The sequence below is a fragment of the Aerococcus sp. NPDC058936 genome (genome assembly GCF_042741995.1).
Taxonomy (GTDB): Bacteria; Bacillota; Bacilli; order Lactobacillales; family Aerococcaceae; genus Aerococcus.
Map to the genome: position 1 here is coordinate 1 of NZ_JBHYKZ010000008.1, position 57671 is coordinate 57671.

The 57671-nt window shown below is 39.4% G+C and carries 52 protein-coding genes, 4 pseudogenes and 1 riboswitch (1 of these 57 running past the window's edge); of the genes and pseudogenes, 46 read left to right on the top strand and 10 right to left on the bottom strand.

The genetic code is table 11. The features are described from left to right. Positions 1 to 294: 294 nt before the first annotated feature. The gene (locus ACFW0C_RS07115) at positions 295 to 1125 is read right to left on the bottom strand and encodes a pyruvate, water dikinase regulatory protein (RefSeq protein ID WP_378106492.1); all 831 of its coding nucleotides are present in this window, start codon (positions 1123 to 1125) and stop codon (positions 295 to 297) included. 169 nt (positions 1126 to 1294) lie between these two features. On the opposite strand from ACFW0C_RS07115, the gene ACFW0C_RS07120 reads away from it, so the two are divergent. From ACFW0C_RS07120 to ACFW0C_RS07145, 6 genes are all read left to right on the top strand, one after another. Continuing rightward, complete coding sequence (locus tag ACFW0C_RS07120) at positions 1295 to 2272, top strand: VOC family protein (RefSeq protein WP_378106493.1); 978 nt, start codon at positions 1295 to 1297, stop codon at positions 2270 to 2272. 40 nt (positions 2273 to 2312) lie between these two features. Beyond that, positions 2313 to 2732, top strand: coding sequence for a Fur family transcriptional regulator (locus ACFW0C_RS07125; protein ID WP_378106495.1), 420 nt, complete (start codon positions 2313 to 2315; stop codon positions 2730 to 2732). Positions 2733 to 3002: 270 nt separating this feature from the next. Further along, on the top strand, positions 3003 to 3176 hold the full coding sequence (gene rpsU, locus ACFW0C_RS07130) for a 30S ribosomal protein S21 (RefSeq protein WP_003142732.1): 174 nt from the start codon (positions 3003 to 3005) through the stop codon (positions 3174 to 3176). Positions 3177 to 3206: 30 nt separating this feature from the next. Beyond that, positions 3207 to 3650, top strand: coding sequence for a GatB/YqeY domain-containing protein (locus ACFW0C_RS07135; protein ID WP_378106497.1), 444 nt, complete (start codon positions 3207 to 3209; stop codon positions 3648 to 3650). A gap of 456 nt (positions 3651 to 4106) precedes the next feature. Further along, positions 4107 to 4895, top strand: coding sequence for an SDR family NAD(P)-dependent oxidoreductase (locus tag ACFW0C_RS07140; RefSeq protein WP_378106499.1), 789 nt, complete (start codon positions 4107 to 4109; stop codon positions 4893 to 4895). A 20-nt stretch (positions 4896 to 4915) separates the two neighbouring features. Continuing rightward, entirely contained in the window at positions 4916 to 5680 is a 765-nt protein-coding gene (locus ACFW0C_RS07145; RefSeq protein ID WP_378106501.1) for a 2-keto-4-pentenoate hydratase, read from the top strand. Between the two features lie 86 nt (positions 5681 to 5766). Here ACFW0C_RS07145 and ACFW0C_RS07150 read toward each other — a convergent pair whose 3' ends face one another. Further along, the gene (locus ACFW0C_RS07150) at positions 5767 to 6717 is read right to left on the bottom strand and encodes a phosphoglycerate dehydrogenase (RefSeq protein WP_378106503.1); all 951 of its coding nucleotides are present in this window, start codon (positions 6715 to 6717) and stop codon (positions 5767 to 5769) included. Between the two features lie 175 nt (positions 6718 to 6892). On the opposite strand from ACFW0C_RS07150, the gene ACFW0C_RS07155 reads away from it, so the two are divergent. The 12 genes from ACFW0C_RS07155 (at position 6893) to ACFW0C_RS07210 (ending at position 20203) form a co-directional block, all read left to right on the top strand. Next, complete coding sequence (locus ACFW0C_RS07155) at positions 6893 to 7861, top strand: PhoH family protein (RefSeq protein ID WP_378106504.1); 969 nt, start codon at positions 6893 to 6895, stop codon at positions 7859 to 7861. A 91-nt stretch (positions 7862 to 7952) separates the two neighbouring features. Further along, entirely contained in the window at positions 7953 to 8372 is a 420-nt protein-coding gene (gene ybeY, locus ACFW0C_RS07160; RefSeq protein WP_378106632.1) for an rRNA maturation RNase YbeY, read from the top strand. Continuing rightward, on the top strand, positions 8347 to 8766 hold the full coding sequence (locus tag ACFW0C_RS07165; protein WP_378106505.1) for a diacylglycerol kinase family protein: 420 nt from the start codon (positions 8347 to 8349) through the stop codon (positions 8764 to 8766). Before ybeY ends, ACFW0C_RS07165 begins: the two co-directional genes overlap by 26 nt. 24 nt (positions 8767 to 8790) lie before the next feature. Further along, on the top strand, positions 8791 to 9789 hold the full coding sequence (gene era, locus ACFW0C_RS07170; protein WP_378106506.1) for a GTPase Era: 999 nt from the start codon (positions 8791 to 8793) through the stop codon (positions 9787 to 9789). Between the two features lie 60 nt (positions 9790 to 9849). Next, entirely contained in the window at positions 9850 to 10650 is an 801-nt protein-coding gene (gene recO / locus ACFW0C_RS07175) for a DNA repair protein RecO (protein WP_378106508.1), read from the top strand. 264 nt (positions 10651 to 10914) lie between these two features. Then, entirely contained in the window at positions 10915 to 11841 is a 927-nt protein-coding gene (gene glyQ, locus ACFW0C_RS07180; RefSeq protein WP_193756678.1) for a glycine--tRNA ligase subunit alpha, read from the top strand. Continuing rightward, entirely contained in the window at positions 11841 to 13919 is a 2079-nt protein-coding gene (gene glyS / locus ACFW0C_RS07185; RefSeq protein WP_378106510.1) for a glycine--tRNA ligase subunit beta, read from the top strand. Before glyQ ends, glyS begins: the two co-directional genes overlap by 1 nt. Before the next feature lie 58 nt (positions 13920 to 13977). Further along, positions 13978 to 15303, top strand: a complete 1326-nt coding sequence (gene obgE, locus ACFW0C_RS07190) for a GTPase ObgE (protein ID WP_378106511.1) — start codon at positions 13978 to 13980, stop codon at positions 15301 to 15303. 258 nt (positions 15304 to 15561) lie between these two features. Next, the gene (gene rnz / locus ACFW0C_RS07195; protein ID WP_378106512.1) at positions 15562 to 16482 is read left to right on the top strand and encodes a ribonuclease Z; all 921 of its coding nucleotides are present in this window, start codon (positions 15562 to 15564) and stop codon (positions 16480 to 16482) included. 27 nt (positions 16483 to 16509) lie between these two features. After that, complete coding sequence (locus tag ACFW0C_RS07200) at positions 16510 to 17307, top strand: SDR family NAD(P)-dependent oxidoreductase (protein WP_378106513.1); 798 nt, start codon at positions 16510 to 16512, stop codon at positions 17305 to 17307. Between the two features lie 32 nt (positions 17308 to 17339). After that, a complete protein-coding gene (gene recJ / locus ACFW0C_RS07205) occupies positions 17340 to 19691 on the top strand; it encodes a single-stranded-DNA-specific exonuclease RecJ (RefSeq protein WP_378106515.1) in 2352 nt (783 codons plus the stop codon). Further along, positions 19691 to 20203 carry an adenine phosphoribosyltransferase gene (locus ACFW0C_RS07210; protein WP_378106517.1) on the top strand — a complete coding sequence of 171 codons (513 nt, stop codon included), beginning with the start codon at positions 19691 to 19693 and terminating at the stop codon, positions 20201 to 20203. The genes recJ and ACFW0C_RS07210 overlap by 1 nt, the downstream gene beginning before the upstream one ends. Positions 20204 to 20579: 376 nt before the next feature. On the opposite strand, the gene lexA is transcribed toward ACFW0C_RS07210, so the two are convergent. Beyond that, positions 20580 to 21191 (bottom strand): transcriptional repressor LexA, encoded by a 612-nt coding sequence (gene lexA / locus ACFW0C_RS07215; RefSeq protein ID WP_378106518.1) that lies wholly within the window; start codon positions 21189 to 21191, stop codon positions 20580 to 20582. A 199-nt stretch (positions 21192 to 21390) separates the two neighbouring features. Here lexA and ACFW0C_RS07220 point away from each other — a divergent pair, with 199 nt between their 5' ends. Continuing rightward, complete coding sequence (locus ACFW0C_RS07220; protein WP_378106520.1) at positions 21391 to 22314, top strand: diacylglycerol/lipid kinase family protein; 924 nt, start codon at positions 21391 to 21393, stop codon at positions 22312 to 22314. Between the two features lie 121 nt (positions 22315 to 22435). Here ACFW0C_RS07220 and ACFW0C_RS07225 read toward each other — a convergent pair whose 3' ends face one another. Continuing rightward, the gene (locus tag ACFW0C_RS07225; protein WP_378106522.1) at positions 22436 to 24100 is read right to left on the bottom strand and encodes an NFACT RNA binding domain-containing protein; all 1665 of its coding nucleotides are present in this window, start codon (positions 24098 to 24100) and stop codon (positions 22436 to 22438) included. 430 nt (positions 24101 to 24530) lie between these two features. Between ACFW0C_RS07225 and ACFW0C_RS07230 the strand changes: the two genes are divergently transcribed. From ACFW0C_RS07230 to ACFW0C_RS07240, 3 genes are read left to right on the top strand one after another with little or no spacing between them, the layout of a single operon-like run. Next, entirely contained in the window at positions 24531 to 25598 is a 1068-nt protein-coding gene (locus ACFW0C_RS07230; RefSeq protein WP_378106524.1) for an ABC transporter substrate binding protein, read from the top strand. A 12-nt stretch (positions 25599 to 25610) separates the two neighbouring features. Beyond that, entirely contained in the window at positions 25611 to 26501 is an 891-nt protein-coding gene (locus ACFW0C_RS07235) for an ABC transporter permease (RefSeq protein ID WP_378106526.1), read from the top strand. Beyond that, the gene (locus tag ACFW0C_RS07240) at positions 26501 to 27301 is read left to right on the top strand and encodes an ABC transporter ATP-binding protein (protein WP_378106527.1); all 801 of its coding nucleotides are present in this window, start codon (positions 26501 to 26503) and stop codon (positions 27299 to 27301) included. Before ACFW0C_RS07235 ends, ACFW0C_RS07240 begins: the two co-directional genes overlap by 1 nt. Positions 27302 to 27407: 106 nt before the next feature. Here the strand turns inward: ACFW0C_RS07240 and nrdH are convergent, their stop codons facing one another. Beyond that, on the bottom strand, positions 27408 to 27629 hold the full coding sequence (gene nrdH, locus ACFW0C_RS07245) for a glutaredoxin-like protein NrdH (protein WP_378106528.1): 222 nt from the start codon (positions 27627 to 27629) through the stop codon (positions 27408 to 27410). Positions 27630 to 27961: 332 nt separating this feature from the next. On the opposite strand from nrdH, the gene ACFW0C_RS07250 reads away from it, so the two are divergent. The 9 genes from ACFW0C_RS07250 (at position 27962) to ACFW0C_RS07290 (ending at position 40118) form a co-directional block, all read left to right on the top strand. Then, positions 27962 to 29563 carry a peptide ABC transporter substrate-binding protein gene (locus tag ACFW0C_RS07250; protein WP_378106529.1) on the top strand — a complete coding sequence of 534 codons (1602 nt, stop codon included), beginning with the start codon at positions 27962 to 27964 and terminating at the stop codon, positions 29561 to 29563. 163 nt (positions 29564 to 29726) lie between these two features. Then, a complete protein-coding gene (gdhA, locus tag ACFW0C_RS07255; protein ID WP_378106531.1) occupies positions 29727 to 31070 on the top strand; it encodes an NADP-specific glutamate dehydrogenase in 1344 nt (447 codons plus the stop codon). A gap of 116 nt (positions 31071 to 31186) precedes the next feature. Continuing rightward, entirely contained in the window at positions 31187 to 32083 is an 897-nt protein-coding gene (locus ACFW0C_RS07260) for an NAD(P)H-hydrate dehydratase (protein ID WP_378106533.1), read from the top strand. Between the two features lie 25 nt (positions 32084 to 32108). After that, the gene (locus ACFW0C_RS07265) at positions 32109 to 32579 is read left to right on the top strand and encodes an NUDIX domain-containing protein (RefSeq protein ID WP_290491443.1); all 471 of its coding nucleotides are present in this window, start codon (positions 32109 to 32111) and stop codon (positions 32577 to 32579) included. 173 nt (positions 32580 to 32752) lie between these two features. Continuing rightward, on the top strand, positions 32753 to 33523 hold the full coding sequence (locus tag ACFW0C_RS07270) for a DeoR/GlpR family DNA-binding transcription regulator (protein ID WP_313552372.1): 771 nt from the start codon (positions 32753 to 32755) through the stop codon (positions 33521 to 33523). After that, the gene (gene pfkB / locus ACFW0C_RS07275; protein ID WP_378106536.1) at positions 33520 to 34437 is read left to right on the top strand and encodes a 1-phosphofructokinase; all 918 of its coding nucleotides are present in this window, start codon (positions 33520 to 33522) and stop codon (positions 34435 to 34437) included. Before ACFW0C_RS07270 ends, pfkB begins: the two co-directional genes overlap by 4 nt. Positions 34438 to 34467: 30 nt before the next feature. Beyond that, entirely contained in the window at positions 34468 to 36381 is a 1914-nt protein-coding gene (locus ACFW0C_RS07280; protein ID WP_378106537.1) for a fructose-specific PTS transporter subunit EIIC, read from the top strand. Between the two features lie 284 nt (positions 36382 to 36665). Then, on the top strand, positions 36666 to 38375 hold the full coding sequence (locus ACFW0C_RS07285; RefSeq protein ID WP_378106539.1) for an ABC transporter ATP-binding protein: 1710 nt from the start codon (positions 36666 to 36668) through the stop codon (positions 38373 to 38375). 3 nt (positions 38376 to 38378) lie between these two features. Beyond that, a complete protein-coding gene (locus ACFW0C_RS07290) occupies positions 38379 to 40118 on the top strand; it encodes an ABC transporter ATP-binding protein (protein ID WP_378106540.1) in 1740 nt (579 codons plus the stop codon). 71 nt (positions 40119 to 40189) lie between these two features. On the opposite strand, the gene ACFW0C_RS07295 is transcribed toward ACFW0C_RS07290, so the two are convergent. Continuing rightward, positions 40190 to 40951, bottom strand: a complete 762-nt coding sequence (locus ACFW0C_RS07295) for an HPP family protein (protein WP_378106542.1) — start codon at positions 40949 to 40951, stop codon at positions 40190 to 40192. A gap of 138 nt (positions 40952 to 41089) precedes the next feature. On the opposite strand from ACFW0C_RS07295, the gene ACFW0C_RS07300 reads away from it, so the two are divergent. From ACFW0C_RS07300 to dexB, 7 genes and pseudogenes are all read left to right on the top strand, one after another. Next, on the top strand, positions 41090 to 41461 hold the full coding sequence (locus tag ACFW0C_RS07300) for an ATP-binding cassette domain-containing protein (protein WP_313552377.1): 372 nt from the start codon (positions 41090 to 41092) through the stop codon (positions 41459 to 41461). Positions 41462 to 41464: 3 nt separating this feature from the next. Further along, the gene (locus ACFW0C_RS07305) at positions 41465 to 41686 is read left to right on the top strand and encodes an amino acid ABC transporter ATP-binding protein (protein ID WP_290491432.1); all 222 of its coding nucleotides are present in this window, start codon (positions 41465 to 41467) and stop codon (positions 41684 to 41686) included. Between the two features lie 187 nt (positions 41687 to 41873). Beyond that, positions 41874 to 42470: a nitroreductase family protein gene (locus ACFW0C_RS07310; protein WP_378106543.1), complete on the top strand. Its 597-nt coding sequence runs from the start codon at positions 41874 to 41876 to the stop codon at positions 42468 to 42470. A 68-nt stretch (positions 42471 to 42538) separates the two neighbouring features. Next, a pseudogene (locus ACFW0C_RS07315) lies at positions 42539 to 42718 on the top strand (sugar ABC transporter substrate-binding protein); the annotation flags it as partial. A gap of 55 nt (positions 42719 to 42773) precedes the next feature. Then, positions 42774 to 43022, top strand: a pseudogene (locus ACFW0C_RS07320) (sugar ABC transporter permease); the annotation flags it as partial. A gap of 4 nt (positions 43023 to 43026) precedes the next feature. Next, positions 43027 to 43365, top strand: a pseudogene (locus ACFW0C_RS07325) (TOBE domain-containing protein); the annotation flags it as partial. A 124-nt stretch (positions 43366 to 43489) separates the two neighbouring features. Then, positions 43490 to 45103: a glucan 1,6-alpha-glucosidase DexB gene (gene dexB / locus ACFW0C_RS07330; protein ID WP_003142666.1), complete on the top strand. Its 1614-nt coding sequence runs from the start codon at positions 43490 to 43492 to the stop codon at positions 45101 to 45103. Positions 45104 to 45159: 56 nt separating this feature from the next. Here the strand turns inward: dexB and ACFW0C_RS07335 are convergent, their stop codons facing one another. Next, positions 45160 to 46074: a substrate-binding domain-containing protein gene (locus tag ACFW0C_RS07335; protein WP_107309484.1), complete on the bottom strand. Its 915-nt coding sequence runs from the start codon at positions 46072 to 46074 to the stop codon at positions 45160 to 45162. Between ACFW0C_RS07335 and ACFW0C_RS07340 the strand changes: the two are divergent. From ACFW0C_RS07340 to ACFW0C_RS07365, 6 genes and pseudogenes are all read left to right on the top strand, one after another. Continuing rightward, positions 46011 to 46361, top strand: a pseudogene (locus ACFW0C_RS07340) (galactokinase); the annotation flags it as partial. The gene ACFW0C_RS07335 and the pseudogene ACFW0C_RS07340 sit on opposite strands and share 64 nt — an antisense overlap. A 4-nt stretch (positions 46362 to 46365) precedes the next feature. After that, positions 46366 to 47847 (top strand): UDP-glucose--hexose-1-phosphate uridylyltransferase, encoded by a 1482-nt coding sequence (gene galT, locus ACFW0C_RS07345; RefSeq protein WP_048727288.1) that lies wholly within the window; start codon positions 46366 to 46368, stop codon positions 47845 to 47847. Positions 47848 to 47956: 109 nt separating this feature from the next. After that, on the top strand, positions 47957 to 48886 hold the full coding sequence (locus tag ACFW0C_RS07350; protein ID WP_069285822.1) for an alpha/beta hydrolase: 930 nt from the start codon (positions 47957 to 47959) through the stop codon (positions 48884 to 48886). 47 nt (positions 48887 to 48933) lie between these two features. Next, positions 48934 to 49611 carry a YjjG family noncanonical pyrimidine nucleotidase gene (locus tag ACFW0C_RS07355; RefSeq protein WP_149314600.1) on the top strand — a complete coding sequence of 226 codons (678 nt, stop codon included), beginning with the start codon at positions 48934 to 48936 and terminating at the stop codon, positions 49609 to 49611. A 119-nt stretch (positions 49612 to 49730) separates the two neighbouring features. Beyond that, positions 49731 to 49880, top strand: a riboswitch (Lysine riboswitch). A 95-nt stretch (positions 49881 to 49975) separates the two neighbouring features. Further along, on the top strand, positions 49976 to 51391 hold the full coding sequence (locus tag ACFW0C_RS07360; protein ID WP_378106546.1) for a YfcC family protein: 1416 nt from the start codon (positions 49976 to 49978) through the stop codon (positions 51389 to 51391). 18 nt (positions 51392 to 51409) lie between these two features. Further along, a complete protein-coding gene (locus ACFW0C_RS07365) occupies positions 51410 to 52576 on the top strand; it encodes a M20 family metallopeptidase (protein ID WP_338191386.1) in 1167 nt (388 codons plus the stop codon). 92 nt (positions 52577 to 52668) lie between these two features. Here the strand turns inward: ACFW0C_RS07365 and ACFW0C_RS07370 are convergent, their stop codons facing one another. Then, positions 52669 to 52947 (bottom strand): chorismate mutase, encoded by a 279-nt coding sequence (locus tag ACFW0C_RS07370; RefSeq protein WP_338191385.1) that lies wholly within the window; start codon positions 52945 to 52947, stop codon positions 52669 to 52671. A gap of 313 nt (positions 52948 to 53260) precedes the next feature. On the opposite strand from ACFW0C_RS07370, the gene ACFW0C_RS07375 reads away from it, so the two are divergent. Both ACFW0C_RS07375 and ACFW0C_RS07380 read left to right on the top strand, forming a co-directional pair. After that, a complete protein-coding gene (locus ACFW0C_RS07375; protein WP_378106547.1) occupies positions 53261 to 54613 on the top strand; it encodes a D-serine ammonia-lyase in 1353 nt (450 codons plus the stop codon). 169 nt (positions 54614 to 54782) lie between these two features. After that, the gene (locus ACFW0C_RS07380; protein ID WP_378106549.1) at positions 54783 to 56123 is read left to right on the top strand and encodes an IS3 family transposase; all 1341 of its coding nucleotides are present in this window, start codon (positions 54783 to 54785) and stop codon (positions 56121 to 56123) included. Positions 56124 to 56461: 338 nt separating this feature from the next. Here ACFW0C_RS07380 and ACFW0C_RS07385 read toward each other — a convergent pair whose 3' ends face one another. Both ACFW0C_RS07385 and ACFW0C_RS07390 read right to left on the bottom strand, forming a co-directional pair. After that, positions 56462 to 57112 carry a Crp/Fnr family transcriptional regulator gene (locus ACFW0C_RS07385; protein WP_378106551.1) on the bottom strand — a complete coding sequence of 217 codons (651 nt, stop codon included), beginning with the start codon at positions 57110 to 57112 and terminating at the stop codon, positions 56462 to 56464. Between the two features lie 15 nt (positions 57113 to 57127). After that, a protein-coding gene (locus ACFW0C_RS07390; protein ID WP_290491573.1) for an electron transfer flavoprotein subunit alpha/FixB family protein crosses the window boundary here: on the bottom strand, positions 57128 to 57671 show its 3' portion. Its footprint extends 449 nt past the window's final position; only the last 544 of its 993 coding nucleotides appear in the window; its start codon lies beyond the right edge, outside the window; it ends in the stop codon at positions 57128 to 57130.

Below are 57671 nucleotides of genomic sequence, written 5' to 3' on the forward strand. Positions count from 1 at the left end.
AAAAATGAATAATGGAAAAGAGTATAAAAAAACCAGGTAATCTAATGATTACCTGGCAGATATTACTCATCAGTCCTATTTGACGAAGAGCCAAATCTAACTTTTGGGGTCCACTATAAACATGGCGCTGTTTTTGACTTTATGATGAAAAAATTTTGAGCTGAGTGTTTGTGCGCTCACCCTAGGTAGTCGGGTTCAAGCCTCCAGACAGGACTGCATTTCAGTTTAAGGTGTAGCTGACTTCGCCCCCTACTGCCTTAAACTTCCAATGTTCCTGTCTGAACGTAGGCGCTCTCACCCTGGGGTTTTGGTTGAGTTAAAGAACATGATGATTAAGGTGGCTGTTTCTTCGATTGACCGGTCAGCGACGTTGATGACCGGACAATTCAACTCTTCGTATAGTTTGTTGGCATAGGCCAATTCTTTTTCAATGCGGGCATCATCTGTATACAGACTGGCATCTTCAATCCCATATGATCGCATACGTTCACGGCGGAATTTATTTAAGACATTGACGTCATTAGTCAAGCCAATAATTTTTGACCGCTCAATTTCATAAATAATATCTGGGATTCTAGATTCTGGGACTAACGGTAGGTTGGCAACCTTATAACCCATATTTGCAAGATACATACTTAATGGAGTTTTGGACGTTCTAGAAATCCCTAATAAAACGATATCCGCATCGATAAAGCGTTTAGGTTGTTGCCCATCATCGTTATTGACCGCAAACTCTAAGGCCTCAATTCGTTTATAGTACTCATCATCAAGTTGGTGGCGAATTCCAGGTTTTCCAGAAGGCTTCACATTGGTTTGACTAACAATCTGATCCATTAATTGGTCAAGGACATTCAAGTAGAAAATTCCCGCCATTTCACAGTAATCTTCCGCAATTTTATTAAGGTCTTTGTTGATGAAAGAAGCAACGATGGATGCTTTTTCAATTTTGGCCTGTTTTAAAATAGGAAGCAGCATGTCGTCGTGTTGGATGAAAGGGTAATTGGTGATATCAAAATCAACGGATGGAAATTGAACGGACACGCTTTGGAAAATATCATTCACTAGCGATCCCACTGCATCCGAAATCAAGAAATATTTTGGCTTTTGCGTTATGTCTTGGCTCATCTTTTTTGCCTCCAATAATCAATATATTAAACTTATTCTACCATATGTAGGACGGGATAATTCCCTAGAACATAATAATTTGAATCCGAAATAAAAATGTGATATGATTATAATACGAATTCGAAATATAAAAACTTAAAAGATATTTTATAAAAAGGGAGCGTCAACTATGACAACAGATCTATTAGGCATTCACCACGTAACGGCTATTACTTCAAGCGCGGAAAAGAATTATCAATTTTATGCAGGTGTTTTGGGCATGCGTTTGGTTAAGAAAACAGTTAACCAAGATGACATTCATACTTACCATACCTTCTTCTCAGATGATGAAGGAAACGCAGGTACAGATTTAACCTTCTTTGATTTCCCAGGCGTGCCAAGTGGTTACTATGGGACAAACGCCATTTCTCGAATCGGCTTACGTGTACCAAATGATGCAGCCTTAGCTTACTACGAAGATCGGTTGAAATCATTTGATGTGAAGACGGAAGAAATTAAAGAAGTTTACGGTAAGAAAGTTTTACGCTTTGAAGACTTTGATGGTCAACGCCTACAAATTTTCTCAGATGAAAATAACGTTGGTGTTGCGCCTGGTAAACCTTGGAAGAATGGCCCAGTCCCTGAAGATAAAGCCATCTATGGTTTAGGACCAATCGAAATTTCAGTATCTTACTATGAAGACTTTGGGAAAATTCTTGAACAAATCTATGGCATGAAACAATTGTCAGACGATGGCCAAGAAGCCTTATATGAAGTAGGCGAGGGCGGTAACGGGGGTCAAGTCATCTTACGTAAGGACTTAGTAACCCCACCAGGATTACAAGGATACGGTGAAGTACATCATGTGTCATTTCGTGTCGCTGACCACGATGCCATCCAACATTGGGTCGACAAGTATCAACAAATTGGTTTACCAAGTTCAGGTTTAGTCGATCGTTTCTTTTTTGAAGCCTTATACGCACGTATCGGTGACATCTTGATCGAAATCTCGACTGATGGACCAGGTTTCATGGGTGACGAACCATATGAAACTTTAGGTGAGTCATTATCATTACCACCATTCTTAGAAGAAAATCGTGCGCATATTGAGTCGCAAATCCGTCATCTTGACACAACACAGCCCAATGATTATGGCTTCAAATCGTAATCAATCCGTGTTAGAATAAGTAGGAACTGGAGTGATAACTATGAATTTTGTAGATGAGTCCATGCAAGTCCTACACGAAGCTGGTTTTAAATACACCAAAAAACGTGCTGACATGTTAAACGTCTTTGACGAAGAAGGGGCCTATTTCTTGAGCGCCAAAGAAGTGCAGCAACGATTAGAAAACTTATATCCGGGTATCTCATTTGATACCATTTACCGTAACTTAAAATTATTCGAAGACCACCACTTCCTTGAAACCTCTGAAGTTAACGGGGAGATGGTTTTTAGAAGACACTGTGATCCACATTTAGGACACCATCATCATTTTATCTGCACAAATTGCGGCAAGACGATTCCAATCAATTCTTGCCCCATGACATTCTTCGCCGATCAATTACCAGGCTGTGAAATCGTCAGCCATACCATTGAATTGCAAGGACTTTGTAGTGAATGTCAATAAGTTAAAACTTTTTTGAAAAGGGGCTAGAGAATAATTTCTAGCTCTTTTTTCGTAGTTAAAATCGCAACTAATTAGTCTAGCATTTGCCTTTTAATGACCGTGGAAATCTTCCCTTATTCTTAGCTAAGACAAGCTCACTTTTGAACAACAGAACTTTCAACAAATTTACCTTGGGAGAATTGACTTTATAAATATAATGGCGTATAATTTACTAGAACGTTTTTTCAAGTATGAAAGAACGATTTGTAGTAACGAGGGGAGGGAAATGTCATGTCAAAAACTGTAGTTCGTAAAAACGAATCACTTGACGACGCTCTTCGTCGCTTCAAACGTTCAGTTTCAAAATCTGGCACAATACAAGAAGCACGTAAACGTGAATTCTACGAAAAACCTTCAGTAAAACGTAAGAAAAAATCTGAAGCGGCTCGTAAACGTAAATTCTAATCGTTTACCTTGCGATAAAGGAGGCGGATCATGGCGTTATTAGACCAACTAAATACCGATATGAAGGTAGCCATGAAAGCTAAAGATAAATTTAAGTTATCTGTTATCCGTATGTTAAAAGCAGCAGTTCAAAATGCTGAAATTAACAAGGGAAGTGCATTGTCTGAAGATGAAGAAATTGAACTTTTGGCTCGCGAGTTGAAGCAACGAAAAGAGTCGGAAGCAGAATTCCGTCAAGCAGACCATGTAGAACTAGCAGATAACGCAGTTGCTGAAATCGCGATTATCGAAGAATACTTGCCTGCACAATTATCAGAGGTTGAATTAGACGAAGGGGTCAAACAAGTCATTGACGAAGTTGGCGCTACATCTATGAAGGACTTTGGTAAAGTCATGCAAACTGCTGTGGCCAAATTTAAAGGGCAAGCAGACGGTAATGCAATCCAAACAGTAGCAAAAAAATATTTAGGTTAATGCATCTAAATCTGAGAGGGAAGTCTTCGGGCTTCCTTTTTTGTTAGCCAAAATTTTGCCTCTCATAATTTAAATGAGAAAATAATTAAAAATAAATTAAAAAATCTTGCAATTACATCTTAATTTTGATAAATTGTAGTTAGCAATTTGAAAGGAGTGACAACAATGCGCCAATTTAGAATATCTTCCAAATATATCATGCATGCTGGCGTATTTGTTGCGTGTCCATTTAATCTAAAACAAGATTTATTATTATTAGCTAAGTAGGATTCTTCTCTAGGAGAGTCCTTTTCCACGTGAAGCGGGCTCTAGCTAATGGAACGGCGGCCTGTCGAGGGTCGTCGTTTTTTTATTAGGTGATGGCTGCTGAAGTAGTGAAGGATAATACAAGTCTGGAAGTTGAGTGGAGCCTTATTTCAAATCAATAAGATCTTAAAAGATGAAGGAGCGATTTTGATGGATTTAGGACTAAAAGGTAAAGTGGCAGTTATTACAGGTGCAAGTAGAGGTATCGGATTTGAAACAGCGAAAACACTTGCTGAGGAAGGCGCACAAGTTGTGATTACAGCCCGCCACGAAGATCGATTAATTGAGGCACAAACAGCCATTAAAGAAGCGACAGGGGTTGAAGTGGATTACGCAGTAGCTGACGTCACAGATTTACCGGCTGTCCAAAAGGCGATTGCGGATACAGTAGCCAAATATGGGACTATCGATATCTTAGTGAACAATGCGGGTGGCCACAGAGCGGGTTCATTTGAAGAAGTGGATAATGATGCGTGGCGATTTGACCTGGAAATCAAAATTATTGGTGTAGCGAATTTTACCCGTGAAGTATTGCCTTATATGCGTAAGCAGGCTTCAGGTTCAATTATTAGCGTGGTTTCTAATTCTGGTAAAACGCCAGGTCCTAAGTCTGTACCAACATCTCCGGCGCGTTCAGCTGGTTTGGCGGTGATCAAGGAGTTGAGTAAGGAATACGGTGAATACAATATTCGGGCAAATGCAGTATGTATTGGTTATATCCGCAGTGAACAGGTTGAGAAGATGTGGCAAAATGATCCAGAAAATCCAACTTGGGAAGAATTTTCAAAACAAAAAGCGAAAGATACGCATACCCCAATGGGCCGTGTTGGTGAAACAACAGAAGCTGCTAAAGTGATTAGCTTCCTTGCTTCAGATGCCGCCTCATATGTGAGTGGTGCAGCTGTCAATATTGATGGTGGCGCTTCAGACGCCATGTAATTCTAAGGAGAAAAAAGCTTATGATGGATCAAGAAATTATTCATGCTAGTAAGACACTATATCAAGCAGACAATGAAAAAGTACCGGTACCATACGGAAAATTTGGAATTGTCAACGAAGAAGACGGCTACCGAGTGCAACAAGCTGTTTTAGATTTAAGAAAAGCGGCTGGTGAAAAGGTTGCAGGTTATAAAATTTCCTTGTCAGCAAAAATTCAGCAATCATTTTTTAAGACCACAACGCCTTTATACGGCGTCATGACGGACAAAGGTGTTTGGGGTTCGGATATGGACCTGAGTAAATTTATGGGTCCTTTGCTAGAATTTGAAATCATATTCAAGGCTGAAGAAATCATTTCGCCTGACGACTCAGTGGAAACCATTATGTCTAAATGTAAGGTGGCGACAGGCTATGAAATTCCTGATTGCCGGTATGACAACTGGTACGGAAACATTTCAAAATTTGAATTGATTGCCGATGGGGCAGCCAATGCAGGTGTAGTAGCCGGTGAATATGTCAAGCGAACTTACGAAGAAATTGATGATGTGATGGGGAAAGTAACAGTAGATGGTCAACCATATACTAAAGGTTCTTCAAAAGAGGTGATGGGCCACCCAGCTTATTCAGTTCAATGGTTGGCACAAAAATTAGCTGAAACAGGCCAAGCTATTGAACCAGGAATGTTTGTGGCTTCTGGTGCCGTTAATATGCCGAAAGTCATTCAACCAGGCGTTTATGTAGGCCAATTTGAAGGGCTACCACCAGTAACCTTATTTGCAAAATAAACACTAAAATAAAAGCGAAAAAGCATTTGCTATTCCGAGAATTCAGGAAGGCAAATGCTTTTATTATCTATTTGAATCATATTTTCTTAGTAGCCTTTTTCTTTAGAAACGACATTGACGGCTAAATCGCCGTTTTCTACGTAAGCCTTTAAATTATCTTGGAATATTTTATATGTTTCGATGGCAAAATGTTCTACTTGACCAGTCATATGCGGTGTGACATCAATTTTTTCATGGGCCCAGAAAGGATGTTCTGCCGGCAGCGGCTCTTCTCTAAAGACATCAAGGGCTGCATAAGCAATGTCACCTTGATCAACAGCTTCAATTAAGTCCCGGTCTACAATTGCAGAACCACGACCCACATTAATAAATAAGGGGTGTTTTTCTTGACGACCGAAATATGTAGCATCAAAGATGTTTTGTGTGGCGTCTGTTTCTGGTAGGACGTTGACGATGATGTCGGCGTCAGTCACTTGTTCAAAGCCGTCCGTTGTTTTAACCGTTTGATTAAAGTGGTCTACTTCACGCCCTGATGTATTCACGCCTATAGTTTCTAAACCGAATGCTTGTCCGATACGAGCGATTTCTTTCCCTACATTACCGGCACCAAACACGACCATTTTCTTTCCATGTAAAGACATGTGTTGGGCATATGTCCAATGTCGGTTTTCTTCACGCGCCTTATAAACATGTAAACTCCGGTAGTAGTTCAAGATGTAACCAAAAACGGTCTCTGCAATCGGTGTCGCATGAATTCCACTCATGTTGGTGATTTGAATCTTTTCATCAGCGACGATTTTTTTAGGCAATTGATTGATGCCAGCGAATTGGACTTGGATCCAGCGAAGGCTATCATAACCATTTGCTGCATATTTTTCAGCTAAATCAGCATTCCAACCATATTGAATTTCAATATTGGGGAAGTCTGCGTCGGTCAACTCATCCGCCATTTTCATCTGATAATCATTTGCTAAGTCTTTGATATCATTAATTTGCCAATCCTTTACACGGTTTGCGATAGCTAATATTTTTTTCATAGTGTGCGCCTCCCTAAAGCATTTTCTCTATTGTATCATTGATTGGTTGACTTGCGGAATCAAACACTTTTTTTCGCCAAAAGGGCTAAGCATTTGAAAATACATGACCTGTAATTCGTATTTATGCCAGTTTTTTGCTATAATTTATTTAATACAAAAAGGGGGAAGTTTTCATTTGACAGAATCTGCAATCAGTAAAAATGTAGCCTTGATGAATCCAGCATTAGCCGTACAACTATTTGGTACTGAGGACCGTAATCTTTCTTTGATTGAACAAGCTTTTGAGGTGCAAATATTTGCCAGAGATGAGCAAATTGAAGTGACCGGACAAGAAGCGGATGTTGCCCAAGTGATTGATTTACTGACTGAATTACAAGTTATTCTACAATCAGGTATTACAATTGGTGAACGTGATGTGGTTACTGCGATTAAAATGGCAAAGAATGGGACTTTAAACCACTTTGTAAGTCTATATGAGGAAGAAATTGGCCGGACTTTTGAGGGGAAAGCTATTCGAACAAAAACTGTAGGTCAACGTCAATATTTACACGCTGTCAATAAACATGCCATTACTTTTGGGATTGGACCAGCTGGTACCGGGAAAACTTTCTTAGCAGTGATGATGGCCGTTCAGGCTTTAAAACAAGGACGGGTAAAACGGATTGTCCTAACGCGTCCAGCAGTTGAAGCAGGAGAAAGCTTAGGTTTCCTGCCTGGTGACTTAAAAGAGAAAGTTGATCCGTACTTACGACCAATTTACGATGCCCTATATACTATTTATGGCCGGGAGCATACTGAACGCTTACTGGAACGTGGCGTGATTGAAGTGGCACCACTTGCTTATATGCGTGGTCGGACTTTAGAAGACGCCTTTGTCATTCTTGATGAAGCACAAAATACAACGGTTGCCCAAATGAAGATGTTCTTAACACGTCTTGGTTTCGGGTCTAAGATGATTGTCAACGGAGACAAGACGCAAATTGATTTACCTAGAGGTGCTAAATCTGGGTTAATCGATGCGGAAAGACACTTGCAGGGGATTAAAGATATCGACTTTGTGCACTTTACAGCGACTGATGTTGTTCGTCACCCAGTGGTGTCAGCAATCATCAGTGCCTATGCCAATGAAGATAATGGTAATTAATGATAGATAAGGCAATAAGAAAAAAGGTGAAAAATTGTTAGATTTAATTTTTGAAGATAAGACGAATGAGCTATCTAGTAAAGATGAAGAGATGTTGCATGAATTGTTGGGTTTTGCAGCAGATTATTTGAAACTTACTGGAGAAATTGATTTATCTCTAACCATCGTGAACGATGCAGAAATTCATGAAATCAATAAAACTTATCGCAACATTGACCGTCCAACTGACGTGATTTCTTTTGCAATTGAAGATATAGGTGAAGATGAATTAGCAGTTATGGGCTTGCCAGAGGATATGCCACGTGAATTGGGCGACCTTTTTATCTCGATTGATAAAACACGTGAACAAGCAGCTGATTATGGCCATTCTTTTGAACGTGAACTAGGCTTTTTAGCTGTCCATGGATTCTTGCATTTGAATGGTTATGACCATATGAATGAAGCAGATGAAAAGGAAATGTTTAGTCTACAGAAAGAGATTTTAGATGCTTATGGACTTAAAAGAGCGTAAACAAGTACCAAAACCACCAAAAGTGGATAAGAACCATAATTTTTTTGAATCAATGGGTTATGCCTTAAGTGGGATAAAATTTGCCTTTGTCCATGAACGAAACATTCGTTACCAGATTCTGGGTTTGATTTTAGTCATGTCGGCTGCTTGGTTTTTTGCTTTGTCCATTGAAAAGTGGTTAATTCTAATTTTAACCTGTGCTATTGTGATTTGTATGGAAATTACCAATACCATCGCTGAGTGGATTATTGATTTAGTGACTGAGAACCAATACCATCCCATTGCCAAAAATGTGAAGGATGTAGCGGCAGGTGGCGTACTGATTTCATCTACAATGGCTGTTACTATTGGTTTGGTCATTTTTGTACCTGAGATTTTACTTTTTTTCAAATGAATATAAAAATAAGGGAGACTATTTTTGAATATAGAAGATTTTAATATAAACGATTTTGACAACATTGAGGATTTAGAAAAATTACTAGAGGATGACGGAGACCAAGCTGAAGATGACTTTGGTGGTTATAAGTCAGGCTTTGTGGCCATCGTTGGCCGTCCTAATGTTGGGAAATCAACCTTTTTAAACCGCGTTGTAGGACAAAAAGTGGCCATCATGTCTGACAAGGCGCAAACGACGCGTAACAAAATTCAAGCGGTTTATACAACAGATGAGGCGCAAATTGTTTTCATTGATACACCAGGTATTCATAAACCGCATAATGAGTTGGGCGAGTTCATGAATAAGTCTGCCTACCAATCACTTGAAGAAGTAGATGCTATCTTAATGTTGGTGAATGCGGAAGAACCGATTGGCCCTGGTGATAAGTTCGTCTTTGAAAAGATTAAAAATTACAAGACGCGTAAGTTCTTGGGCGTGAATAAAATTGATAAGGTATCGCCTGAAGCCCTAGCAGACTTTATGCAAACTATTCCAAGCCCGGAATCTTTTGACGGGATTATCCCACTATCTGCTTTAAACGGCAATAATGTGGAGACCTTGATCGATACCTTGGTTGGTTTATTACCGACTGGACCACAATACTACCCATCTGAATTTATCACAGACCATCCAGAGTACTTTGTCGTTTCTGAATTAATCCGTGAACAAATTCTTTTAAATACGTATGAAGAAATCCCACATTCAGTAGCTGTTCAAGTAGACTCCATGCAAAAAGATGAACTGGATCGCGTGCATGTGTATGCGACCATTATCGTCGATCAAAAGAGTCAAAAAGGGATTATCATTGGTAAAGGCGGTAAGATGATCAAGAAAATTGGTGTTGAAGCCCGTAAGGAAATTGAGAATTTACTTGGGTCTAAGATTTATTTAGAACTTTGGGTGAAAATCATCAAAAACTGGCGTAACAACAAGGCCAACTTAGGTGACCTTGGTTACAATCATAAAAATTATAAGGGTTAATAAACGCGTCGCTAACAAAATAACATCACGTTGACATGCGAAATGAAAGGGGACAAGACCATGCGAAAGGATCATTACGCGCGTTTCGATGGGATTGTCCTTTTTACGCGGAAATACAAGGAAAAAGACCTGCTGATTAAAATATTCACCAAGGAATTTGGTAAGCGGATGTTCTTCATTAAGAATATTCAACGACAGAATAATGGTTTAAGGGAGATTGCCTTTCCTTATATGCGGGCCTCCTTTGTGGGAACCATCAACGATAAAGGCTTCTCCTTCTTAAATGATACGGGCGATGTTCTATTTCCAAAGACAACCATCGCAGACATCCAAGCCAATGCTTATGCAGCCTACATGACAGGTTTGACTGATGCCGCCTTTGAAGATTTTATCGAAGAAGACAAGGTTTTTAATTTGTTGTGGCAAGGTCTAGGCAAAATAGAAGCCGGCGTCGATCCGTCAGTCGTGGCTAATATATTTGAGATTCAGCTGCTGCCGAAATTCGGGGTCGCCCCTAACTTTAGATCTTGTGCCATTTGTGGCCGTGATCAAGGCCGTTTTGACTATTCCATGCAATATGCTGGTGTTTTATGTGAACAACATTTTCATATGGATGACAGGCGTCTTCATTGGTCACCAAGGGCAAGTCATTTTATCCGACTATTTAGTCAAATGCCCTATGACAAACTAGGGAAAGTGAACTTACAGGCGGCAACGAAAACTGAAATTCGCCAGGCCTTGGATGATCTATACGAGGAGTATGTAGGGATCCACTTAAAAAGCAAGCATTTTATCAGTCAGATGGAAACTTTCGTCAATCCGCTTGACGACAAAAGAGAAAAAAAGTATGATAATAGCTGAATAAAAGAAGTGCAGTGAAAATACTAAGTAGGAAGATGTAGATTCCAAAGCGAAGCCGGATAGTGGAAGCGGCTGGATTGAAACCTTGTGAAGGCATATTGGAGCACTTAACAATAAAGCGCTAATGGATTTTATCCGTTAGAAGTAGGGTGGAACCGCGAGACAATCGTCCCTATGTGTTTGTTTTTTTTCAAATACATAGGGGCTTTTTTTGTGTCTTCTGATGTATTTGACCACTATCACAATAGATTAAAAAATGAGGAAGTGAACATCTTGGCAACGAATCATAAAACATTTCAAGATATAATTTTAACGTTACAAAACTACTGGGCTGAACAAGGTTGTTTAGTTTTAAACGCTTATGACACAGAAAAAGGTGCGGGTACCATGTCACCTTATACTTTCTTGCGTGCAATTGGTCCTGAACCATGGAACGCTTGTTACGTAGAACCTTCTCGTCGTCCAGCAGATGGTCGTTACGGTGAAAACCCTAACCGTCTATACCAACATCACCAATTCCAAGTCGTGATGAAACCAAACCCAGATAATATTCAAGAATTATACATTGAAAGCTTGAAACAATTAGGGATTGACCCATTAAAACATGACATTCGTTTTGTAGAAGACAACTGGGAAAACCCATCACTTGGCTGTGCTGGTTTAGGTTGGGAAGTTTGGTTAGATGGGATGGAAGTCACCCAATTTACTTATTTCCAACAAGTTGGTGGTTTAGAGTGTAAGCCTGTTACCTCTGAATTAACATATGGTTTGGAACGTTTAGCTTCTTACATCCAAGAAGTAGATTCAGTTTACGATATTGAATGGGTTGAAGGCGTTAAATATGGTGAAATTTTTGGTCAAGCAGAATACGAGCATTCAGTTTACTCATTTGAGGAATCGGATGTAGATATGTTATTCTCTGCCTTCAATAAATATGAAGCTGAAGCCTTGAAACAAATCGACAATGAATTAGTCCACCCAGCTTATGACTACATTTTGAAATGTTCACATGCATTTAACTTACTAGACGCGCGTGGTGTGATTTCTGTTACTGACCGTGCCGCTTACCTTGCTCGTATCCGTAACATGGCCCGCCGTGTAGCCAAAATGTTTGTGAAGAAACGTGCTGACTTGGGTTACCCATTGTTAGACCGAGAAACAGCAGAAGCGTTATTGAAGGAGGAAAAATAATGAGCCAACATACATTTTTATTTGAAATTGGTTTGGAAGAAGTACCTGCTCAATACGTACGTAATGCCGTGAACCAATTAAAATCACTAGTAGAAAACTTTTTATCAGACAACCGTTTAACTTTTGACAATGTCGAAACATTTGCGACACCGCGTCGTTTGACTGTACGTGTTAATGGATTAGCCGACAAGCAAACAGACTTTTCTGAAGTAGCTAAGGGACCCGCTAAACGTATTGCTCAAGATGAAGAGGGTAATTGGACCAAAGCTGCCCAAGGTTTCGCACGCGGTAAAGGTGCTTCTGTTGAGGATATTTACTTTGAAGAAGTTAAAGGTGAGGAGTATGTCTTCATTAATATTTCGCAACCAGGTAGCCAAGCGGCTGACATTTTACAAGATGTAGTTTCAGTTATCGACCAAATGTCATTCCCTGTTTCAATGCACTGGGCTTCGTATGACGTTAAATACATCCGTCCAATCCACTGGATGGTTGCCCTATTAGATGACCAAGTCTTACCGTTAACTTTCTTGAACCTAACAGCTTCAAATATCTCACGTGGACACCGTTACCTAGGTTCTCAAGAAGTTGTGATCAATGACGCGAATGCTTATGAAGCAGCCTTAGCTGCTGAATTTGTTATTGTAAACCAAGACGAACGAAAAGCATTAATCGAACAACAAATCGACCAATTAGCGAGCGAAAACAAATATCAAATCGATATCGATGCTGACTTACTTGAAGAAGTTACCCAAATTGTTGAATACCCAACAGCCTTTGTCGGCAACTTCGACGAGAAATACTTAGAGTTGCCGGATGAAGTATTGATCACTTCAATGAAGAACCACCAACGTTACTTCTATGTAAAAGACCAAGCAGACAAATTGTTGCCATTATTCGTAGCTGTTCGTAACGGTAATGCTGAACATTTAGATAATGTCCGTAAGGGTAATCAAAAAGTCTTGACTGCACGTTTGGAAGATGGTTTCTTCTTCGTCAATGAAGATAAAACCAAAACGATTCAAGACTTCCAGGACCGTTTAGCTAAAGTAACTTTCCATGCTGAAATTGGTTCCTTACAGGAAAAAATGGCCCGTACTGGTCAAATCGCCAAATATTTAGCCGAAAAATGGTCAGGTCAGTTAGCTGACGTCCAAGCCGAGGACATCACGCGTACTGGTGAAATCTACAAGTTCGATTTAATGACCGGTATTGTGGATGAATTCTCAGAATTACAAGGGATTATGGGTGAAAAATATGCCTTAGCCTTTGGTGAAGCGCCTGCAGTGGCTACTGCTATTCGCGAACACTACATGCCAATTTCTGCTGAAGGTGAATTACCTGCTAGTCAATTGGGTAAATTGTTTGCTGTGTCAGATAAACTTGATTCAGTGATTTCATTCTTTAATATCGACCGCATTCCTTCTGGTTCAAACGATCCATTTGCATTACGTCGACAAACATCAGGAATTGTGCGGATTCTAATCGAAAATGAGTTAACTTTTGACTGGAAAACTGATATCATTAGTATCTTGCAGACTGTTTACGGTATTGAAGACCAAGAACGCCTAGTTGAATTACAAACAGCTTTAAGCCAATTTGTGAATGACCGCTTGAAAGCTATTTTAAATGACCAAGGCGTTCGCTATGATATAGCGGATGCTGTTTTGCAAAGCCATTCAGCGGATGTCTTAAGAAAATTAGCGGCAAGTAAAGTCTTACAAGCAGCTAGTGAGAAAGCATCATTCAAAGAAACGCTTGAAGCATGGAACCGTATTTTGAACTTGGGTGCGAAAGCACGTGAATTAAATGTCCAAGATGTTACAATAGAAGAAAGTCGTTTTGAATCAGATTCAGAAGTTGCATTATTTAATGCTGCTAAAGGGTTAGAGATGACAAATGACATGCAGAACAACTATAATCAACTTGAGGCTTTAACACCAGTTATCACTGAATTCTTTGATAACAACATGGTATTTGCTGAAGATCAAACGGTGCAAAACAACCGTTTAGCCATTTTAAGCATGATTGCGCAAGCCATTTTAACGCTTGCTGATACCAACCGTATTAACACGAAATAAAAGCAAAATAAAAGTAAAATAAAAGTAAAATAAAAGAAATTGAAAGGAGGGGTAACACATGTCAACATTTTTTGATTATGCCAAGATCTGGGTGAAAGCAGGTAAGGGTGGCGACGGTATGGTTGCCTTTTTACGAGAAAAATATCGTCCAGATGGAGGTCCAGCTGGTGGAGATGGTGGTCGCGGAGGTGACATCATTTTCAAAGTTGATGAAGGGTTAAGAACCTTGATGGATTTCCGTTACAACCGTCACTTTAAGGCGAAACCAGGTGAAAATGGGATGCCAAAAGGTATGTACGGGCGTGGAGCAGAGGATATGTATGTCGCTGTACCCCCTGGAACTGTTGTCAAAAACTTTGACACTGGTCAAATTATTGGTGATTTAGTGGAGAACGGTGAAGAGCTCATCGTTGCACATGGTGGTCGTGGTGGCCGTGGGAACATGAAATTTGCAACCCACAACAACCCGGCACCAGAAATCGCTGAAAATGGAGAACCAGGTGAAGAAATTACCCTACAATTAGAATTGAAATTGATCGCTGATGCTGGATTAGTTGGTTTCCCATCAGTTGGTAAATCAACCTTATTATCTGTTGTCACAGCGGCAACACCTAAAATTGGTGATTACCACTTTACGACCATTACACCGAATTTAGGTGTGGTAAATACTCGTTCGCATGAATCCTTTGTATTAGCTGATTTACCGGGGTTAATCGAGGGGGCTGCTGATGGTATTGGTTTAGGATTCCAATTCTTACGCCACGTTGAGCGTACCAAGGTGATTTTACATGTGATTGATATGGGTGGCTTTGAAAACCGTGACCCATTTGATGATTATGTAGCTATCAACAAAGAATTGCATAATTATGATGACAATTTGATGTCTAGACCAACGATTATCGTTGCCAATAAAATGGATATTCCTGAAGCTGAACTATACATTGAAGAATTCAAGGAAAAACTTGCAAACTATTTTGCAGAAAATTATCCAGACTTAGAATTGCCAGAAATTTTCCCAATCTCAGCTTATACTAGAGAAGGTTTAGATCCTTTAATGGACCATACCGCTGAATTGATCCGTTTAGAAGAAGCTCGTATTGCTGAAGAAGGTAAGCAAGCGTCTACTGAAACAGTGGTTTACGAAATTCCTGAAGATGAAGAGCCACCATTCTACGTGGGCCGTGAATCTGATGGTACCTTCTACCTATACGGTGATAAGATTGAGAAAACATTCAAGATGGCGAACTTGGAATATGATGAGTCGGCATTACGATTTGCTCGTCAGTTGAAGAATATGGGGGTTGATAAAGCCTTGGCTGCACGTGGTGCGAAGCAAGGGGATATTATCCGTATTTTAGACTACGAGTTTGAATTCCAAGAATAGTAGGTGCGACAAAAATCGTTTAGAATTGACGAGGTGGACCAAAAGCTAAATAATTACTCTAGAAGTAACTGGCTTATTTGGAAACCATCGTATAATTCTGACTTTGGGTGCCTGATATCATGAGGATTGTTAGTGGGCATACGACACTTTAGTCTTTGACCCACTGAAAGACGAGCGCACATTGAACAGGGAGACTTGGATTTAATGTGCGCTCTTGATTTTTTTACGAATATATAAAATAGAAATGAGCGAAAAAAAGTGGAGATAACTTTTTTGGGAACAGGTGCTGGCGTTCCGAGTAGAAGTCGTAATGTGACAAGCATCATGTTAAAACTATTAGACGAAAGTAATGAAATGTGGATGTTTGATTGCGGAGAAGCAACACAACATCAAATCATGAAAACCACATTGAAACCGCGTAAAGTCACTAAAATTCTTATCACGCATTTACATGGAGACCACATTTTTGGTTTGCCAGGCTTCCTGTCGTCAAGAAGTCATCAAGGCGGTGAGTCTCCGGTGACCATTTATGGACCTAAAGGTATTAAAGCCTATATTGATAACTTTCTTCAAGTTACCCGTACGACCTTAGGCTATGATCTAACCATTCAAGAATTAGCAGATGAAGGTATGGTCTTTCAAAATGACCAATACCAGGTACTTTATAAGACTTTAGACCACGCTGTTCAGTCTTATGGCTTTAGAGTCACTGAGGCTGATCAAGTAGGGGAACTGTTGATTGATAAGGCGAGAGAAGCGGGCGTACCAAATGGGCCTTTACTAGGACAATTAAAACAAGGCAAGACTATTACCTTAGAAGATGGGACCCAGTTAGATGGTCGTGACTTCATTGGACCTGACAAAAAGGGCCACATTGTCACCATTCTAGGTGATACCCGTTATAACAAAAATGCGGTAGCTCTTGCTAAAGATGCGGACTTTTTAGTGCATGAAGCGACCTTTGCTGCTGGCGAGGAACGAATGGCACGTAATTACTACCATTCAACCGCTAAACAAGCTGGTCTAGTGGCTAAGGAAGCCAATGTCAAACAGTTATTACTAACGCATATCTCAGCTAGATATGTAGGAAAAGCCTCACAGCAACTAGAGGCAGATGCCAAGAAAGTGTTTGCCAACAGCCAAATTGTAAAAGATTTTGATTCAATCAGTCTCGGATAAGAAGCCACATTTATAGGAGTGATGAAAATGTCTCAAACATACACAGTCATAACAGGTGCATCTTCAGGAATCGGTCAAGCTTTTGCTTACAAAATGGCCAGCGAAGGTAGAAATATCATCATCAACGGTCGAAATAAAAAACGGTTGAATGAAACGAAGAAACAGGCCAAGGAATTAGGTGCAGGACAAGTTTTAGCCTATACAGCCGACTTAGTGACTGGTGACGAAGCCGAGAAATTCGCCCAATATTGCTTTGACAAAGGACAAATCGAAAATTTTGTTCATTGTTTAGGATTCGGTGATTTTTCAGCAATTAGTGACCAAGCTTATTCGCAAATCGCTAAACTGACCCATACTAATTTGTTATTAACCATGTTCCTTTCAAAACGGTTTGCAGCTGGGATGTTAGACCAAGATACGGAAGCCAATAACATCACCTTAATTGCGTCAGTTGCCGGCTTAATTCAAACGCCTAAATCAGCTGTGTACGCAGCCAGTAAAGCGGGGGTTCATGCCTTTGCCAACGGCTTAAGACAAGATTTGTGGTCAACCAAGATTAAGGTGACTTGTATCTTGCCTGGTCCAGTTGACACTGCCTTCTTTGATATCGCGGATAAAGATGGGTCATACTTTGAAAATGTCCAATCTTTTGCCACCACACCAGAGATTGTTGCTGACAAAATGGCAACCGCTATTGAACGTGGCCAGTTTGAGCTAGTGGTGCCATTTTACTATGACATTATGAACCGTCTAATGAAATTGGCGCCAAGCCTAGCCTATCGTTTGATTCATATGACCTATGAAAAAGGCCAATTTAGAGACTAATTTTCTACGAAACTTAGAAATGAGGACAAATTTTGTTGCAATCAGTTTATGAATGGATAGAACCTGAATACTTAATCAATGCAGATGATACAGTTGCAACTTTTATACAGCAAGTTGCTGAAGACCTATCCTTACCGAAGATGGTCGTACAAGTCATTTATGACAAAGGCTACCAAACAGCTGAAGCGATTCAAGCTTTTATCGCCAAAGAGCCCGTATTTCATGACCCATTCTTATTAAAAGATATGGAAAAGGCCGTTTCAAGACTACAACAAGCGGTTGAAGACTATGAACAGATTTTAATCTACGGGGATTATGATGCAGATGGGATTACTTCAACGACGATTTTGTATGAAACCCTAGAAATGCTAGGAGCCAATGTATCCTTTTATTTACCTAACCGGTTTGAAGATGGCTATGGCCCAAACAAAGATGTCTATGCTTATTACATCAAGAAAGGGACGCAACTGATCCTGACTTGTGATAATGGGGTAGCAGGACACGAAGCTGTAGCTTACGCCAAAGACCAAGGTGTAGACGTGATTATCACCGACCACCATGAAATTGGGGACAGCTTGCCTGATGCCTATGCCATCGTTCATCCACGTCACCCAGAAGGCCAATATCCTTTTGGTGATTTGGCAGGTGCTGGTGTCGCCTTGAAATTGGCCACAGCCTTACTTGGTGAAACGCCAAGTGATTTACTAGATATTGCTGCTATTGGTACCGTTGCTGACTTGGTGTCCTTAACTGACGAAAACCGGGTCATTGTGGCGTCTGGATTAGACCAAATGAAGCATACCGAGCGGTTAGGCTTACAGATGTTTTTTGAAAAAGAAAGCATCCAACCAGACCAAATCGATGAACAAACGATTGGCTTTATCTTGGGACCAAGGTTAAATGCCTTAGGTCGTTTGGGCGATCCGAACCCTGGTGTACGGTTCTTAACCTCTTTTGATGACCAAGAAGTTGGCGAATTGGTCGAATTACTAGACTCAGAAAATAATGCTCGTAAAGCCATCGTTGACAAGATGGTGACTGAAGCGGAAGCCTTAGTTGACGGTGAAAGTCAATTACCGCAAATGATTATCTTGGGCAAAGAAGGTTGGCATGAAGGAGTCCTTGGAATTGTAGCCAGTCGTTTGGTTGAAAAATACCACCGACCAACTATTCTACTAAGTAAGAATACTGAAAAGGGGAATTTTAAAGGGTCGGGCCGTTCAATCGAGGGAATTGACCTTTTCCACGTATTACAAGCCGGGAAAGTTTACGCTGACAAATTTGGTGGTCATGAAATGGCTGCTGGAATGACCGTAGCTATTGACCAGTTTGAAGATTGGAAGACGGCTTTACTTGATCGAGTGGCTGAATTTGAATCCGTATTTACTCAGCAAACTCCTTTGAAAATTGACGGGATAATCGGGATTACAGATATTACTCTTGAGAATATCAAGGCGCTTGATCCGATTAAACCCTTTGGAACGGATAATAGACAGCCCTTATTTTTAATGAAAGACGTCCAATTGTCACAAATCCAGTTGATAGGGAAAGACAAGAATACTTTGAAATTGACAGTGGCAGATGCAGACGCAGGCATAAAGACAAGCATGATTGCTTTTAAATCTGGCGCATTAGCCAAACAACTGGTCGCAAATGACCCAATTGATGTGGTGGTTACCTTATCCGTCAACGCATGGAACGGGAACCAGTCACCCCAAGCGCAAATCAAGGATATTCGTCAGGCGAGTAAAAGCATTTTTGACTTGCGAAATATGCGTGAGCGTAATCAAATTATGTCTATTGAAAATGCCACTTACGTCTTTGAAAATGCGCCATTTTTCAGGGCTTATAAAGACGAAATTCCTTTCACAAGTGAGGCTATTATGACCAGTGAAATTGATCAGGTTCTTGAAAAAGGTTCGGCACTTGCTAGTAAGGAAGGCTTAGTTATTTTTGATATTCCAAAGGATTTAACGGCTATTAAAGACTTGATAAACCAGGCGGCAATTGATAATATTTATATCTATGCTTATTCTGCAGTTAATGCCTATATGGTTGGAAAACCAACCCGACAAGAATTCGGTCAATTATATAAATACTTACAAGGCCACGGGACTGTCCCGCTAGCGGGTAAGGAACAGGCCCTTGCAGACTTCTTCAAAATTTCCAAAGTCAAACTTGATTTAATGGTGAAAGTCTTAGAAGAAGCGGAATTGGTTAGATGGCATAATACGGATTTAGTGACCTTACCCGTAAATGAAAAGGTAGACTTATTGGCTACTCAAACCATGGCCGATTGGGAAACCCAAATCAATAATGAACGACTTTTACGGTATAATGATGTAACAACGATTAAAGATTTTTTCTATTCAGGAGGAAAATAATGGATTTTAAACAATATATTGCAGACGTACAGGATTTCCCAGAGAAAGATATTTTATTTAGAGATATCACGCCTTTGATGGGGAATGGCCCAGCCTTCCACGAAGCAATCGATGAAATAGTGGCATTTGCACGTGAGAAAGATGTAGATGTGGTTGTTGGACCAGAAGCCCGCGGATTTATTGTTGGTTGTCCAGTTGCTTATGCATTAAATATTGGCTTCGTTCCTGCACGTAAAAAAGGTAAGTTGCCTCGTGAAATCGAGTCAATCGATTACGGTTTGGAGTACGGTCAATCAACCTTACAAATCCATAAAGATGCGATTAAACCAGGCGATAAAGTTTTAATTGCAGATGATTTATTGGCAACTGGTGGTACCATCGAAGCTTGTGTGTCATTAATTGAAAAATTAGGTGGCGAAGTTGTTGGTGCAGCCTTCTTAGTAGAATTAGATGAATTCAAAGCGAGAGAAAAAATCGCTGGTACTGACGTTTTCTCATTAATGCATTACTAATATTAAAAAGTTATAGAAGAGAAACAAGACCAGGTCAGACCCTTTCAGGGCGCGACTTGATCTTGTTTTTTTGATTAGTAAAAAACTGGTGTAGGGATAGAACTTAGCCTGGAATATTCAATTCAGATACGGCGTATAAGACGGCAGCCTCGGCTAACGTGACCAAGTCTTCAATGACAGAACATCAAATTCAACGACTATATATTGTTTCATCTGTTTTGAGCCTCCAAATTGGAATATCTGCTGATATAGATCTAGCGGATATTTCAAGAATATAAATAGGCGATTCGTATTTGGCCATCGACCGGCTTTATTAGCAGGCAAAAAAACCATGATAGTCATCTCATTCAAAAGATGCTTATCATGGTGTAAGGGATTAATATGTATGTTCTCTGAATAAACTAATTACGCGACCTAAAATTTGCACGTCTGGTAATATAATAGGCTCTAAACTATGATTTTCTGGTTGCAGTCGGATATAGCCATCTTCCTTAAAGAATCGTTTACAAGTGGCTTCGCCTTCGTCTGTCATGGCAATTACAATATCACCATTGTTGGCAGATACTTCTTGACGAACGATCACGAAGTCTCCGTCTAAGATACCTGCTTCAATCATTGAATCACCTCGGATTTTTAACATAAATAGGGATTCTGATTGGTTCTTCAAAGTAGGTGGAATTGGAAAATAATCTTCAATTTCTTCAACAGCAGTAATTGGTTGGCCGGCTGTTACCGTACCAATCATTGGAATACCTTGACTAGATACACCTAGTAATTCTAAGCCTTTATCTGTGATTTCCATAGCACGCGGTTTAGTAGCGTTCCGAAGTAGGTAACCTTGCTTTTCTAATTGAGAGAGGTGGCCATGGACTGTAGAAGTTGAAGATAGGTTCACGGCTTCACAGATTTCCCTTACTGTTGGGGGGAACCCTTGACTTTGAATGTTTGAATAGATGCATTTTAGAATTTGTAGATGACGTTCTTTCATTAGCTGTACTCCTTTTTTGTGGGTTATGAGTTCTAACTATTCACGTTTTATTTATAATCAGTATAGCACATACGTTCGGTCAACACAAACGTACATTCGATGAATGTAAAAATTCTGACCAATATTCGTCTAATAACCCAGTGTTTGGTATAATAAAGGTCATAAATATACGCGTGATAAGATAAAAGAGGTGTCAGACATGGGAAATAAAGGTTTCTTATTTATTTTTAACCAAGCTGCTGGTAAAAAGAAGAAGGCCGATATGAATGCATTGGTATTAGAACGGGCTTCAAAAGCAGGATTGAATCAAGAAGATATCTTTTTAGTGTATTCGACATCAAAGACGTCTAGCCAATTTTTGATTGACCGTTTTTCAGAAAAATATCGGAATGGGGTAGTTGTTGCCTGTGGTGGCGATGGAACAGTCCATTCAATCGGGAATTTGATGATAGATACCGATCTTACTTTTGCTATCTTGCCATTAGGTACTGGAAATGACTTATATGCGGGCTTATATGGCAAGCGTTCTGTTAAAGACCAGATTGACCATATTTTTAAGGGTAAAACGAGCGAAACGGATGCCATTTATATTCCTGAATTAGACTTGTATACCATGAATATTTTGAGTGTTGGCGCTGATGCGAATGTTGTTTTTCAAGCCAATAATTTTAAAGAAAACAGTAAATTCTTGCAAAAATACGCCTATATGGCTTCGATACCAAAAGCTTTACAAGAAGGTACGGCATTCGATATTGACCTAACAGCTAGAAAAGATGGGGCAGAGTTGAAGCTTATGGATGGGCCATATATCCTGGCCGCATTATGTAATGGCACCATGTATGGTGGTGGTTTTAAGATTAACCCTGATGGTCAAGTAAATGACGGCCTTCTAGAATTGGTTTATGTACAAACTATGCCAATGCATAAAATATGGGCTGTCCTATACAAGTTTTTTGCTGGAAATCATGAAGATTTGGAAGAACTACGTAGTGTACTATGTGATGAAGTGGTTTATACAAGTAAGGATGGCAGCCCAATGATTCTCAACTGTGATGGGGAAATTTATCAATTACCAACATTTACCTGTCAAGTGAAGAAACACGCTTATAAACGGATTATTTAGAAAATAGATGTAGTAAAAAGACCGACTGGTTTGATGCCTACCCTTGCTAGCGCGCTAGAGGGGAGCAATCTGCCAATCGGTCTTTTTGCATATTCAATTGATGCGTTTTTAATATTGACGCTTAAACGATTTTTGTTGGTGTGACAAAGATGGTTTTTTGTTCAAAGTAATTCACGAATCCAGGTTTACTTCCATTTGGTTTTTTCACATGTTTTACTTGCGTGTAATCAACGGGCACATTATTGGATTGGCTAAATTTTGAGAAGACTGCGGCTAATTCAGCTGCTTGGGTGATTTCAGCTTCACTAGGGTCACTAGTTTCTAAAATAACGTGTGAACCAGGAATATCCTTGGCATGGAACCAAAAGTGGTTTTTGTTGGCCTGACGCATAGTTAATTGGTCGTTTTGTTTGTTGTTTCGACCTACTAAAATCCGGTTACCTTCCGCAGTTTCATATTCACGCGGTTTAGCTGAGGCATTATTTGACCGTTTTTTCTTATCTTGCTTTTGCTTTTTAAGATAGCCTTGGTCAATTAATTCATCCCGAATATCCGCTAATTCGTTTGGTTCAGCGAAGTTCAATTGGGTTTGAATAGATTCCAAATACTGGATTTCAGCTTCAGCAACGACTTTTTGTTTTTCGATATGATTAATAGCATTCCGTAGTTTATTATACTTATGGTAGTATTTCTGCGCATTCTGTGACGGTGTCAAGGCAGGGTCTAAACTAATGGTAATGGGTTGATCATTGTCGTAGTAGTTGGCTAGTGTTACCTCAGTTTGGCCTTTTTCAATTTGATAAAGGAAAGTTGTCAATAATTCACCTTTTAACTGGAAAGTATCGGCCTTAGCCGATTTCTCCAAGTCTTGGTTTAAATTGGCCAACCGTTTATGTTGATGACTCAAATTCTTCTCAACGACTTGAATAATGGCATTACCCACTTGACGGACATAATCTTGCTTACTTTTCTCTGCATAATAAGCTGTTAATAAGGCACTCAAATTGTCATAATGACTTTCTTCCCCTGAAATTGTCGTGTAAGGGAAGACCAAGAAGTGTTGCTTATCATCTTGGACCACTAAGGTTGGATTCGGATTTTCAAAGCCCGCACAGAAGTCTTGAATCACTTGATAAGGTTTACGACTATCTTTTTCAATTAAACTTGCTAATTCAATTGCTGAATCACGACCTAGCCCCATGAGTTGACTCTGTAGGAACTTGGCCGTCATTAACGACTTGTCGCTTTCAAAGTTTTCGCCAACCTTAAAGGGATTAACCTGATTTTGGTTTGGGGGCAGTTGGTACGTCGCCCCAGGTAAGATCGTTCTAAAAGTATTTTGATACATAGGCACATGTTTGATGGCATCGATAATCTGTTTATCCTTATCTAATAAGAAGATATTTGAATGACGACCCATAATTTCAACAATCAATTGTTGCTGACTAGCGTCGCCTAATTCATCTCGTCTAGTTAAATTGAAGAGGATAATCCGGTCATTGTCGTACTGTTCAATGCTATCAATAATGTTCCCTTCAACGTACTTACGCAATACCATAGTAAAGTTTGGTGGGGTTTCTGGGTTATTATAAGCTTGTTCTGTAACTTGGATACGCCCAAAACTTGGATGGGCTGAGATCAATAATTTGTGGTTTTTGCGATTAGCGCGAATTGTTAAAACCAATTCCATCTCGTATGGCTGTTGGATTTTATGAATGCGTCCGCCCGCAAATGTTGTGTTTAATTCTTTAATCAGTGCATGGGTAAACATACCGTCAAATGACATGTAGGCACCACCTTCCTAGCATTTCATTATAAGGGTTATGGACGATTTTGGCAAAAAATGCGATTTTTTGCTGACAAGATTTTTTCTAGGCAAAAATCGCTAATTCCCAGATATAATGCTTGTCATTTTTCTCATGATTTGTTAATATTTGTTTAACGAGATATCAAAGACGAAGGGAGTCACTCAAATGTTAACTACTGTGCAAACAATGAAATACTGGCAAAGCCACATGAATTAGTTGTATCTGCACGAGTGCGCATAGATACAACTTCAGTTTTCTGGACTGTATTTATGTGGAGAAAAATTTGAGCCTTTCAAAATAACCCCCACATAGACATGATAGTAATGATTTACCAATCAACTATGTGGGACCTAGCGTCCTACAGTTTAGAGTAGGGCGTTTTTTATTGTCAAAATTAGGAGGAAAGACATGAAGAAAATTTCAAGTATGGGTGCGGTATTAGTGATTGCCCTTTTTGCATTATATCTTGTAATGCCAAACCTTATTGCAAAACGAGAGGGACTAGAGGCCGCAAGTCAAGAGGTAGATGAATCTCAATTAGTGGAAACAGAAGAAGACATCACTATTGGTTTATTACAATTTATCCAACATCCTTCATTAGACCAAATTAGAGATGGTTTCTATGATGGTATGGCTGAACGTGGCTATGTAGATGGTGAAAATATCACAATTGACTATCAAAATGGCCAAGGAAACCAATCTGACTTAGCCATGATTGCGAATGCCTTTCTTGCTGAAAATGCTGATATTTTAGTTGGTATCGCAACGCCAGCTGCGCAAGCATTAGCCAATGCCGCTAACGGCGATCGCCCGGTGATCTTATCTGCGGTATCAGACCCCGCTAACAACGGTTTTATCGCTTCTGATGAACAACCAGGGGCTAACGTAACAGGGGTTACAGATATGGCACCAGTGGCAGAACAATTTGATTTAATGCAAGACATTTTACCAGATATGGAAAATGTGGGCATCATTTATAACTCTTCAGAATCGAATGTAACGAAAACGGTTGGTGAAGCCAAGGGTGAAGCTGAGTCAAGAGGGTTGAACGTAGTAGAATCTACCATTACTTCAACAAATGATCTAGCGTCAGTCGCTGAACAATTAGCTGGCCAAGTGGATGTTATCTGGGTACCGAACGACAATACAATTGCTAGTGCTATGGATACCTTAATTCAAGTAACAGATGCAAACGGAATACCAGTTATTCCAGTGGTAGACGCTATGGTTGCTGATGGTGGGTTAGCGACAGTTGGTATCAACCAATATCAATTCGGTTTAGATACAGCGACAGTAGTGGCCGATGTCATTGAGGGCGCAGATACGGCAACTTATCCAATTATCTATAATGACAAAACAGATACCTACATCAATACAGCTAAAGCTGAAGAATTGGGCATTCAACTACCACAAGAATTGATTGATGCGGCCATTGATGTTAACAGTGACGAATACGCTGAATTGGTTGGAGAATAAGGAGGAGACCATATGGACATGATAATTAGTGCTTTTTCTCAAGGGACAATCTGGGCTGTAATGGGTCTCGGCATTTATATCACTTTTAGAATTTTAAATGCACCGGATATGACAACTGAAGGGTCGTTTGTACTAGGTGGTGCCATTGGCGCCCAGATGCTTTACTTTAATATAGATCCTTTCACGTCATTGTTGATTTCATTTTTAGCAGGTATGGCTGCAGGAGCTGTTACAGGTTTTTTAGTAACCCGCTTGAAAATTAATCCGTTATTAGCAGGGATTATTACCATGACAGGGATTTACTCAATCAACTTGAAAATCATGGGTAAGGCTAACATGTCTTTATCAACGGTGACGACTTTAAAAACTGCGATCGCTGGTTTATCCTTACCACGTAATGTAGATACCATTGTGATTGGTTTAATTATTGTAGCAACGATTATTTTCCTGTTAACTTATTTCTTTAAAACCGAAATGGGGCAAGCTTTGATTGCAACAGGTGATAATATGCAAATGGCTAAATCACTAGGGATTGAAACGTCAGAGATGACTATGCTTGGTTACATGCTAGCCAATGGATTGATCGCTGTGTCAGGTTATATTGTTTCTACTGATAATGGCTATGCTGATATTCAAATGGGTGTTGGTACTGTAGTAATTGGTTTAGCTTCTATTATTATCGGGGAAGTTCTATTCCGCAATGTGAAATTAGGCGTTCGTTTTATCACTATCGTAGTGGGCTCAATTATTTACCGTTTACTATTAACGATTGTCTTAATGATGAACTTTGAAGCGAATGACTTCCGTCTATTCTCAGCAATTATCGTTGCTTTATGTCTGGCTATTCCAACCATTCAAAATAAAGTGGCTGACTACCGTGAATACAGAAAGGTGGCTAAATAATGACGACCTTATTAGAAATTAACCAAGCGAGAAAAGTATTTAACAAACGAACACCGGATGCCTTTGCAGCTTTAGATAACTTATCATTAACAGTGGAAAAAGGCGATTTCATTACCATTGTTGGGGGTAACGGGGCAGGGAAATCAACCCTATTGAACGCCATTGCAGGTACCTTCCTGTTAGACTCAGGTGCCATCACATTAAACGATAATGACATTAGTCGTCTTGCTGAAGAGGACCGGGCTAAATTTGTTTCCCGCGTATTCCAAAATCCGTCAATGGGAACAGCACCACGTATGACCGTTGAAGAAAACTTATCATTAGCTTTAAAACGAGGACAAAAAAGAGGTTTAGGGTTAGCTATTAAAGATGACAATCGGAAACAATTCCAAGAGGCTTTAAGCCAATTGCATTTAGGATTAGAAAATCGATTGGATGCTGAAATAGGCTTATTATCCGGAGGGCAAAGACAAGCGATTGCTTTATTGATGGCAACTATCACTAAACCAGAAATTTTACTATTAGATGAACATACAGCAGCCTTAGACGCAAAGACATCTAAACGCATTTTGGAAATTTCATCTGACCAAGTAAAAGATCATAACCTAACTGCCTTAATGATTACTCATAATCTACAGGATGCCTTATTATATGGTAACCGGATGATCCTTTTACACCACGGTAAAATCATTAAAAATTTTAGTAAAGAAGAAAAAGACCATTTAACAGCAGGTGATTTATACCAAATCATGGCTGACTTGGCTGAATCAGACTATCAAGAACAAGAAAGTTCTATTTAACAAAAAAGCGTCACAGTCCAAATCCCAAATCATGTTGATGAGGAAGAGGGCGTGACGCTTTTTATATAAAAACGACTGAAGTTTTATCTTCAGTCGTTTGATTTCATTATGCTAATTTTGCTAAACGGTCTGGTTGGAAACCGTAGAAAGCTTCTTCGTTTTCTGCAACGATTACAGGTACAGCTTGGAAGCCCATGCCTTTAACTTCAGCTAATGCTTCTTCTGATTCTGTAACATCGATTGTTTGAAATTCGATTTCTTTTTCAGTTAAATATTTTTTTGTGAAATTGCATTGCATGCAATTTGGTTTTGTGTATACAGTTACCATGATTATCCCCCTATATATGCCACATGTAGTTGTGATTTATCTTATGAACACAATATATAGGGTTTATAGTCCTGAGTCAAGTTGTTTAGCTTAAATTATTTTTTACATCAACAGAACCTGAGCTAAAAGGTTGATGTATGGGAATTTTCAAATTTTTGAAAAATTCATGAGGATTTATAAGTGCAAATTTAGTACTTCATTCAATAAAATATCGAAACAACCAAGATTAAATTTTACCAAAAATAAGAGTGCTTGTCACTTGTAATTTGAAATCAGAGGGGACAATTGTATAATGAATCAAATGCTATCAAGAAATTTGGGAGGTAACATGTATGAAGAAAAAAGCGTTGGGACTAGTTGCAGCGGTAATGCTTGCGGCTTGTGGCACTAAAGAGAAAGCTACAGAAAAGGTCTTGAATATCCAATCCACAGATGAAATTCAATCAGCTGATACGGCCTTTGCGGCATCAAATATTGCAACAATCACTGCTAATATGAACTTTTATAACGGTTTGTACACTTATGATTTGGACAACCAATTAATTGCGGCAGATGCAGACGACATGCCGACAATTTCTGAGGATGGGACTGTTTACACCATTAAATTGAAGGAAACAGCGACCTGGTCAAACGGCGATCCCGTGACAGCCAACGATTACGTCTATGCATGGCGACGAATGGTGGATCCTGACTTAGGTGCGCCGTATGCTTATATGTTTGATGGCACAATCGACAATGCCACAGAAATCATGGCTGGCGAATTGGCTGTTAGTGAATTAGGCGTTCAGGCAGTGGACGATAAGACATTGGAAATCACCTTAGAAAATCCAGCAGCTTACTTTACCGACCTCTTGACCGTGCCTGCTTATTACCCGCAAAATCAGGAAGTCGTTGAAGCAGCAGGTGACCAATACGGGGCCACCAGTGATTCTGCCGTCTATAACGGTCCATTTGTTTTAACTGAATGGGATGCAGCGACTGGAAACACCTGGACTTTTGCAAAAAATGTTCACTACTGGGATGTTGACAATGTCAATTTAGATGCGGTTAATTTCCAATACCTACCTGAAACAGCTACCGCACTAAATTTATACGACTCTGCCCAATTAGATGTCATCGAATTAACTGGTAATTTTGCGGTCCAAAACCAAAATAATGAAGACTACCAAACTTATCCAATCCCGCGGACAAATTATATCGAAGTTAACCACGAAACACCGGGCCTAGACAACTTGAATATTCGCCGTGCCATCTATCAAGCCATTGACCGGGAAGCCTTTGTAGATAATATTTTACAAAACGGGTCAATCGCAAGTAACGGCTTTGTATCACGAGAAGTTGCCTGGAATCCGGACACAGATGCTGATTTCAGAGATGACGCAACGATTGAAACAGATTACGATTTGGAAGATGCCAAAGAAAAATGGGAAAATGGTTTGGCAGAGGCTGACTTTGACTCCTTATCATTGGAGATGGTTGCGGCTGATGATGAAGAAAGCCAAATTTTTGCGGAGTATATTCAATCGCAATTAACAGAAAATCTGCCGGGTATTGAAGTTATCATAAGGACTATGCCATCATCTGCTCGATTTGCAGCCTTATCTGATGGAGACTATGACTTAGGTGTTACTTTCTGGCAAGCTGATTTCGGGGACCCAATCAACTATTTAGAACGTTTTGATTCCACTATTACCCGCGGAAATTATCAATATGATGAATTGGATGAATTGGTGGCTCAAAGTCGCGCGCAGGCCCTTGATCCAAGTGGCAGATGGGAAACGCTGATTACGCTTGAAAAAGCTGGCTTAGATGATTATGCTGTTCAGATTCCAGTTTACCAGGCTATTCTAGAAAATCCACATGTGTCAGATATTAACCGACCAGGTCAATCTTATATCAACTATAGATGGGCCGATATTCAAACAGCGGAGTAGGGTAATGACAGATTATCTAACGTAAAAGACTATGCTTTCAATATTCCTTGTAAAAATGTTTATCATTTTGTCACAAAAAACTTTTCATCTTTAATGATTTTGTATATAATAAATACTGTTCTCATTATATTGTAATAATTTAGAACAGAAAGTAGGAATTTACATGAATGCACAAGAATATATTAAGGTCACTCAAGAAAAATGGCACAAGCAATACGAAGCTGAACCGGAATTCATCCAAGTTTTAGACGAATTCTTAGATTCTGTTGCGCCAGTAATTGAAGAGCATCCTGAATATGTAGAAAAAAACATTCTACAAGTTCTAGCGATTCCAGAAAGAATTATTTCTTTCCGTGTTCCTTGGACTGATGATCAAGGAAATGCTCAAGTAAATACTGGTTACCGAGTACAATTTAACTCAGCGCTAGGACCTTATAAAGGTGGGCTTCGTTTCCATCCTACAGTAAACCAAAGTATCCTTAAATTCTTAGGTTTTGAACAAATCTTTAAAAACTCACTTACTGGTCAACCTATCGGTGGTGGTAAAGGTGGGGCTGACTTTGATCCGAAAGGTAAGTCAGACAACGAAATTATGCGATTCTGCCAAAGCTTTATGACGGAATTACAAAAACATATCGGTCCAGATAAAGATGTACCAGCTGGTGATATCGGTGTTGGTGGACGTGAGATTGGTTTCTTATTCGGCCAATACAAAAAATTACGTGGCTTCGAAAATGGTGTCTTAACTGGTAAACCATTATTATATGGTGGTTCATTAGCACGTACTGAAGCAACTGGATACGGTGCAGTATACTTCTTAGATGAGATGTTGAAAGCTAAAAACGACACAATTGAAGGTAAACGTGCGATTATATCTGGTGCGGGTAACGTAGCTATCTACGCTGCTGAAAAACTTCAAGAACTTGGCGGTACAGCGATTTCAGTATCAGATTCAACAGGTTACATCATTGATGAAACTGGTATTGACGTAGCCCTTTTACGTGATGTAAAAGAAGTTCGCCGTGAACGTTTAACTGCATATGCAGAAGCTAAACCCTCAGCAAGCTATTTTGAAGGTTCTGTCTGGGACCACGAAATTGTAGCTGACTTAGCAATCCCTGCAGCTACACAAAATGAAGTGAAAAAACCACAAGCTGATCAATTAGTTAAAAATGGCGTGAAATTCATTTCCGAAGGCGCTAACATGCCTTTAGATGCACCAGCAACAGAAACATTATTAGCAAATGATGTTTATGTTGGACCAGCGAAAGCTGCCAATGCCGGTGGTGTAGCTGTTTCTGCTCTAGAAATGGCACAAAATAGTCAACGTCAAAGCTGGACTTTTGAAGAAGTTGACGGCATGTTACAAGACATCATGAAAAATATCTTCAGCGAGTCTAAAGAAGCCGCAAGCACATACGGTAAAGAGGATAACTTAATTGCCGGTGCAAACATTGCTGGTTTCAAAAAAGTTGCAGATGCAATGATTTCTCAAGGTTTAGTATAATTCAAATATATAACACATGATTTGTAAGCAAGAGGTTGGCTAATATGGCCAACCTTTTTGCGTATAAAGGGTTAGGCATATGCTTTTACTAGTGCTAGAATGAAAGAAAAGGGGTGATGGTTGTGACATTATCAAAGGTTGATTTGAATTTAACGGCTATTAAAAGTCTCATACCAATTCGTGACGAGCACGCCTATAAAAACCTGTTTGGTCATGTCCTGATTATTGCAGGGAACCGTGCCATGGGTGGTGCAGCTCAAATGGCGACTATGGCTACAGTCAATTCAGGCGCAGGTTTAACCACGATTGCAACTGATTCAGCTAACTTGCCTGCTATTCATACTGTTTTGCCGGAAGCTATGATCATCGATTGGGCGGATGTGTCAGCTATCAAGCAAATGATTGGTAAAGTAGATGTACTATTGGTTGGACCTGGATTCGGAATGGCTAACCCGGACTTATGGCAGCTAATCAAAAACATAATTGCATCTGCTAAACGCTCGTTGAAGATTATCTTGGACGCAGATGCTTTAAATTTACTGGCGGTAGATTTGGCAGAAGATGAAGAGAAGACAATCCAGGAATTACTTACCCCGGACAATCAACATGAAATCATTTTGACACCGCATCAAGGAGAATGGCGTAGACTGACTGCAGGAAAAATCCCGGCCGATGACCAAGCGAGCATTCAAAATTGGGTAGACCTAGAGGGTGCTACCCTAGTACTGAAAGGGTCATCAACGGAAATTTATGTGCCAAATGAGCGGGTCAGTTACCGAAATACTGGGGGGAATCCTGGCATGGCGACTGGCGGTATGGGGGACACGCTAGCGGGGATGGTTGCTGGTTTAGCAGGTCAATTAAACAAAACGGTGGATGCAGTTAAGCTAGGCGTTTTCTTGCATTCCTACATTGGAGACCAGCTGTATGAAGACCACTATATTGTCCTACCGAGTCAAATTAGCAAACGAATTCCTTATACAATGAAAGAAATCTCAAAAAAAGAACTTTAGATATAGAAATAGAAAGTGGGATGAAATGACAAGTAAGAAATTGCGATATACCAACCCTTCAGCGGGCATATTAATTTTAACCCGGAAATTGGATGGGCAAAAGCAAGTCCTACTCCAACACAGAGGGCAAACGGAAATGTTAGCGAATAAGTGGGACTGTATATCTGGGCACGTTGAAGCGCAGGAAACAGTACGCCAAGCCATGGTTCGAGAAGCTTATGAAGAATTGGGCATTCAAATTCAGGTAGATGATCTAACATTTGTAGGTTTAACCCACCTGCGTTTAGATGATGAAACGACTTACTATAATATATATCTGACGACAGACCGATTTATGGGTACACCCCAAATAATGGAAACCGATAAACATGATGATTTAAAATGGGTGAACCTGACTGATTTACAAGCTATGGCGGAGGCAATCGTCAAAAATCGCTATGAAGCCATTCAACATTTGGGGCAACCACCATTTTATTCAGAAGAAGGATTTGCATAAGAGGCCATAATGATAAGTATTTTATATGGAAGAGGATATGAATTTTGTTGTTCTCTTTTTTATTTGAAAGAAAATGATTGATTCTGGATGTTTTTGCGTGTATAATGGTTGTGGTATTGAGTAAGCGTTTGCATTCCCTTTACAAAATATTTATGTGAAAGGATTTCAAAAAAGTGTTATTAGAAGAACGAAAAACCATCATTTTAGATTACCTAAACCAGCATCATATGGTCGATTTGCAGACCTTAGTCACTATGACTAGTGCCAGCGAATCAACCTTGCGTCGTGATTTAGATAGTATGGAAGATGAAGGACTCTTAATTCGCGTTCATGGTGGTGCCAAATTGAAAAAGGGGGCTAATCATGTAATTGGAGAAGAACCCCGATTTAGTGATAAGGTACTCAATAATGCGAATGAGAAGCGAATCATTGCTCAATATGCAGTGAGTCTGATAGAAAAAGGCGAAACTATTTATCTAGATGCCGGAACAACATCCTTACTAATGCTTGATTTTATCACACCAGACATGCAATTAAATATCGTTACGAATGGTGTTGATCAAGCGATTGTCGCAGCTGGTAAAGGTTTGAATATCCAATTGTTAGGGGGCACCTTACGGGCTAATACCCAAGCAATTGTTGGCCAAAGCGCTCATAAACAATTAAAGAAATACCATTTTCACCATGTATTTTTAGGGATGAATGGTATCGATTTAAATGATGGACTGACGACAACTGACGAAGCGGAAGCCTTTTTGAAAGAGCAGGCAGCCAGTCAAAGTATAGACGTTCATGTCGTGGTTGACCAAAGTAAGTTTGAGAAGACTTATCCAATCACGGTTACCTTAGATTGTGAATTCCAAGTTGTTACAAATATTTTTAAAGATCGACATGCAAAAGAAGATTTTACTCAAGTATATAAAATAAAGGAGGTCAACAATTGATTTATACACTAACGTTAAATCCATCAATCGATTACTTAATGTACATTGATGAGATCCAAGCAGGGAAGACGAATAGATCAACGCGTGAACAGATGTTACCAGGTGGGAAAGGGATTAATGTATCCCGAATCCTAAACCAATTTGAAATACCCAATATTGCCTTAGGTTTTGTAGGTGGTTTCTCAGGAGAATTTATCCGCGAATGGTTGGAAAAAGAGGGGTCATCCACTCAATTTATCGAAATTTCTAGTCCATCACGTATCAATGTGAAGACTAAAGGAACAAGTGAAACAGAAATTAACGGAGCAGGCCCTGTCATCGATGAAGAGGCGATTAACCAATTACGCCAACAAATTCAAATGATGACTTCAGAAGACTTGATAGTCCTATCGGGTAGTAAAGCACAAGGATTACCGGAAGATTTTTACTTAAGCTTGATTAGCTTATTGAAAGAACGAGGTATTCCATTCATCTTCGATACAGCAAGCCAAGAATTAATCGAAGCCTTACCAATGGCACCACTTTTAGTCAAACCAAACCAGGATGAGTTAGGTGACTTATTTGGTGTTGAAATTAATTCACTAGATGACGTTGTTTTATATGGTAAGAAGTTACAAGAATTAGGTGCAGAAAATGTCGTTGTATCACTAGGTGGTGACGGTGCCTTATTTATTGACAAAGACCGTATTGTTAAGGCTGATGCACCTCAAGGTACAGTTATCAATACAGTTGGATCTGGTGACTCAATGATTGCCGGATTTGTTGCTGGATTACAGCAAGGTTTACCAGCTTCTCAAGCCTTTGTACTAGCGGTACAAAGTGGGAGTGCCACAGCATTTAAGGAAGACCTGGCAGAGAAGCAAGACATAGATGCCTTAAACGGGGCAGTCGGTCTATCATTTTTACATAAATAAAGTTTACAGTCGTAAATGAAGGAGATAGATATGAAAATTACGGATATTTTACGTGAAGAATTAATGATTCTTGATGTGAAGGCAGATAACAAAGCTGCTATTTTAGACGAAATGGTGCAGAAATTAGTAGATACTGGAGCAGTGAGCGACTTTGATAGTTTCCGTTCAGACATCCAAAAACGTGAAGATACTATGAGTACTGGTTTAGGTAATGGTATCGCGATGCCTCACGCGAAAAATGAGGCAGTTACCAAAACTTCAGTTGTATTTGCTAAAAAACCAGGCGGTTTAGACTTCGAATCTTTAGACGGCCAACCAGCTGAATTATTCTTTATGATCGCTGCTGAAGGTGGATCTGCGGACACGCATTTACAAGTACTTGCTGAACTTTCTAAATTATTAATGAATGAAGACTTCATTGCTGCTTTAAAAGGTGCCCAAGATACTGCAGCTATTACAGGTATTTTAAACTTAGCACAAGCACAATTAGACGCAGAAAACAAAGAAGAAGAATCTTCTACTGATGTTTCTGCAGCTGATGTTGACGAAAAGCAACCTTATATCATTGCGGTGACTGCTTGTCCAACTGGTATTGCCCACACTTATATGGCTGAAGATGCTTTGAAGAAAAAAGCGAAAGAACTGGGCGTACAAATTAAAGTTGAAACACGTGGATCTGAAGGCGTTAAACATGGTTTAACTAAAGAAGACATCGACAAAGCAGACGGAATCATTGTTGCGGTAAGTAAAAATGTGCCAATGGGTCGTTTCAACGGTAAAAAAGTGGTTGAACGTCCAGTTGCTGACGGTATCAACAAAACTGAAGAATTGATTAATTTAGCTTTATCTGGCGACGCACCAGTTTACACGACTAACCGTCAAGATGAAGAAGATGCTTCAAGTGAAGACGGTGCAGGTTCAGGTCGCTTCAACTTCAAGTCATTATACAAAGACCTAATGAACGGTATTTCAGCAATGTTACCATTCGTTATCGCTGGTGGTATAATTATCGCCATTTCATTCTTAATTGAACGATTCACCGGTAGCGAATCTGAATTATTCTTAGGGTTCAACGGCATCGGTTCTGCCGCCTTTGCATTCTTAATTCCAGTATTAGCAGGTAATATCGCTAAATCTATCGGGGGTCAACCAGCCTTAGTAGCCGGATTCTCTGCTGGTGCTTTAGCCAATACTGCTGGTGCCGGATTCCTAGGTGGTTTAGTTGGTGGTTTCCTTGCTGGTTATGTGACAATCTTAGTCATTGAAATGCTTAAAGGGTTACCAAAATCACTTGCAGGTACTAGAACAATCTTATTCTACCCAGTACTTACGTTATTAATTACTGGTGTTATCATGTACTTTGTATTAGGGCCAATTTTTGCTGGTATCAATACCGGTATGTTGAACTTCCTTGAAAGTTTAGGTACTGCTAACTTAGTATTACTAGGTGCCTTACTTGGTGGTATGATGGCAATCGACATGGGTGGTCCATTCAATAAAGCAGCTTATGCTTTCTCTATCGGTATCTTTACAGATACTGGTGATGGTAAATTCATGGCGGCAGTTATGGCCGGTGGTATGGTGCCACCATTAGCAATCGCTTTGGCTTCCGTTTTATTTAAAAATAAATTTACTAAGACAGAAAAACAATCAGGTTTTACAAACTTTATTATGGGTCTAACATTCATCACAGAAGGTGCTATCCCATTTGCTGCTGCTGATCCATTGCGTGTGATTACTTCTAGTGTCCTAGGTGCTGCTGTTGCTGGTGGTTTAACACAATTCTGGACAACTAATGTACCTGCACCACATGGTGGTATCATCACTATGGTGGCGTTAGGGAACCAACCATTACTGCTAATCTTAGCGGTCACTATAGGTTCAATTATCTCAGCCTTAGTTTTAGGTTTCTGGAAAAAACCAGTAGCTGAAGAAGACAGATAATCATTTAAAATAAAAAAATGCACGAAATTGCCGAAAGGTGAGTTTCGTGCATTTTTTTGCTTAATAATCTCATGTATTGCAAAATTAGAAAACGAATCTGCTATACGAGACTAAATCACATATTTTTTAAAGCAGTCCTAGTGATTATCCTGTTTTTGTATTTTTTTAAAATAAATCAGTAAAAAATTGTTTAAGAAAGTTGATGGTGGCTTAATTATGCCAACTAATCAAAAATTAATGGTAAGATATTTTAGAATGAAAATAATCGTGCTAGGAGAGAGTTTATGCGGGTTAAAGATATATTACTTAAAAATAAAGGCCAAGCCTTTTTGGCATTTATGGCTAAAGTAGCCGAAGCCATTTTAGAGTTATTAGTGCCTATCGTGATGGCTACATTGATTAACATGGGGATTAATCAAGACAATCCATCAGTCATCATCAGACAAGGGATCTTGTTAGCAGTATTGCCTTTACTAGGTTATTTAACGGCCTTGGTTTGTCAATATTTGGCTTCTAAAGTTGCCCAGGATATTGGGACTGAAGTGCGGTTAGAAATGTTTAAAACATTAAACCGTATGGATAGAAAGCAATTGGATACTATTACAGCTTCGTCAGTGGTTCTAAGAATCGAAAACGATACACAAAACTTACAATTGGCTATTGCCTTAATGATTCGTTTGGGTTCTCGTGTGCCAGTTTTATTAATCGGTTCAATTGTGATGGCCTTTTATGTGAGTCCAACTCTGGCGCCTATATTTATCATCGGTGGATTGGTCATTGGTGCTATTTTGATATACATTAATATTTTTACCAATAAACAAAATGGCCAAATCCAACGTCGTATGGATCAATTATCACGTATCGTGCGTGAAAACTTTTCAGGGATCCGGGACATTCGTGCTTTCGCCAACGAAAAACATGAAGTCAATCGTTTCGAAAAACAAAACCTGACTTTAAGAGGCGAGCAATTAACCATGGGCGCCTTCCAAGCGCTAGCTACCCCGTCAAGTCTTTTCTTAGTCAACTTAGCCATTGCCTTCATCTTGTTCTTTGGAGGTAGACTGGTAAATAATGGCCAGTTTATGCAGGGGGATGTGGTTGCCTTAGTTCAATATATGAATAATATCCTCTTGGCTTTAAATGTACTGGTGAATATCTTACTTGTATTTAGTCGCGGGATTGCTGGGATTAACCGAATTGATGAGGTTTTAGCTATTCAACCAGAAATCTTAAGTGGTCAGGACAAACTTTCTGGAGATGAACCCTTGGCCATCCAATTTGATGATGTAACTTTTGGATATGGAGAGCGTAATACCGTTGAAAATATCACAGCTGATATCAAACCTGGTTCTTTCTTTGGGATTATCGGGGGGACGGCATCCGGTAAATCGACCTTAGTTAACTTATTGTTACGTAATGATGATGTCAACCAGGGGAAAATTATCATTAATGATAACTTGATTCAAAACATAGACCTGAATGCTTACCGCAAAAAAATCGGACTAGTCCCTCAATCCGCATCCCTATTTACGGGGACCCTTAGAGATAATCTATTGATGGGCAAAAAGGGTATCAGTGACCAAGACTTGTGGCAAGCTTTAGAGATTGCGCAAGCCAAGGACTTTGTCGCTCAAAATGATCAGGGCTTAGACATGCCCGTTCGACAAGGTGGTAAAAATTTTTCAGGTGGACAAAAGCAAAGGCTAACGATTGCCCGTGCTTTAGTTGGCCAACCGCAAGTTTTAATACTAGATGATTCGTCAAGTGCCTTAGACTTCGCCACTGAATCGAAATTACGCCAAGCATTAAGCAAATTAAATACCACTATTATCATGATTTCACAGCGTGTATCTTCAGTACAACAGGCTGATCAAATTTTAGTCATGAATAATGGACGCAGTGCTGGTGTTGGTAGTCACGATGACTTACTAGCATCCAGTGATATATATCAAGCGATTGTTGCTTCGCAAATGCAAGAAGAAAAGGAGGATTAGCAGATGGATAAAACAACATTCTCATGGCTGATGGATTATATTAAATGTTACCGTTGGACAACAATCGGCTTATTCCTGTTTTCGACGATTACCGTCCTTTTTCAAGTTTTAATACCCATTCAAATCGGACAGGCAGTGAATGAAATCGTTGGCCTGGACCAAGTGGATTATAAAGCTCTGTGGCATGCCATTATCTGGTTGAGTGTGTTCTCTTTAATTGCAGCTTTAGCTCAGTATATACAAAACCAGATGTCTAACCGATTAACCTACCATATTATTGCGGACTTACATAAAGACGCCTTTAATAAAATCCAAAAACTCCCTTTATCATACGTGGATAATCATTCTTTAGGAGACCTTGTTTCTCGTGTCATTAATGATGTCGATTTAGTTGGTAATGGTTTATTACAGAGTTTCAATAGCTTATTCTCTGGAGTGATTTTAATTGTCGGGGTTATCGTGATGATGTTATCCCTAGACGTTAAAATCGGACTGATCGTCATTATTTTGACACCCATTTCTGTGGTTGTATCATATATTATTGCCAGTAGAACCTACCACCGCTTTACTGAACAAGTCAATTTACGTGGCGAACTCGGTGGATACGTAGATGAAATGGCCCAAGGGCAAATGATTGTCCGTGCCTTTACCTTTGAAGATGACGCCGTTGAACAATTTACAAGTATTAACCAAAAAGTGCATGAGTCAGGTCTGTGGTCACAATTTTATGGCGCTTTAATTAACCCAACGTCGCGTGTTTTAAACTCCATTGTTTATGCTGTTGTGGGCGTAGTCGGTGCCTTTACTGTATTATCTGGCCAATTGAGTGTGGGGATTTTCTCTTCATTCTTAACTTACGCCAACCAATACAATAAGCCATTTAATGATATTTCTTCTATTATTAATGAGATGCAAACATCTTTAGCTGCTGCTGCTCGTGTCCATGAACTGATGGTGGCTGAGGAAGAAACGCCTTCACGCGACCAAGCAGAACTTACAACGGTTGAAGGGGCTGTTGATTTTAAAGACCTAACCTTCTACTATGATAGCCAGCGACCTTTAATCGAAGACTTAAACGTCCATGTCAAGGCTGGAGATACGGTAGCCATTGTAGGTCCTACTGGTGCTGGGAAAACGACACTTATCAATCTTCTGATGCGGTTTTATGACCCAGTAGCCGGCGGTATTCATATTGACGGTGTCAACACCTTAGATATGCAACGTAGCTATCTACGACAAAAATTTGGGATGGTTTTACAGGATTCTTGGATATTTGAAGGAACTATTTTCGATAATATTGCATACGGTAAGTCGGGCGCAACCATGGAAGACATAGTTGCTGTGGCTAAAAAAGCCCAGATCCATGACATGATCATGCAAATGGACCAAGATTACCAGTTTAAATTAAGTGAGAACGGGGCCAACATTTCTAAAGGGCAACAACAATTAATTTGTATCGCGCGCATTATGCTGACTGACCCAGACATGTTGATATTGGATGAGGCGACATCTTCAATTGATACGATGACGGAGAAGGCGATTCAAGAAACCTTTGATGCAATGATGGTCAACCATACAACCTTTATCGTAGCCCACCGTTTATCAACGATTGAAAATGCCGACCAAATCTTATATATGGAAAACGGCCATGTCTTAGAACAAGGCAGCCATCAAAGTTTATTAGAAAAAGAGGGTAAGTACTTCAATCTATACCAATCGCAATTTGATCACCAAGCTGAATAAGTCCTTGTTGAAGAAGGCGCACATCAAAAAGCTAGCGGCAATTTTCGCTAGCTTTTTTGTCTACCCTCATCTTATAAATAGTTCAGAATCGTCGTAATATCCCGTTGAGTGACAATTCCAATAATGTCTTCAGGTTTACGGACATCGTCTTCTTCCGAAATCAATAAGACTTCATTTTGGTTGTTGCGCATCAAGTCGACCATTAAATCATCTAATTCAAAAATTGGGGTATCGGGTGAGATGATTTGTTTACTGGTAATTTTCTTATGATGGCTATGATTGATGATTTGCCTTACTTGATATTTGGAGAAGTCCATATAGAACCAAGCATTTTTGGTAATTTCATCCGCAATAAATTTGGTGATGAGTTCTGCAGAAATAACTGAAACCAAGCGTTCCTTATTGAAGACGGGTAATTGGGATACTTGATGGTGGTGTAAATCAGTCAAGGCTTTTTCTAGACTATCATCCATATTAATGGCAAAAACTGGTTTGATAAATTTTCTGGTTGAAGGAATTTGTGTCAGTAATTGGTTGATTTCAAAAAGTTGTTGATTGGTTTCTTCAGAAGGATAAGCCAGGTTTACTTCAACCTCAGTCTTGTGGTGGGTCAACAAGTTGCGTAACTGGCGAATCTGGTCTAAAAATTGATGGTTACGTTTGATTACTTTGTTTGTTTTGGCCAATTCTTCTACACATTGGAAGAAAGTAGCATCATCATCCGCTAATAATCTCTTCATGGTTTGGTGTAATGCGTTAAAGTGGCTGATAAAAGCGACTGTTACTGAATAGGTTTTATCCCTAGTAAATTCTTCAGAATAATGACTGGTCATCTTGGCAACCTCCTTCTATCTACTACTTTAATTATAACAAAAAGATGATGGCATAATGAATTGCAATACTCTTGAGCAAATAAATTACAACCTTAGGTGTGCTAGCTGATTCTGACATCCAAGCGATTGAAGACTTGGATGGGAAAAAATTTGGTGATAACACTTGAAATTAACGGGGTTAAAGTTACAGCACCGGATATTAAAAAGCAAGATGCCTTTGCCTTAAGACAGCAAACTGCCATGGTATTCCAACACTATAACTTGTTCAGAAATAAGACAGTATTAGAGAACGTAACTTTATCTTTAATTTCAAATAATGTCATGAAAAAAGATGAAGCTGCTGAATTTGGCGAAAAATTATTGAATCAAGTGGGCTTGTCGAAACAAAAAGACCAGTACCCAGTGACTTTATCAGGTGGACAACAACAACGGGTAAGTATTGCCCGGGCTCTTGCCGTACAACCCAAAGCAATTTTACTAGATGAGCCAACGTCTGCCTTAGACCCATAATTAGTGAATGAGGTACTAGAAACTATCGAACAATTGACAAAAGGACACACAACACTTGTTATCGTGACGCACGAAATGAATTTTGCCCGCAAAGTGGCAGACCGGGTTGTCTTTATGAATGATGGGGTGGTCGTTGAATCTGGACGGCCGGATGAAATCTTCACTAATCCAAAAGAAGAGAGAACCAAGCAATTCCTAAAAGAATATATTGGGGCCAATGAGTAGGTTATCTAAATTGTCCTGATATGGTACCAAAATCGTACTAAATAAAGTCTTTTGATAACTTAAAAGTAGAAGATTGTACATTGATGAACTTGATAATTGACTTTTAAAAAGTAAGCATGTAGACTATAAATAGTTCTAAATGGAACTAGTCATTTAAAAAATTGAAATTTAAAGGAGTATTTAATTTATGTCACAATTTAAAGAATTATTAACTAAACGTCGTTCTCACTACGCTATCGGTGCTAACACTGATGTGACTGCTTCAGATGTAGCTGCCGCTTTAAAAGAAGTGATCTCAACTGTACCAAGTGCCTTCAACTCACAAGGTGTTCGTGTTTTTGTCGTTTCTGGTGAAAATAACCAAAAACTTTGGGACTTAATCAAAGGTGTACAAACACAAGTATTAGACGAAGGTACCTTAAACTACATGACACCAATCATGGACGGTGCGCGTGAAGCAGTTGGAACAATCTTATTCTTCGAAGACCGTGATGCTGTTGAAGCAGGTATCCCTGGTAACCCAGAACGTCGTTCAGTTTATAAAAACCACGAATCAGCAAATGCGCAATTAACAGCTTGGTTAGCATTAACTGAATTAGGTTTAGGTGCAAACTTACAACATTTCAACATTGGCTACGAGCAAGGATTTGACCGTGCTATCCGTGAATTGTTAGATTTACCTGAAGCTTGGGAATTAGTTGCTGAAATGCCATTTGGTTCTATTGAAGCACCAGCTGCAGAAAAAGAAGTTATTGCTGCTGAAGAACAAGTTATCTTAAAATAATCACGTCATATTAGACGTTAACAAAAAGGATCATTTACCTCATGGTAAGTGATCCTTTTTGTGTTCATTTAAAAGCCTTAAATGAACTAGCCTTCACTGACAAACATTATGTATGGATGGCGCAACATTGGACGAGTGAAGATGATTTCTTCACCGCAACAGCCAACTACTTAATGAGGCAAGATATAGAAGCTTTAGCGGATGAACTGAATGCCTTCTTCAATCCAATGAAAGCAGACCTAGACTAGGGGGAAAAATCACATGAAAAAAATAATTAATAAATATTGGGGTTGGGCCTTTTTAATTGCCCGGTTGTTAAATTCAAAAATCAAGGGATGCACCTTTTTTAGAGCCTAGTATTTCTTTTCAGCAGTGCTCTCCGGATTGACCGTATCGTTAATTTGTAAACAGGTATTTAACTATGGTTTACCGGCTATTGGTCAAGCATTGAATATTGGCTGGTTACAAGAGTCTCTACTAGGTTCAACTAGTGGCGCCGTATTTGCAGCTATCTTTGTCCTTTTATGGCAAGGTGTGGCTATGCCAATTATCACTTCAAGATGGTTTGGACATTGCTATACCAGAAGGGCAAGCTAAAATCTTACGCGACCGTGGTTACCTGGGTAAAGAAGTCATTTTCGGTATTCGTCCAGAAGATATTTTGGATACTAACATTGCTATTGAAGCCTACCCAGAGGATACCGTGACAGGTGAGATAGTCGTTTCTGAATTACTTGGTTCTGAAACCATGTTATACCTAAAATTAGGTGAAACTGAATACGTTGCACGCGTATCTACTCGTGACACATTTGAAGCGGGTGACAAAGTTGCCCTAACCTTTAACATTACGAAGGGACATTTCTTCGACTTGGCAACAGAACAAGCAATTCGTTAATATGCGAAGCATATCTTAGCTGGGGACAAAACTTCCCAGCTATTTTTGATATTATTGGTGCAAGCGCTTGCACAAACTGGTAGAATGGACTTAACAACATAAAACATCATAAGGAGTGCGTGAAATGGAAAAACATTGGTGGCACAAAGCAACTATCTATCAAATCTATCCTAAATCCTTTGCAGATGCGAATGGCGATGGTATTGGGGATTTAAAGGGCATTACCAGCAAATTAGACTACTTGCAAGAATTGGGCATAACTGCCATCTGGTTATCACCAGTTTATGATAGCCCTATGGACGATAACGGTTATGATATTGCGAATTATGAAGCGATAGCAGACATGTTTGGTGACATGAATGATATGGATTTGTTACTAGCTGAAGCCAATCAACGTGGTATTCGTATTATCATGGACCTCGTCGTAAACCATACATCAGATGAACATGCCTGGTTCGTGGAAGCCCGCGACAATCCGACAAGCCCAGAACGTGATTATTATATTTGGCGTGACGAACCCAATGACCTAACTTCAATATTTAGTGGCTCAGCATGGGAAAAAGATGAAGCATCTGGTCAATATTACCTGCACTTCTTCAGCAAAAGGCAACCTGATTTAAACTGGGAGAACGCCTCTTTACGTCAAAAAATTTATGATATGATGAACTTTTGGATCGATAAAGGTATCGGTGGGTTCCGTATGGATGTTATAGACATGATTGGTAAAGTTCCTGATCAAGGGATTGTCAATAATGGCCCTAAATTACACGATTACATCAAGGAAATGAATACTGCTTCCTTTGGTAAACATGATTTATTAACTGTAGGTGAGACATGGGGTGCTACGCCGGAAATTGCCCAATTATACTCAAATCCTGACAGTCATGAACTATCTATGGTATTTCAGTTCGAGCATATTGGTCTGCAACATAAGCCGGATGCAGCTAAATGGGATTTTGAAGACGAACTAGATGTACCTGCATTAAAAAAGATTTTTAATAAATGGCAGACAGAATTAGGGCTTGGTCAAGGTTGGAACTCTTTATTCTGGAACAACCATGATTTACCACGTGTCCTTTCTATTTGGGGCTCAACTGGCCCAAACCGAGTGAAATCAGCCAAGGCATTAGCCATTCTCCTACATCTGATGCGAGGCACACCTTATATTTACCAAGGTGAAGAAATAGGAATGACCAATTATCCTTTTAACAATTTAGATGAAATTGATGATATTGAATCCTTAAACTATGCACGAGAAGCTACGGCAAATGGTCAATCTATGGGACAAGTCATGGACAGTATCCGCATGATTGGTCGAGACAATGCTCGGACACCTATGCAGTGGGATGAAACGAAACATGCCGGATTCTCAAGTGGAGACACAACCTGGCTACCAGTAAATCCAAATTATCATGAAATTAACGTCAAAAACGCCTTAGCTGATCAGAACAGTATTTTTTATACTTATCAAAAATTGGTTCAATTACGCCAAACTGCAGACTGGTTAATCGATGGCGATTTTGAGCTATTAGATACTAGCGATAAAGTATTTGCCTACATCCGAAGAACACCAAGTGAAGCATACTTAGTAGTCGTGAATGTATCTGATGTAGCACAAACATTTAGTTTTAATGGTACATATGAAACAATTATTATCAGCAATCATGTGGTGCCAACCGATTTACAACAAATTACCTTGGATGCTTGGGATGCATTTTGTGTTAAGCTGACAAAATAAAAAAATAATATCAAAAAGGGTAACCGCAATCGTTTGTGGTTACCTTTTTTTGATATTTATACACTAGAATCACGTATTGTTAACCGAGTGGCAAGTCTAGTCATAGTAGGTACTACTTCCGGGTTTATCAATTGACGATTCAGGGTATCCACAGCAATTCGACCCATTTCCTCGGTAAAAACGGTCACACTGGATAGGGCGGGGAAAATCTGTTTCGTCAACGGGGTATCATTAAATGAAATAAGGCTCACCCGTTCAGGGACAGCAATACGCGCCTCCTGAAGGGCACGTAAAGCACCAATAGCTAATGTATCATTGGCCACAAAGAAAGCTTGTGGAAGGGCTTCTCCATGTTCAGTGATGGCCTGTTTCATCAAATCATACCCAGCTTGTGCTGAAAAATCACCAATATACGTATATTTTGCATGGTAAACACCAAGTTCAGATGCATAGTTTCGGAAAGTTCTGAACCGTTGATCAATTAACTGTTCCTTACCATCTGTCGTTTTCTCTTCACCGGCAATCATACCTATTGATGTTAACCCATGCTGCATAAAATAATCTAATACTTGAATCACGGCATTATCAAAATCAGTTGTCACACAGGGATGACCAGCATTTAAGGTATCTGAATCCACAAAAACCAATTTGCGATTATAGGACTCTAACCGTTTAATTTGTTGATTAGAAAATTTACCGATGGCAATAATTCCAGCAATATCATCAGCAATTTGAATAATTTGATTATTGAAATAACGGACAATATCATAGGTTAAATCTTCGGCACGTTTTTCTATCCCAATCCGAATAGCGTAATAATATAAATCATTTAATTCTTCTTGCTCACTATACCATTGGACAACAGCAATTTTTTGTCGCTGTTTTGGTATATTCGTCGTCTTTTGATGTTTGGGAAAACCAACGAACGTCACTTGCACGACAAGCATTGCAAACTGGGGATCTATTAGCATTTGGTCGCTTAATGAATGCCTCCCATGTATCATTAGAACACGATTATGAAGTTACCGGAATCGAGCTAGATACCTTGGTCCATACAGCATGGGCACAGGAGGGTGTATTAGGCGCACGTATGACGGGCGCAGGCTTTGGAGGATGTGGCATTGCTATCGTCGCAAAAGACAAGGTGGATGCTTTTAAAGAGCAAGTAGGGTGTGTATATACTGAAACAATCGGCTATCCACCACAATTTTATATAGCAGAAATCTCAAGTGGCGCGCGTGTACTAACAAGGAGATGATGACATGGCAAAACTAATTGATGCCTTTGTTACACAGGTTATTGAAAATAGTGATTATACAATAGACGATCATTTTTATTTACGCAATCGAATCTTAGCATTAACTGGTGAAGCAGGTGCCAATCAAGAAACAGCTAGAACCACCCTTATTTCCTTACGTGATGCCTTAGTAGATGTTGCTGTTGACAACGGAAAAGTAGGGGATTTAACAGAAGAGCGAGATACTTTAGGCGCTGCATTAATGGATTTTATCACGCCAGCCCCTAGTGTTTTAAATCAACACTTTTGGGATACCTATCAAATTTCTCCAGAAGAGGCCATCCAGGAATTTTATGCGCTGAGTCAACGTAATGACTATATTAAAGTAGGGGCCATTGCTAAGAACATTGCGTATACAAGTCAAACGGCCTACGGACCAGTAGAAATTACCATTAACCTATCAAAACCTGAAAAAGATCCCAAGGCAATCGCTGCCGCCAAAAAAGCGCAATCTTCTAGTTATCCTCTTTGCCAGCTATGCATGGAAAATGAAGGATATCAAGGCAGAATCAACCATCCGGCGCGCGCTAACCACAGAATTATTCGTCTTCAATTAGGCGATGAGAAGTGGGGGTTCCAATATTCACCATATGCCTATTTCAATGAGCATAGTATTGTATTAAACACACAGCATGTCCCCATGGTCATTTCAAAACAAACATTTGAACAATTATTAGACATTGTAGCTATTTTTCCTGGATATTTTGCTGGTTCTAATGCCGATTTGCCGATTGTAGGAGGTTCAATTCTAACGCATAATCATTATCAAACGGGACGTCATGATTTCCCTATGGCTAAGGCACCCTTTGAAAGTCAATTCACGTTTGAAGGTTACCCAAACATCCAAGCTGGGATTGTCAAATGGCCCATGTCTGTGATACGTCTACAAGGAAAAGAGCGCGGAGATTTGGTGACCTTGGCCGATAAAATCCGACTGGCTTGGCAAACATATGAAGATCCAAATCTAGATGTAATTGCATATACAGGGGACGAAGCTCATCATACAATTACACCTATCGCCCGCAAAAATGGGGACAAATTCGAACTAGATTTGGTTTTACGTGATAATCATACTTCATCACAATATCCAGATGGCGTTTATCATCCACATCAAGATGTGCAACATATTAAACAGGAAAATATCGGTTTAATTGAAGTAATGGGCTTAGCTATATTACCACCACGCTTAAAAGATGAAATCTCGGCGGTTGCTGACTATCTATTAGATAAAGAAAATAATATTGCAGCTTACCATTTAACATGGGCACAAGAATTAAAGCAAAATTATCACCATACGTTTACTCCAGATACAGTGCATACTATTTTAAAAGATGAAATTGCAAATGTTTTTGTACGCGTCTTAGAAGATGCTGGCGTGTATAAAGATACACCAGCAGGAAAAGATGGCTTTAATCGATTTATTCAATCGGTAGGTATCGTTTCTTAAATTTTTCATGCCCCCGTTTCTTGCTATTTGGAGACGGGGGTTTTCTTTTTCTCTAATGAAAATCAAATGCTATAATGGCATTAATGAAATTTAGAGGAGAGAACGTCTGATGCAAAAAGAAGTAATAAAGCTATATAATGATCGTGATGATGTGACCTTAACTAGCTACGTGATTGATCCAATCCGCACAAGTAATGTGAATATTGAACGACCGGCCGTGATTATCTGTCCCGGTGGTTCATATATGTACTGTTCAGATAGAGAAGCTGAACCAGTGGCATTGGCATTTAATGCTATGGGCTTTCACGCATTTGTCTTGCGATATTCGGTCTATGGGCAAGGGAAAACAACTGCAGAAATCATTGCAGAAGGGCAATTTCCAGTTAAACCTGATGTTATTTTCCCCCATGCGCTACAAGAAACTGCTAAGGCATTTGAAATTTTGCATCAATATGCGACTGAGTGGCGCATTGATACTGATAAGATTGGCCTAGCAGGATTTTCTGCTGGTGGTCACAATACCGGGATGTACAGTAATGTATGGCATGAAGATGTGATTCAAAATGCAACAAATTTGAAGGGCAAAGCCTTGAAACCAGCATTTAATATTTCTGCCTACGCCCTAACTGATATTGCCTATTATTATCACCAAAACATTGCCAATCCTGACCCAAATATCAAGGCCTATGCAACAGCTATATCTTTAGCTTGCTTTGGAAAACCACTACCTAGTGAAGCAGAAATTGAACGTTATTCTGTCCCAGCTACTGTGAATGAACATACTGCACCAACTTTTATTTGGGCGACACGTGAAGATGATGTTGTTAATGTACGTGATTCCTTATCACTAGCCTTAGCATTAGAAGAAAATCAAATTCCGTTTGAAATGCATATTTTCCAAGAAGGACCACACGGCCTTTCAGTGGCTAACGAGCTTTCTGCCACCATGCCCAATCAAGTGAATAAAACTGCCGCGCAATGGCTACCGCTAGCTGAAAATTGGTTGAAAGAAATCATCTTAAAAGGCGTTTATTCCTGAGCGCTTAGGATGATACTATGGGTTTAGGATAATAAAAAGAGGTAAATATGAAGTATAAAAACTTATTATTTGATGTAGATGATACCTTATTAGATTTTCAAGATGCGCAAAAGGTTGCATTGAAATTTTTATTTGAGTCTATGGATATTCCTTATAATGAGGAAACTGAGAAAATGTATAATACCATGAATCAAAGTCGCTGGCGCCAATTCGAACAAGGGATTTTAACCTCAGAACAAGTTGTAAATGGTAGATTTGGTATTTTCTTCAATCAACTAGGAATTGAAGTGGATAGTGTTGAAATGGAAAGAAATTATCGGCAGTATCTAAAAGAAGGTATAAAACCTGTTGAAAATAGTTTGGAACTAGTGAATTCACTTTCTAAACAGGCAAATTTATTTATCGTTACCAATGGAATTGCTGAGACGCAATCTTATCGTTTACAAAAATCTGGTTTGATGCCGTACTTTAAAGATGTGTTCATATCTGAGGAACTGAATGCTCAAAAGCCTAGTATAAATTTCTTTAATACAGTATTCTCAAGAATCCCATATTTTAATAAAGAAGAAACAGCCATTATTGGAGATTCGCTTACGTCAGATATTCAAGGAGGTATTAATGCTGGAATCGACACCATTTGGTATAACCCAAAAAGGAAAGAAGTAAAAGATCCAGTAATGCCAACCTATGATATTGCGCACTTAAATGAAATATATGATTTATAGTTTTTGGCTTAGTTTAACGAATTTTTGTCATGAATGTACAATAGCATATAACATCGATTGTAAAATTTCTTGACATTGTACCTTTTATTTCATAAGATTAGTCTTAAATGAATAAATGCGGAATAGAAAGAGGCCGCTAATCACATCAGTATCCATTTGGAGAAAGGGTTGTTAGCCGAAATAGCACGATTGCTGTTGGGGGTGTATTTAATAAATGCATCACTGCCAAAAAGGAATGCCCAATTCCTTCCAGGAGCGCTTTCTACTTTGCGGGCAAAAGTGATTTCTGTATTCAACCGATACCAAGTCGAGCTTTTGCTTGCCTTGGTATTTTTTTATTGAATTTTATTAAAGGAGCTTTTTTATGAAGTCAAAACTTTTTCCAAAAAAGTTACACATGCCGAATGCATTAGTGCTTTTATTTTCAATCATGGTCATCATGATGATCTTAACTTGGGTTATACCAGCAGGGGAGTTCGAACGAACGCTGGTCGATGATCGTACTGTTTTAGTCCCAGATTCTTTCCACTTTATTGAATCTAGCCCACAAAATCCTTTCCAGTTGATTCTGGCCTTGCCGCAAGCTTTTATTGAGGTAGGATCTATCGTATTTTTCCTCTTTATCACTGGTGGATCATTCAAATTAATTAACGAAACAGGCATTCTTGAAGCTCTAATGGGTCGTTTAGTCCGTGCCTTAAAAGGACGCGAGGAAGTTTTTATTCCTATTCTTGTTTTTGTGACTGGTTTAGGTGGCGCCACTCTAGGTTTATCAGAGGAAATTATCCTCTTCATCCCAATCGGTATCGCACTAGCTAGAGCTTTAGGATATGATGCCATGACAGGGATTGCCGTTTTAATTCTTGGGGCTGCAGTCGGCTTTAACGCTGGGTTTATGAACCCGTTCTCAGTAGGTGTTGCCCAAGCCTTAGCTGAATTACCGCTATTCTCAGGTGTTGGTTTACGGATCGCCTTATTCATTGTTCTTTGGACTGTAACGACAATTTTTATTATGCGTTATGCGAAGAAAGTCAAAGCTGATCCAACCAAGAGCGCAGTAGCAGATTTAGAAGCCGCTGATAAAGCTGCAGATGATTACAAGGACTTAAGCGAACAAGAATTACCAGCCTTTTCAGCACGCCACAAGTGGATTTCTGTGGCTTTACTAGCCGGTTTTGCCATGATGGTATACGGTGTATTCCAGATTGGTTGGTTTATTGACGAACTAGGTGCAATGTTCTTTACCATGGCAGTTGTTTCAGCCTTAATCGGGGGTCTTTCAACTGGTAAAATAGCCGACACCTTCGTTTCTGGTGCTGCTGAGATGATGTTCTCAGTACTTGCCATTGTTTTCGCCCGCGGTATTTTAGTAGTCATGGAAAATGGAATGATCTTAGATACAATTATTTACAATCTTGTACAAGTGGTAAACATTTTCCCAACTATCTTAGGATCAGTTGGTATGTACGTGATTCAAATATTGATTAACTTCTTTATCCCATCTGGTTCAGGTCAAGCTGCGGCGACTATGCCAATCATGTTACCAATCGCTGACTCACTAGATATCACAAGGCAAACAGCTGTACTTGCTTTTCAATTAGGGTCAGGTTTCATGGATGCTATTATTCCAACATCCGGTGTCCTAATGGCTGAATTGTCACTAGCTAAAATTCCATACAACAAGTGGTTTAAATGGTTCATGCCGTTACTTGCCGTATACATCTTAATCGGATTGGCTTTCTTAATCTTTGCCCATTTTGTAAGCTATGGCCCATTCTAGAAAGGAAGAGTAAATTTTATGACTGTAAAAGAAATATTACATCAAGAAGTTAGCGCCCTAGAAACTGACTTAAGAGAATTGAGCGATTATATTTTTGCCAATCCAGAACTAGGCCATCAAGAATTTAAATCGTCAAAGGCTCATATTGCATTGCTTGAGAAACATGGTTTCACTGTTGAAGCACCATATGCTGGCTTTGATACAGCCTTTAGAGCGACTTTTGATTCAGGTCAACCTGGCCCAACAATTGCTTACTTGTCTGAGTACGACGCCTTACCTTCAATCGGACATGGTTGTGGCCACAATATGCTTGGGACTGTAGACACTGGTGCAGGTATCGCCTTATCTAAGGTGATCAACCAGACTGGGGGCCGAGTGATTGTCTTAGGAACGCCTGCTGAAGAAACAACTGGAACTAAGGTAGATATGACTAATTTAGGCGTATTTGACGACGTAGATGTGGCTATGTGTACCCATCCTTCAGATGAAAATACTATGTCTGGGACTTCAATGGCTATCCACCCAATTGCTTTTGAATTTTTCGGTAAACCAGCTCATGCTGCGGAAGCGCCAGAAGAGGGGATTAACGCCCTAGATGCTATGTTAAACCTATTTAACAATATCAATAGCTTACGCCAAGAAATGCGGTCATCTGCCCGTGTGCATGGGATTATCACCCATGGTGGAGACGCAGCCAATGTGATCCCTGAATACACACGCGCGGAGTTCTATGTCCGCGCCTTGGATACGCCATATATGGAAGTTTTATCGGAAAAAATCATCAACTGTGCTAAGGCCGCAGCACTTGCCAGTGGTTGTACCATGAAGCACACAGACTTTGAAAATATTTACAAGGATATGATTACGAATGAGACATTGTCTGCTGTCTACAACGAAAATGCAGGCGACTTAGGCATTGAAATGGTCCCAGAAAAATTAGGGGAAAATGGATCAATTGACATGGGGGATGTTAGCCATGTTGTTCCTTCAATCCATTCCTACTATTCAATCACAGACGGTAAACGTGTTATCGGACATACACCTGAATTTAGAGACTGCACCCAAACACCGTTTGCTTATGACATGATGATGCGAGTTGTTGAAACGCTGGCGCGTACAGGTGTTGATGTTATCAGCAAACCAGAGTTACTGACCGATATTCAAACAGAATTCGCTAATCGTTAAAGATTTAATCTTAAAATAATCAAAAAACGCCTGAGGAAACTCGGGCGTTTTTAAATGCAAATAATAGTATTTGCTTTATTTATATGTGCTGATTATTTACTTTCTTGTTTAGCCATCCAACGTTCTTGATGACCACGTGATATGCGCATGATTTCAGTATATAAATCAGCTAATTCTTCTTTAAGTTCAGGGTTTTCTAAGTAACCTTGAACTTTTTCAATGACTAGGGCTTCTCGACCAGCATCAAAAATGTCTTTATTATTGGCTAGCTTGACCTCAGCTACGCGTTCAACTATTTTCGTTCTTTCTTCAAATAATTTCACGATTTCTCGGTCAAGGCGGTCAATTTCAGTACGTTCTTTTTCTAACATGTTTTTCTCCTTTAACGGCTAATTTTAATTTAGATTTGTAATTTTATATCGGGGGCGGATGACGACCAAATCAGCATACTGGCTAGCTTGGCTGGACAATCTCCTTTACCCAAGACACTTGTTTTTCATGATATTGATTTAAGCATCAATACTTCATCCTATCCATTATAAATAAGGACCAAATCAAAAGCAATTGCAAATAAGGATTGCCTACACCATCTGGATTTATTGACGAACTGGCAAAATATCGTTATAATTTTTGAGTTGAAAAATGTGCATTAAACAAAATAACTAATATGAAGGGTGGATAGATATGTCAACAGAATCTATCTCTGAAACAAGAGAACATGTGAATCAAAGAACATTAGGTGATATTCGTGACCGTAAGCCCGTTTTTTGGGAGAATGATAACCATGTACCTTTCAAGAACTTAAAAGGGCAACTGGATGTGTCAGTCCTAGAGATTAAAGATGCAGAGGCACGATTAAAACGATTTGCACCATTTATCAAAGCAGTCTTCGAAGATACGGTGGCTTTAGATGGTCTGATTGAATCGCCAATCTCTGACATTGACAAATTCAAGACTGTGTTAGAAACCACTTATGATTTTTCATTTCCTGGCCAAATGTTCCTAAAACGGGATGACTTATTACCGATTGCCGGTACTATTAAGGCTCGAGGGGCTATTTATGAAGTCTTGCATCATGCTGAAGCATTAGCCTTTGAAGAGAAATTATTATCAGGTTATGACGATGACTATTCGAAATTCGCGACTAAGGCATTCCAAGATTTCTTTAAACAGTACACTGTAGTTGTTGGGACTACAGGTAACTTGGGGATTTCTTCAGGTGTGATGTCTGCCAAAATCGGTTTCAATGTCCAAGTCCATATGTCGCATGAAGCCAAGCAATGGAAGAAAGACTACTTAAGAAGCCACGGTGTCCAAGTGATTGAACATAAGACCAACTTCACAGAAGCCGTAGACCAAGGGCGTCAATCAGCTCAATCAGATCCCTATGCTTACTTTATTGATGACGAACATTCAATTCAATTGTTCTTAGGTTATACAACTGCAGCGTCAAGACTAGAAAAACAGTTAGCTGATCAAGGAATCGTTGTCGATGAAGACCATCCACTTATGGTTTATCTACCATGTGGTGTGGGTGGTAGTCCAGGTGGTATTACTTATGGTTTGAAACAAATTTACGGGGATCATGTTCACTGCTTCTTTGCTCAACCAACTCATGTACCATCTATGTTACTAGGGTTAATCTCTAAGAAATTTGCAGATATTTCAGTCTATGACTTTGGGATTGATGGCTTAACCGTTATGGACGGTCTAGCAGTACCTAGAACCTCTCAAATCGTGGCTAAATTAATGTCAAGTATCTTTGATGGTGGTTATACATTGACTGACAAAGAGTCAAATCGTCTGTTAACAACACTGAAAGATGTAGAAGATATTTTTGTAGAGCCAGCAGCCACAGCAGGATTAGTTGGTCCACAAAGACTCTTCACTACTGAAGCGGGGCAAAACTATCTGCGTCACAAGAACTTAACAGATAAAGTAGCTAACATGACCCATATTGCATGGGCAACTGGTGGGTCAATGGTACCAGCAGATGAGCAAGTGTTATTCTACGAAAATGGTAAAGCCAATCAATAATGTGAAACGATAAATCGAAATCACTATAGAAGAAAAGGGTAATTGAGTGTCACTGAATCTCTACCCGAAAACTGAACACTCAAAAAAAGAGTGTTGTAAGTTTTCGGGTTATTTTTATGCAAAATTTTCGGTATACTCTATTTGAGTTATACAGAAGGGAGTGGGCAGATTGAGTAAAAAGATATATAGCCAAGCTGAGATTCAAGCTTTAAGAAACAATCCTAATGTGAAAAGTGTGACAGAGAAAAGTATTACCTATTCATCAGAATTCAAAATAAAGGCCATTAAACAAAGCAAACAAGGCATGATATCCACTCAGATATTTGAACTTGCTGGACTTCCTTCTCATTTAATCGGAAAAGGAAAATCCGATCAATCACTATCACGTTGGAAAAGATTATATAAAGATCACGGAGAAGATGTATTGTTACAAGAGACTCGTGGTTCAAAAAATAATGGTCCCTATGGACCAAGAGAACAATTATCGTTACAAGAGGCACTAGACAAAGCAAATGCCCGTATAGCCTATCTAGAGGGGAATCTCGAACTAGTAAAAAAATTAGAACAGCACGAGAGGAGCGTGAAAAACGACAAAAGAAACGACTTAAGTAAACAAGAACGCTTTAGATTAATTAACCAAATTATTCGTGAGAATCAACTTGCTGGAATGGTGAATCATTTATGCGACCTTGCAGGGGTAAGTAAAAGCGGCTACTATTACTGGCTAAATAGTAGCGATAAACGTGCTGAGCGTGATCAAAATGATTGGGAAGATTTCCAATTGTTATATAGAATTTTTCTGGATAAGAAGAAGTGTGGGATTGATGAAATAAAAATGGCGTTAGAAACTGAATACGATGTAGTAATGAATCATAAAAAAATCAGAAGAATTTTGCGCAAGAATAACATCATATCATCAATACGGGCAGCGAATCCATACCGTAAAATGATGAAGGCAACCCAAGAAAATGCTACCAAGAAAAACCTTGTCAATCGTCAGTTTGATCAAGGTATCCCGTACAAAGTATTTCTCACAGATATCACTTATCTTCCTTATGGAAGTGGACAATGGGCCTATCTTTCAGCGGTTAAGGATGGTGCTACCGGCGAGATTGTTGCACATCACTTCTCAACTAGCTTAAAAATGAATTTAGTTTATGAAACGCTAGATAAATTAAATAATGTGATTAAGGATATGCCAGTAATGGAAAGGTATATCCACTCAGATCAAGGGGTTCATTATACCTACCCTATTTTCCAGGAAAAAGTTGAGAATATGGGGCTAATACAGTCTATGTCGAGGCGCGGTAACTGTTGGGACAATGCACCTATGGAATCATTCTTTGGTCATATGAAGGACGTTGTATTATCTGAAAGAACAGAAACACTACAAGATCTTTGGTATGCAGTTGAAGATTATATTGAATTTTACAACAATCGTCGCTATCAGAAAAAATTAAAAAAGATGACCCCGACAGCTTATCGGGATCATCTTTTGTGGGTAGCGTAACTCTCTTTTTTTATTTGTTCAGTTTAACGATAGGGTTTCACACAGCTCACTTACTCTTTTTTTATTTTGCCCAATTTTTAGCAACAATTGCCACTGTAGTTATGACTTTAAGTGCCTTATTAATAGCATCATTTGTAAGTTCAATTACGAAAAAATTTGGCACAAAAAAGCTGGATCATTCGCACTAATCGGTGCAGGCTTCATCTATGTCATTGTTCTCGTATTAAGAATTCAAAATGCATCTTGGTACGTTTTGCAAAAAGCATCGAACCTTTCCAACTAAAGTGAAGGTTCGATGCTTATAGACGTTTATGAAGTTAAATTTAACTCAATATTTCTCAACAAAAGACTTCAATCTGATGGTTATGCCGTTCTTTAATCTTGCCTTCATCAGCTAATTGATGCAGGGATCGGCTAAGTGTTTCAGATGACATGCCTAAAAATCCTGCTAAAAACCGCTTCGTTTCCTCGTGATAGAAGATTCGGTGGCCATTCACCAACTCGGCTTCCTTACAAATGAAATTGAATAACCGGTCTTTTGCGGTACAAGTAGATAATAACATGGATTGCTCTTCTGAAGCGTGTAGCCGCTGAGACAAGGCTTCAATCATCTTAAGGGATAATTGCGGGTAGTCCATCAGCAGTTGTTTAAATTGTTGATTTTCAATCAGGTAAATTTCACTTTTTACCATAGCTACGGCATGCGCCTTGCGGATACCTTCAAATAGGGCTAGTTCACCAGTAAATTCCATCGGTGCAATCATCCGGATGATTTGTTCGTTTCCCAACTCTGATAATCTAAAGATCTTTACTTTACCAGTTAATACAAAGAGAAAATAGTGGGCTTCTGTATTGGTTGCGTAGACCACTTCATTTCGTTTGTACAAGCGTTTAGTAAAATAAGGGACAATTTGTTCTAGCGTTTGACAATCCAGCTCTTTGAATAGGTCAAATTGTCTTAGATCATTGATTTTATCCTGGGCTAACATATTTTCACCTCATTGTTATTTACTTTCTACTTGTTTAGCTAAAGCTTTGGCAAAAGCAACCGCATCGCCGACATACCCGACATCTGATTCTTTAAAGATAGCGGCTTTAGGGTCCTTATTTACAGAAAATACAAATTTTGCCTGATTCATCCCGACAGTATATTGGATGGCGCCTGCAATCCCGAAATTCAAGAGTAATTGCGGTTGGATAGTGACCCCACTTTGACCAATTTGCTCGTCATGTGTGTACCAGCCGTTCTCTGCTAGGGGACGGGTAGCACCAACTTTTGCGCCAAGTAGGTCGGCTACTTTTTCAGTATAGACTAAATTGTCTTGCATCTTCATCCCGCGGCCAACAGCAACAACCTTATCTGCCTCAGTGATTTGATTCGTTTGTGGTTGACCTGGAATTCGTTCCAAGACTTGGTAGGTATAAGGCCGTTCTAAGGCAATCGTTAGGTCTATAATAGCACCTTGACGGGTATTGTCAAAGGGGAGAGTGTTAAAGACATTTGGCCGGACTGTGGCCATTTGTGGACGACGGGTTGGTGTTAGAATT

Coding starts and splice junctions, on each gene's coding strand:
- ACFW0C_RS07220 (WP_378106520.1), top strand. CDS start 21,391: ATGGGAAATAAAGGTTTCTTATTTATTTTTAACCAAGCTGCTGGTAAA.
- ACFW0C_RS07370 (WP_338191385.1), bottom strand. CDS start 52,947: ATGTTAGAAAAAGAACGTACTGAAATTGACCGCCTTGACCGAGAAATC.
- ACFW0C_RS07150 (WP_378106503.1), bottom strand. CDS start 6,717: ATGAAAAAAATATTAGCTATCGCAAACCGTGTAAAGGATTGGCAAATT.
- ACFW0C_RS07200 (WP_378106513.1), top strand. CDS start 16,510: ATGTCTCAAACATACACAGTCATAACAGGTGCATCTTCAGGAATCGGT.
- ybeY (WP_378106632.1), top strand. CDS start 7,953: ATGTTGCATGAATTGTTGGGTTTTGCAGCAGATTATTTGAAACTTACT.
- ACFW0C_RS07125 (WP_378106495.1), top strand. CDS start 2,313: ATGAATTTTGTAGATGAGTCCATGCAAGTCCTACACGAAGCTGGTTTT.
- ACFW0C_RS07360 (WP_378106546.1), top strand. CDS start 49,976: ATGAAGTCAAAACTTTTTCCAAAAAAGTTACACATGCCGAATGCATTA.
- ACFW0C_RS07265 (WP_290491443.1), top strand. CDS start 32,109: ATGACAAGTAAGAAATTGCGATATACCAACCCTTCAGCGGGCATATTA.
- ACFW0C_RS07115 (WP_378106492.1), bottom strand. CDS start 1,125: ATGAGCCAAGACATAACGCAAAAGCCAAAATATTTCTTGATTTCGGAT.
- ACFW0C_RS07335 (WP_107309484.1), bottom strand. CDS start 46,074: ATGCTAATAGATCCCCAGTTTGCAATGCTTGTCGTGCAAGTGACGTTC.
- ACFW0C_RS07290 (WP_378106540.1), top strand. CDS start 38,379: ATGGATAAAACAACATTCTCATGGCTGATGGATTATATTAAATGTTAC.
- lexA (WP_378106518.1), bottom strand. CDS start 21,191: ATGAAAGAACGTCATCTACAAATTCTAAAATGCATCTATTCAAACATT.
- ACFW0C_RS07355 (WP_149314600.1), top strand. CDS start 48,934: ATGAAGTATAAAAACTTATTATTTGATGTAGATGATACCTTATTAGAT.
- obgE (WP_378106511.1), top strand. CDS start 13,978: ATGTCAACATTTTTTGATTATGCCAAGATCTGGGTGAAAGCAGGTAAG.
- ACFW0C_RS07285 (WP_378106539.1), top strand. CDS start 36,666: ATGCGGGTTAAAGATATATTACTTAAAAATAAAGGCCAAGCCTTTTTG.
- ACFW0C_RS07225 (WP_378106522.1), bottom strand. CDS start 24,100: ATGTCATTTGACGGTATGTTTACCCATGCACTGATTAAAGAATTAAAC.
- ACFW0C_RS07240 (WP_378106527.1), top strand. CDS start 26,501: ATGACGACCTTATTAGAAATTAACCAAGCGAGAAAAGTATTTAACAAA.
- ACFW0C_RS07295 (WP_378106542.1), bottom strand. CDS start 40,951: ATGACCAGTCATTATTCTGAAGAATTTACTAGGGATAAAACCTATTCA.
- ACFW0C_RS07300 (WP_313552377.1), top strand. CDS start 41,090: ATGGGAAAAAATTTGGTGATAACACTTGAAATTAACGGGGTTAAAGTT.
- ACFW0C_RS07140 (WP_378106499.1), top strand. CDS start 4,107: ATGGATTTAGGACTAAAAGGTAAAGTGGCAGTTATTACAGGTGCAAGT.
- nrdH (WP_378106528.1), bottom strand. CDS start 27,629: ATGGTAACTGTATACACAAAACCAAATTGCATGCAATGCAATTTCACA.
- recO (WP_378106508.1), top strand. CDS start 9,850: ATGCGAAAGGATCATTACGCGCGTTTCGATGGGATTGTCCTTTTTACG.
- ACFW0C_RS07260 (WP_378106533.1), top strand. CDS start 31,187: ATGGTTGTGACATTATCAAAGGTTGATTTGAATTTAACGGCTATTAAA.
- ACFW0C_RS07120 (WP_378106493.1), top strand. CDS start 1,295: ATGACAACAGATCTATTAGGCATTCACCACGTAACGGCTATTACTTCA.
- ACFW0C_RS07280 (WP_378106537.1), top strand. CDS start 34,468: ATGAAAATTACGGATATTTTACGTGAAGAATTAATGATTCTTGATGTG.
- ACFW0C_RS07385 (WP_378106551.1), bottom strand. CDS start 57,112: ATGTTAGCCCAGGATAAAATCAATGATCTAAGACAATTTGACCTATTC.
- ACFW0C_RS07375 (WP_378106547.1), top strand. CDS start 53,261: ATGTCAACAGAATCTATCTCTGAAACAAGAGAACATGTGAATCAAAGA.
- dexB (WP_003142666.1), top strand. CDS start 43,490: ATGGAAAAACATTGGTGGCACAAAGCAACTATCTATCAAATCTATCCT.
- ACFW0C_RS07145 (WP_378106501.1), top strand. CDS start 4,916: ATGATGGATCAAGAAATTATTCATGCTAGTAAGACACTATATCAAGCA.
- ACFW0C_RS07250 (WP_378106529.1), top strand. CDS start 27,962: ATGAAGAAAAAAGCGTTGGGACTAGTTGCAGCGGTAATGCTTGCGGCT.
- ACFW0C_RS07165 (WP_378106505.1), top strand. CDS start 8,347: ATGCTTATGGACTTAAAAGAGCGTAAACAAGTACCAAAACCACCAAAA.
- rpsU (WP_003142732.1), top strand. CDS start 3,003: ATGTCAAAAACTGTAGTTCGTAAAAACGAATCACTTGACGACGCTCTT.
- ACFW0C_RS07350 (WP_069285822.1), top strand. CDS start 47,957: ATGCAAAAAGAAGTAATAAAGCTATATAATGATCGTGATGATGTGACC.
- ACFW0C_RS07135 (WP_378106497.1), top strand. CDS start 3,207: ATGGCGTTATTAGACCAACTAAATACCGATATGAAGGTAGCCATGAAA.
- ACFW0C_RS07210 (WP_378106517.1), top strand. CDS start 19,691: ATGGATTTTAAACAATATATTGCAGACGTACAGGATTTCCCAGAGAAA.
- ACFW0C_RS07230 (WP_378106524.1), top strand. CDS start 24,531: ATGAAGAAAATTTCAAGTATGGGTGCGGTATTAGTGATTGCCCTTTTT.
- ACFW0C_RS07365 (WP_338191386.1), top strand. CDS start 51,410: ATGACTGTAAAAGAAATATTACATCAAGAAGTTAGCGCCCTAGAAACT.
- glyS (WP_378106510.1), top strand. CDS start 11,841: ATGAGCCAACATACATTTTTATTTGAAATTGGTTTGGAAGAAGTACCT.
- galT (WP_048727288.1), top strand. CDS start 46,366: ATGGCAAAACTAATTGATGCCTTTGTTACACAGGTTATTGAAAATAGT.
- gdhA (WP_378106531.1), top strand. CDS start 29,727: ATGAATGCACAAGAATATATTAAGGTCACTCAAGAAAAATGGCACAAG.
- ACFW0C_RS07235 (WP_378106526.1), top strand. CDS start 25,611: ATGGACATGATAATTAGTGCTTTTTCTCAAGGGACAATCTGGGCTGTA.
- ACFW0C_RS07310 (WP_378106543.1), top strand. CDS start 41,874: ATGTCACAATTTAAAGAATTATTAACTAAACGTCGTTCTCACTACGCT.